This is a genomic window from Vibrio sp. La 4.2.2, assembly GCF_027586995.1.
GTDB classification, from domain to species: Bacteria; Pseudomonadota; Gammaproteobacteria; order Enterobacterales; family Vibrionaceae; genus Vibrio; species Vibrio mediterranei.
On record NZ_JAPPTJ010000001.1, the window covers coordinates 519,043 to 576,713 of the forward strand.

At 44.4% G+C, this 57,671-nt stretch carries 57 protein-coding genes (2 of these 57 only partly in view); 31 read left to right on the plus strand and 26 right to left on the minus strand.

Annotated elements, in window-relative coordinates:
• A protein-coding gene (gene gntH, locus OH456_RS02310) for a guanitoxin biosynthesis MBL fold metallo-hydrolase GntH (RefSeq protein ID WP_006069376.1) crosses the window boundary here: on the minus strand, positions 1–465 show its 5' portion. Its footprint begins 1,164 nt before the window's first position; 465 of the gene's 1,629 nt are visible here — the first part of the coding sequence; it begins with the start codon at positions 463–465; its stop codon lies off the left edge, out of view.
• Between the two features lie 412 nt (positions 466–877).
• On the opposite strand from gntH, the gene OH456_RS02315 reads away from it, so the two are divergent.
• A complete protein-coding gene (locus OH456_RS02315; RefSeq protein ID WP_270032712.1) occupies positions 878–1,723 on the plus strand; it encodes a LysR family transcriptional regulator in 846 nt (281 codons plus the stop codon).
• Between the two features lie 60 nt (positions 1,724–1,783).
• Positions 1,784–2,257, plus strand: a complete 474-nt coding sequence (locus OH456_RS02320; protein WP_006069378.1) for a DM13 domain-containing protein — start codon at positions 1,784–1,786, stop codon at positions 2,255–2,257.
• Between the two features lie 15 nt (positions 2,258–2,272).
• Here the strand turns inward: OH456_RS02320 and nagA are convergent, their stop codons facing one another.
• The 3 genes from nagA to OH456_RS02335 all read right to left on the minus strand — a co-directional run bounded on the left by nagA (position 2,273) and on the right by OH456_RS02335 (position 5,033).
• A complete protein-coding gene (gene nagA / locus OH456_RS02325; RefSeq protein ID WP_270032713.1) occupies positions 2,273–3,409 on the minus strand; it encodes an N-acetylglucosamine-6-phosphate deacetylase in 1,137 nt (378 codons plus the stop codon).
• A gap of 66 nt (positions 3,410–3,475) precedes the next feature.
• Positions 3,476–4,336, minus strand: a complete 861-nt coding sequence (locus OH456_RS02330; RefSeq protein WP_270032714.1) for an N-acetylmannosamine kinase — start codon at positions 4,334–4,336, stop codon at positions 3,476–3,478.
• A complete protein-coding gene (locus OH456_RS02335) occupies positions 4,317–5,033 on the minus strand; it encodes a putative N-acetylmannosamine-6-phosphate 2-epimerase (RefSeq protein WP_088878935.1) in 717 nt (238 codons plus the stop codon). Before OH456_RS02335 ends, OH456_RS02330 begins: the two co-directional genes overlap by 20 nt.
• 248 nt (positions 5,034–5,281) lie before the next feature.
• On the opposite strand from OH456_RS02335, the gene OH456_RS02340 reads away from it, so the two are divergent.
• The 8 genes from OH456_RS02340 (at position 5,282) to OH456_RS02375 (ending at position 14,186) form a co-directional block, all read left to right on the plus strand.
• Positions 5,282–6,247, plus strand: coding sequence for a sialic acid TRAP transporter substrate-binding protein SiaP (locus OH456_RS02340; RefSeq protein WP_006075310.1), 966 nt, complete (start codon positions 5,282–5,284; stop codon positions 6,245–6,247).
• Between the two features lie 79 nt (positions 6,248–6,326).
• Positions 6,327–6,836 (plus strand): TRAP transporter small permease, encoded by a 510-nt coding sequence (locus OH456_RS02345; protein ID WP_006075311.1) that lies wholly within the window; start codon positions 6,327–6,329, stop codon positions 6,834–6,836.
• Positions 6,837–6,845: 9 nt separating this feature from the next.
• Positions 6,846–8,129 (plus strand): sialic acid TRAP transporter large permease SiaM, encoded by a 1,284-nt coding sequence (siaM, locus tag OH456_RS02350; protein ID WP_063604823.1) that lies wholly within the window; start codon positions 6,846–6,848, stop codon positions 8,127–8,129.
• Between the two features lie 55 nt (positions 8,130–8,184).
• Positions 8,185–9,072: a dihydrodipicolinate synthase family protein gene (locus tag OH456_RS02355; RefSeq protein WP_198558575.1), complete on the plus strand. Its 888-nt coding sequence runs from the start codon at positions 8,185–8,187 to the stop codon at positions 9,070–9,072.
• 160 nt (positions 9,073–9,232) lie between these two features.
• Positions 9,233–10,066, plus strand: a complete 834-nt coding sequence (locus OH456_RS02360) for a MurR/RpiR family transcriptional regulator (RefSeq protein ID WP_031493297.1) — start codon at positions 9,233–9,235, stop codon at positions 10,064–10,066.
• A gap of 187 nt (positions 10,067–10,253) precedes the next feature.
• On the plus strand, positions 10,254–11,405 hold the full coding sequence (locus OH456_RS02365; RefSeq protein WP_270032715.1) for an N-acetylneuraminate epimerase: 1,152 nt from the start codon (positions 10,254–10,256) through the stop codon (positions 11,403–11,405).
• Positions 11,406–11,418: 13 nt separating this feature from the next.
• The gene (locus tag OH456_RS02370) at positions 11,419–12,474 is read left to right on the plus strand and encodes a YjhT family mutarotase (RefSeq protein WP_270032716.1); all 1,056 of its coding nucleotides are present in this window, start codon (positions 11,419–11,421) and stop codon (positions 12,472–12,474) included.
• A gap of 380 nt (positions 12,475–12,854) precedes the next feature.
• A complete protein-coding gene (locus OH456_RS02375) occupies positions 12,855–14,186 on the plus strand; it encodes an anaerobic C4-dicarboxylate transporter (RefSeq protein WP_062458712.1) in 1,332 nt (443 codons plus the stop codon).
• A 79-nt stretch (positions 14,187–14,265) separates the two neighbouring features.
• Here the strand turns inward: OH456_RS02375 and OH456_RS02380 are convergent, their stop codons facing one another.
• Entirely contained in the window at positions 14,266–14,667 is a 402-nt protein-coding gene (locus OH456_RS02380) for a hypothetical protein (protein ID WP_006075320.1), read from the minus strand.
• A 266-nt stretch (positions 14,668–14,933) separates the two neighbouring features.
• Here OH456_RS02380 and OH456_RS02385 point away from each other — a divergent pair, with 266 nt between their 5' ends.
• Complete coding sequence (locus tag OH456_RS02385; RefSeq protein WP_270032717.1) at positions 14,934–15,209, plus strand: hypothetical protein; 276 nt, start codon at positions 14,934–14,936, stop codon at positions 15,207–15,209.
• A 21-nt stretch (positions 15,210–15,230) separates the two neighbouring features.
• Here OH456_RS02385 and OH456_RS02390 read toward each other — a convergent pair whose 3' ends face one another.
• The 9 genes from OH456_RS02390 to srlA (OH456_RS02430) all read right to left on the minus strand — a co-directional run bounded on the left by OH456_RS02390 (position 15,231) and on the right by srlA (OH456_RS02430) (position 21,506).
• Positions 15,231–15,590 (minus strand): PTS glucitol/sorbitol transporter subunit IIA, encoded by a 360-nt coding sequence (locus tag OH456_RS02390; RefSeq protein WP_031493292.1) that lies wholly within the window; start codon positions 15,588–15,590, stop codon positions 15,231–15,233.
• Positions 15,591–15,599: 9 nt separating this feature from the next.
• Positions 15,600–16,577, minus strand: coding sequence for a PTS glucitol/sorbitol transporter subunit IIB (srlE, locus tag OH456_RS02395; protein ID WP_038230741.1), 978 nt, complete (start codon positions 16,575–16,577; stop codon positions 15,600–15,602).
• Positions 16,574–17,134, minus strand: coding sequence for a PTS glucitol/sorbitol transporter subunit IIC (gene srlA / locus OH456_RS02400; RefSeq protein ID WP_306305461.1), 561 nt, complete (start codon positions 17,132–17,134; stop codon positions 16,574–16,576). Before srlA (OH456_RS02400) ends, srlE (OH456_RS02395) begins: the two co-directional genes overlap by 4 nt.
• 211 nt (positions 17,135–17,345) lie before the next feature.
• Positions 17,346–18,125 carry a glucitol operon DNA-binding transcriptional repressor SrlR gene (srlR, locus tag OH456_RS02405; protein WP_270032718.1) on the minus strand — a complete coding sequence of 260 codons (780 nt, stop codon included), beginning with the start codon at positions 18,123–18,125 and terminating at the stop codon, positions 17,346–17,348.
• 100 nt (positions 18,126–18,225) lie between these two features.
• Positions 18,226–18,579, minus strand: coding sequence for a transcriptional regulator GutM (locus tag OH456_RS02410; RefSeq protein ID WP_006075326.1), 354 nt, complete (start codon positions 18,577–18,579; stop codon positions 18,226–18,228).
• A 100-nt stretch (positions 18,580–18,679) separates the two neighbouring features.
• Entirely contained in the window at positions 18,680–19,459 is a 780-nt protein-coding gene (gene srlD / locus OH456_RS02415) for a sorbitol-6-phosphate dehydrogenase (protein WP_006075327.1), read from the minus strand.
• Between the two features lie 117 nt (positions 19,460–19,576).
• Entirely contained in the window at positions 19,577–19,933 is a 357-nt protein-coding gene (locus OH456_RS02420; RefSeq protein WP_270032719.1) for a PTS glucitol/sorbitol transporter subunit IIA, read from the minus strand.
• 31 nt (positions 19,934–19,964) lie between these two features.
• On the minus strand, positions 19,965–20,942 hold the full coding sequence (srlE, locus tag OH456_RS02425) for a PTS glucitol/sorbitol transporter subunit IIB (protein ID WP_006075329.1): 978 nt from the start codon (positions 20,940–20,942) through the stop codon (positions 19,965–19,967).
• Positions 20,943–20,954: 12 nt separating this feature from the next.
• Positions 20,955–21,506: a PTS glucitol/sorbitol transporter subunit IIC gene (gene srlA, locus OH456_RS02430; protein WP_038230885.1), complete on the minus strand. Its 552-nt coding sequence runs from the start codon at positions 21,504–21,506 to the stop codon at positions 20,955–20,957.
• Between the two features lie 405 nt (positions 21,507–21,911).
• Here srlA (OH456_RS02430) and OH456_RS02435 point away from each other — a divergent pair, with 405 nt between their 5' ends.
• Positions 21,912–22,883, plus strand: a complete 972-nt coding sequence (locus OH456_RS02435; RefSeq protein ID WP_270032720.1) for a KpsF/GutQ family sugar-phosphate isomerase — start codon at positions 21,912–21,914, stop codon at positions 22,881–22,883.
• Positions 22,884–22,902: 19 nt separating this feature from the next.
• Entirely contained in the window at positions 22,903–23,796 is an 894-nt protein-coding gene (locus OH456_RS02440; RefSeq protein WP_038230746.1) for a LysR family transcriptional regulator, read from the plus strand.
• Positions 23,797–23,876: 80 nt separating this feature from the next.
• Here OH456_RS02440 and OH456_RS02445 read toward each other — a convergent pair whose 3' ends face one another.
• From OH456_RS02445 to OH456_RS02455, 3 genes are read right to left on the minus strand one after another with little or no spacing between them, the layout of a single operon-like run.
• On the minus strand, positions 23,877–24,851 hold the full coding sequence (locus OH456_RS02445) for a TAXI family TRAP transporter solute-binding subunit (RefSeq protein ID WP_088878946.1): 975 nt from the start codon (positions 24,849–24,851) through the stop codon (positions 23,877–23,879).
• Between the two features lie 48 nt (positions 24,852–24,899).
• Positions 24,900–25,742: a 3-keto-5-aminohexanoate cleavage protein gene (locus OH456_RS02450; protein ID WP_006070072.1), complete on the minus strand. Its 843-nt coding sequence runs from the start codon at positions 25,740–25,742 to the stop codon at positions 24,900–24,902.
• Positions 25,739–27,076: an aspartate aminotransferase family protein gene (locus tag OH456_RS02455; protein ID WP_270032721.1), complete on the minus strand. Its 1,338-nt coding sequence runs from the start codon at positions 27,074–27,076 to the stop codon at positions 25,739–25,741. The genes OH456_RS02450 and OH456_RS02455 overlap by 4 nt, the downstream gene beginning before the upstream one ends.
• A gap of 251 nt (positions 27,077–27,327) precedes the next feature.
• Here OH456_RS02455 and OH456_RS02460 point away from each other — a divergent pair, with 251 nt between their 5' ends.
• The gene (locus OH456_RS02460) at positions 27,328–28,359 is read left to right on the plus strand and encodes a response regulator (protein ID WP_270032722.1); all 1,032 of its coding nucleotides are present in this window, start codon (positions 27,328–27,330) and stop codon (positions 28,357–28,359) included.
• Positions 28,360–28,384: 25 nt separating this feature from the next.
• Positions 28,385–32,002, plus strand: a complete 3,618-nt coding sequence (locus OH456_RS02465) for a response regulator (RefSeq protein ID WP_270032723.1) — start codon at positions 28,385–28,387, stop codon at positions 32,000–32,002.
• Between the two features lie 10 nt (positions 32,003–32,012).
• Here OH456_RS02465 and OH456_RS02470 read toward each other — a convergent pair whose 3' ends face one another.
• Positions 32,013–32,468 (minus strand): Lrp/AsnC family transcriptional regulator, encoded by a 456-nt coding sequence (locus OH456_RS02470; RefSeq protein WP_006070076.1) that lies wholly within the window; start codon positions 32,466–32,468, stop codon positions 32,013–32,015.
• Positions 32,469–32,600: 132 nt separating this feature from the next.
• Here OH456_RS02470 and OH456_RS02475 point away from each other — a divergent pair, with 132 nt between their 5' ends.
• The 11 genes from OH456_RS02475 to OH456_RS02525 all read left to right on the plus strand — a co-directional run bounded on the left by OH456_RS02475 (position 32,601) and on the right by OH456_RS02525 (position 43,643).
• Positions 32,601–34,412 (plus strand): trans-sulfuration enzyme family protein, encoded by a 1,812-nt coding sequence (locus OH456_RS02475; RefSeq protein WP_270032724.1) that lies wholly within the window; start codon positions 32,601–32,603, stop codon positions 34,410–34,412.
• 316 nt (positions 34,413–34,728) lie between these two features.
• Complete coding sequence (locus tag OH456_RS02480) at positions 34,729–35,394, plus strand: helix-turn-helix transcriptional regulator (RefSeq protein ID WP_031493443.1); 666 nt, start codon at positions 34,729–34,731, stop codon at positions 35,392–35,394.
• A 22-nt stretch (positions 35,395–35,416) separates the two neighbouring features.
• Positions 35,417–35,800: a RidA family protein gene (locus OH456_RS02485; protein ID WP_063604804.1), complete on the plus strand. Its 384-nt coding sequence runs from the start codon at positions 35,417–35,419 to the stop codon at positions 35,798–35,800.
• Positions 35,801–35,825: 25 nt separating this feature from the next.
• Positions 35,826–37,238, plus strand: coding sequence for a cation:dicarboxylate symporter family transporter (locus tag OH456_RS02490; RefSeq protein WP_031493523.1), 1,413 nt, complete (start codon positions 35,826–35,828; stop codon positions 37,236–37,238).
• Positions 37,239–37,308: 70 nt separating this feature from the next.
• Positions 37,309–38,631: a CoA-disulfide reductase gene (locus OH456_RS02495; protein WP_270032725.1), complete on the plus strand. Its 1,323-nt coding sequence runs from the start codon at positions 37,309–37,311 to the stop codon at positions 38,629–38,631.
• A gap of 178 nt (positions 38,632–38,809) precedes the next feature.
• Positions 38,810–40,603 carry a choice-of-anchor I family protein gene (locus tag OH456_RS02500; RefSeq protein WP_270032726.1) on the plus strand — a complete coding sequence of 598 codons (1,794 nt, stop codon included), beginning with the start codon at positions 38,810–38,812 and terminating at the stop codon, positions 40,601–40,603.
• Between the two features lie 142 nt (positions 40,604–40,745).
• Complete coding sequence (locus OH456_RS02505) at positions 40,746–41,348, plus strand: 2OG-Fe(II) oxygenase (RefSeq protein WP_006070089.1); 603 nt, start codon at positions 40,746–40,748, stop codon at positions 41,346–41,348.
• A gap of 216 nt (positions 41,349–41,564) precedes the next feature.
• Positions 41,565–42,269 (plus strand): Crp/Fnr family transcriptional regulator, encoded by a 705-nt coding sequence (locus OH456_RS02510; RefSeq protein WP_006070090.1) that lies wholly within the window; start codon positions 41,565–41,567, stop codon positions 42,267–42,269.
• A gap of 101 nt (positions 42,270–42,370) precedes the next feature.
• Positions 42,371–42,718, plus strand: coding sequence for a hypothetical protein (locus OH456_RS02515; RefSeq protein WP_006070091.1), 348 nt, complete (start codon positions 42,371–42,373; stop codon positions 42,716–42,718).
• A 37-nt stretch (positions 42,719–42,755) separates the two neighbouring features.
• Positions 42,756–43,499: a hypothetical protein gene (locus OH456_RS02520; protein WP_252039478.1), complete on the plus strand. Its 744-nt coding sequence runs from the start codon at positions 42,756–42,758 to the stop codon at positions 43,497–43,499.
• 15 nt (positions 43,500–43,514) lie between these two features.
• Positions 43,515–43,643 carry a hypothetical protein gene (locus OH456_RS02525; protein WP_269458204.1) on the plus strand — a complete coding sequence of 43 codons (129 nt, stop codon included), beginning with the start codon at positions 43,515–43,517 and terminating at the stop codon, positions 43,641–43,643.
• Positions 43,644–43,654: 11 nt separating this feature from the next.
• Here the strand turns inward: OH456_RS02525 and napH are convergent, their stop codons facing one another.
• The 4 genes from napH to OH456_RS02545 form a co-directional block, all read right to left on the minus strand.
• Positions 43,655–44,506 carry a quinol dehydrogenase ferredoxin subunit NapH gene (gene napH / locus OH456_RS02530; protein ID WP_006070093.1) on the minus strand — a complete coding sequence of 284 codons (852 nt, stop codon included), beginning with the start codon at positions 44,504–44,506 and terminating at the stop codon, positions 43,655–43,657.
• A 2-nt stretch (positions 44,507–44,508) separates the two neighbouring features.
• Positions 44,509–45,282, minus strand: a complete 774-nt coding sequence (gene napG / locus OH456_RS02535; RefSeq protein ID WP_006070094.1) for a ferredoxin-type protein NapG — start codon at positions 45,280–45,282, stop codon at positions 44,509–44,511.
• Between the two features lie 243 nt (positions 45,283–45,525).
• The gene (locus OH456_RS02540; RefSeq protein WP_081411526.1) at positions 45,526–45,978 is read right to left on the minus strand and encodes a bactofilin family protein; all 453 of its coding nucleotides are present in this window, start codon (positions 45,976–45,978) and stop codon (positions 45,526–45,528) included.
• Positions 45,882–46,835 (minus strand): M23 family metallopeptidase, encoded by a 954-nt coding sequence (locus tag OH456_RS02545; RefSeq protein WP_006070096.1) that lies wholly within the window; start codon positions 46,833–46,835, stop codon positions 45,882–45,884. The genes OH456_RS02540 and OH456_RS02545 overlap by 97 nt, the downstream gene beginning before the upstream one ends.
• 400 nt (positions 46,836–47,235) lie before the next feature.
• Between OH456_RS02545 and OH456_RS02550 the strand changes: the two genes are divergently transcribed.
• Genes OH456_RS02550 through OH456_RS02565 form a run of 4 tightly spaced genes read left to right on the plus strand, consistent with a single transcriptional unit; the run spans position 47,236 to position 51,173 of the window.
• The gene (locus tag OH456_RS02550) at positions 47,236–48,192 is read left to right on the plus strand and encodes an HlyD family secretion protein (protein ID WP_124941692.1); all 957 of its coding nucleotides are present in this window, start codon (positions 47,236–47,238) and stop codon (positions 48,190–48,192) included.
• A complete protein-coding gene (locus OH456_RS02555; protein ID WP_270032727.1) occupies positions 48,193–49,119 on the plus strand; it encodes an ABC transporter ATP-binding protein in 927 nt (308 codons plus the stop codon).
• Complete coding sequence (locus OH456_RS02560) at positions 49,116–50,216, plus strand: ABC transporter permease (protein WP_198558586.1); 1,101 nt, start codon at positions 49,116–49,118, stop codon at positions 50,214–50,216. Before OH456_RS02555 ends, OH456_RS02560 begins: the two co-directional genes overlap by 4 nt.
• Before the next feature lie 24 nt (positions 50,217–50,240).
• Entirely contained in the window at positions 50,241–51,173 is a 933-nt protein-coding gene (locus tag OH456_RS02565) for a LysR family transcriptional regulator (protein ID WP_006070100.1), read from the plus strand.
• A gap of 93 nt (positions 51,174–51,266) precedes the next feature.
• Here the strand turns inward: OH456_RS02565 and OH456_RS02570 are convergent, their stop codons facing one another.
• The 4 genes from OH456_RS02570 to OH456_RS02585 form a co-directional block, all read right to left on the minus strand.
• Positions 51,267–51,980 carry an outer membrane protein gene (locus OH456_RS02570; RefSeq protein WP_006070101.1) on the minus strand — a complete coding sequence of 238 codons (714 nt, stop codon included), beginning with the start codon at positions 51,978–51,980 and terminating at the stop codon, positions 51,267–51,269.
• Between the two features lie 317 nt (positions 51,981–52,297).
• Positions 52,298–53,452, minus strand: a complete 1,155-nt coding sequence (locus OH456_RS02575) for a tetratricopeptide repeat protein (protein ID WP_270032728.1) — start codon at positions 53,450–53,452, stop codon at positions 52,298–52,300.
• A 211-nt stretch (positions 53,453–53,663) separates the two neighbouring features.
• Positions 53,664–54,533: a MalM family protein gene (locus OH456_RS02580; protein ID WP_270032729.1), complete on the minus strand. Its 870-nt coding sequence runs from the start codon at positions 54,531–54,533 to the stop codon at positions 53,664–53,666.
• Positions 54,534–54,619: 86 nt separating this feature from the next.
• Entirely contained in the window at positions 54,620–56,008 is a 1,389-nt protein-coding gene (locus tag OH456_RS02585) for a carbohydrate porin (protein WP_038230787.1), read from the minus strand.
• A 438-nt stretch (positions 56,009–56,446) separates the two neighbouring features.
• Here OH456_RS02585 and glgX point away from each other — a divergent pair, with 438 nt between their 5' ends.
• On the plus strand, positions 56,447–57,671 hold the 5' portion of the coding sequence (gene glgX, locus OH456_RS02590) for a glycogen debranching protein GlgX (protein WP_270032730.1). It continues 740 nt past the right edge of the window; only the first 1,225 of its 1,965 coding nucleotides appear in the window; the start codon lies at positions 56,447–56,449; its stop codon lies off the right edge, out of view.

A 57,671-nucleotide genomic window follows, 5' to 3' on the forward strand; every position in this document is an offset into this window, starting at 1 on the left:
ACCAATATCGAACACGAAATTGTCACCGTTGCCTAACTCTACGTATATGGAGGTATTAGCTTGACCTGGGCGAATCATAGGGGATGTCCCCATGAAGGTCACACGCATTTCATTAGTTAACAGCTCTTCCGTCCTTGGGTACCAATTGGCGGCAGTAACCATATGATCCATTGGTTCAATGCCATCAAACATTAGACCTTCTTTCCAGAGTTCTTCGCCAGTCTGGATATCTGTTTTGAGCCCTCCTTGCAAAATGGCATGTATTTCCTCTGGTGAAGAATAGATTTTCCCACCCTGTTTCATCAACTCTTCGGTATTGACGTTTTGTTCGTAGTTATAGTGCTTGTAACCTGAGAAACTAGCTGAATTTTCAGACTGATAATGTTCAAAAGGCGTTTGAGCTAAAACTGGCGCCGATAGAAGAATCGAGCCAGCAACAGCAGTCATTATATGGATTTTTGGCATAATAATTCCTCCTCTCCCATAACAGGGAAAAGTAATAAATGAATATAAATGAGAGAAATCAGTTGTTGCTGAGCAACGAATATTCTGTTGCTTCTAACGGTTCAACGTTGCAGTTTTGGGAGTAGGCGAAACCACTAAAGATGAGTGCGATTAAAGCCATAATTGAGACAATACGGACATTTTTCATTTTCTCGAAATCTCTTAATTGAATGGAAAAATCACATCCGTGTGTCTATGTTCACCATCTTAACCATAACCTAAGATACGAAAAATAGAGCAAATTTAGCTTTATATATAAATTTAGTTTATGTGTTTTAATCTAAATTCGAATCAGCGCACTCCAACTAAGGTCAATTGACAGTCACCTTTGCTCTGCTAGGATAAGAAATAACACTCACTAAATCAGGTCGTTATGGACTTAAATCTACTTACAACTTTTGGCGCGGTTTATCGTCATCGCTCTATAACAATGGCAGCAGAAGAGTTGGAACTGACTCAGCCAGCAGTAAGTGCGGCATTAAAACGATTAGAAGTCGTGGTGGGGAAAACGCTATTTGTCCGTTCTGGACGTGGAATTGCACCAACAGGAGCGGCCATTGCGTTGGCAGATAAGATTGAGACGCCCCTTGCCATTCTAGAGACCATTGAGAAAAAACAGGAAGTCACTCGAGTCTATTGCAACGAAAGCCTGATGCACCTGCTTTGTGATTTGCCGGGATTGTCGTTTATCGAAACCCCGCTAAGCGAGCAGCAACTTCTCGCTGACATCGATTCGCAGAAAGTCCATCTCGCAATCGACATTGCCACTAGCAAAAGCCAATCACATATCGTTGAAGACATTTTTGATGAGCCTGCGGTGTGTGTTTGCCGAAAAGACCATCCGAATATTGGCACATCACTAACAACGGAACAGTACCTCGAACAACAACATATTGCGCTAAAAATACGTCGTAACAACGTTAACATGATGGATTTTTTAGCAGAAAAACCAATGCCGATAAGAACGATAAAGGCTGAAACAGGGTCCGTTTCAAGTATGTTAGCACTCGCAGCGACAACGGATCTGCTGGGCGCATCAACCTTGTCCTTAGCGAATCACCTCGCGCCCATGCTGGGTCTCAAAGTCATGCCCATTCCCCTTGATATTCGCAATGTGCAATATCGCATGATCTATCACCGTCGATTCGTCAATGATGAGGACCATAAAGCGACGCGAGAAAAAATCATATCAACGATCCAAAATCATCAGTTCCAATGACGTATTGCTTGAACTATGTTTAAGTAAATTAAGATAAAATTATTTGTTCAAGGAGTGAACATGAAGCGAGTTCTGTTACTTTTTAGCCACCTTGCAGCCTTATTCTTTGGGTTTATGTTGGGTATTTATGTCCTGCCGATTCTTACTCAGCCTGATTCCCCCTCAATCGCAAGCGTCACTGCGGATGCCAATCAAATCGTCGTCAAAGGGACATTCGATAAAGACCGACAAGACAGCGATCTTTTTCATTGGGGTGAAGGCGATATCAGTTTTACCAATGACAGCGCTATGTTTATTGGCGAACTTGCTCCGGGGCCTGACTACAAACTGTACCTATCTCCAATATATGTGGAAACGGAAGCGGACTTTAATACTAACAAAGCCAACATGTTACAGGTGGGAGATGTGAAAACCTTCGATAGATTCTTGCTATCGCTGCCAGAAGGCACAGATTTAAGCCAGTACACGGCAGCGATCATTTGGTGTGAAAGCTTTGGCGAGTTTATTACCTCAGCGAAATTACAAGCAAACTAACTTCATAACCAGAAGCTAAGGGTTTAGCGCACCATCAACTAATACCGCATAGGAGCTGTAATCAGAATTAAGTATGGTTGCAGCGGCTCGGTAACCCGGCTTCAAAATACCCACGTCGTCCAGATTAAGCGCCTCGGCTGGATAGGTTGAAGCCATTCTCAATACCTCAGCCTCATTCAGTCCCCAGGCAATGGCATTAGCGACAGACTGGTCCATGCCAATATGCGCACCAGCTAGAGATCCACTTGAGTTCACCAATTTTCCATCTTGTACCGAAATTTCTTCACCATCTAAGACAAAGCGATTGGTTCTACTGCCGACACTCGCCATCGCATCGGTCACAATAAGCAGCTTCCCTTCTGGCTTAAGCTTATGAGCCATCAAAACGTTTTGCGTTGCAACATGAATACCGTCGACAATAATTGAGCACCAAGCATGATCGGTCATTAATGCTGTGCCAACAGTACCAGGCTCACGCCCTTCAAGCGGCGACATCGCATTAAACAAATGCGTAAAACCATTTACCGAAGCAAGTTTTTCTGCCGTTAACTGATGCTGAGTTGCGTTACTGTGCCCACAAGACACCACAACGTGATGCTGCTGCAACCAATTTAGTGCCTGCGTATCGACATTCTCTGCCGCTAACGTGACCAAGCTAACCCCTCGCTCTAACCACGGAAAAGCTTCTAACTGTTCAATCGTTGGGCTATAAAACTTATTGGCATCGTGCGCACCTTTTTTGTCTTTATTAAGCCAAGGTCCTTCTAGGTGAACACCTAATACACCTGCCACACCCTGCTCGATCGCACTCTCCGCAGCAATCAACGCCGTTTTCATTTCCTCTGGCGTTGCGCTGATCAAGGTTGGTAATAGATAGGCTGTACCGTGTTGACGATGGGCTCGACAAATAGTGTCTATACCATCAACAGTTGTATCAGAGTTAAACATGACATCGCCGCCGCCATTCACTTGAATATCGATAAATCCCGGCGCAACAATTTTGTCGCCAACATCAGTAACAATGACTGAGCTAGGCAATGTAGACGTGGGGACTATGTCTACAATCCGGTCTCCTTTCCAAACCAATGCAGAGTCGGAATGGTACTGCTCGCCATCGAAAATCGTCTTGGCTGTGATTGCTTGTATCGTCATTTGTCTATCTATTCCTTCCATCAACAACCTATGAGGCTGTGAAACACTATTTTTTAACCCATTTCGCTATGAGAATTGGGCTGCAGCACCCAATAAACATGCATCATAATCACCGGTTGCCTTAACGACATCTATTCGAAATGCTGCTGGCATTGTTTCGATATAGTCTAGAACTAATGGAATGTACACCTCCGTTAGCCCTATTCCTCCACCTAGACAAATAAGATCTAAGTCTAGTGTAGCTTTCAAATTGCAACACAGCTGAGCAACCGCATGCGCACTCTTTTTGATGATGTCCATTGCTTGCGCATTGTCACTGGCGAGTTCAAACAACTCAATATTTGAGATTGTCGGGTGAATAGCTTGACGAGCAGCTCGGTTAATTGCCGTTCCGGAGGCAATGCTTTCAACACAACCACGTTGCCCACAGCCACAAACAGGACCATTGATATCAATATTGGTATGGCCGATATGTCCAGCGAGATGCTGACTCCCTTTATACAGTTGCCCGTTAAGAACCAAACCACCACCTACACCAGTTGATACCGTTATGTAAGCCATATTGTTTACGGGGGTTTTGAGAGAGCGATATTCATACCAAGCAGCCGCTTGAGCATCATTGAGAATAGCAACAGGCTTATCTGTTTGTGCTTCTATCTCTTTATGTAAAGGAAACGGTTGAGGGAAGGCAAGAGTATCGGGATTAATAGAAGTAATGCCTTCTGGTTTCACCCATCCCGTAGTAGAAATCCCAATCTGTGTGACCTGGTGTATCCATGACCGACACTGTACAAGAATTTGACTAGCAAACTCTTGTACACATGTCGTCTCAGGCGTCGCTAGCTGAGCACGCTCTATCAGTTCACCATTTTGAACCAATCCTAGAGCGACTTTAGTACCACCAATATCAATAGCTAACGTGCTCATACTGTTTCACCTCTGCTTGAGTTGCCGCATTGAACCATTGAGTCACCACTTCTAATCTTGTCAGTGCAGAGCCTACTGTAACGGCTATCGCACCATTGGCAATCGCTTTTGCTGCTAACTCCGGCGTATTGTATCGCCCTTCTGCCATGGTAAAGAAGCCTTCGGCTGCAAATCTTCGAACTAGATTTAGATCGGGCTCGGTAGGCTCTTCGCCACCCACATAGCCTGACAACGTCGAACCAATGATTTCCACACCTTGCTCATAAGCCCAAGCGCCATCCTCAAAACATGAACAATCCGCCATACCAAAACAAGGCGTGCGTTGAATGGCATCTACAATCACCGCTCTAGATTCAGGACGAACTCGACTGGTTGCATCAAACGCAATAATTGTTGCGCCCGCGGCTGCTAGCGCTTCCACATCCTCAACATAAGGAGTAATTCTAACTGGACTGTCAATAAGGTCACGTTTCACGATACCGATAATTGGTATAGTCACATTAGCTGCTACAGCCGCAACATTTTTAACACCTTCGATACGTAAAGCTTTGGCACCCGCTTGCTGCGCAGCTAGAGCCATGGCAACAATAAATTCGGTTTTCTCGAGTGGACTTCCGACAACTGGCTGAATAGATACTACCGTTTGCCCACGCAATTGCTCTTTTAATTCTCTGATTTTTAGACTTTTATCTCTCACTTCGAGCCTCTCGTCTTATGTTGGCGTCAACGAAATATTGGACATGCTTCCTTGTCCCAAAACCGCTTAACGAGTCTTTAAACAGATAAGTTAGGCTAAATTTTGTCCGTGATCACAGTTTGTGAAAAGTTGATTTGAAAATAATCTTCACGACCATAATAATCCATAACGAAGATTTTTTTCAAACAAAATAAAATTTTTTTTTGAAACTCGCGAATCTCGCCAAACAATGGACAAAAGGGAAGAACATGAAAGCTATAAATAAAATTACTATCGCTATGCTGACATTAGGATGTGCAGTTTCAGTACAAGCGGCGACAACACTTAAGATGGGCATGCAAGCCTCTGTTGGATCTGTGGAATATACCTCTGCGAAACTTCTTGCCGATACAGTAGAAGAGATGAGTAACGGCGACATTAAAATTGCTTTATACCCTAGCGCGCAACTTGGTGATGACCGCGCTATGCTTCAGCAATTAACCCTTGGCGATCTCGATATTACTTACGCTGAATTTGGCCGTATGGGTCTATGGATCCCACGAGCAGAAGCAGTAACCCTACCTTACGTTGCCAAAGACTACGAACACCTACGTCGCATGTTTGATTCAGATTTTGGTCAAGGCGTACGTGAAGAAATGCTGACTAAATTCAACTGGCGTGCTCTAGATACTTGGTACAACGGTACTCGTGAAACCACCTCTAACCGTCCTCTAAACACGATTGAAGATTTCAAAGGTCTGAAGCTACGCGTTCCTAACGCTAAACCGAACCTAAACTACGCAAAACTTTCTGGTGCTTCACCAACACCAATGGCGTTCTCAGAAGTGTATCTAGCACTGCAAACCAACGCGGTTGACGGTCAAGAAAACCCATTGCCAACCATTAAGACAATGAAGTTCTACGAAGTTCAGGACAACCTCGCCATTACTAACCACATTGTTAACGACCAAATGGTGATTATTTCTGAGTCAACATGGCAAAAACTGTCTGATGCCGATAAGAAGATCATTACTGACGCAGTAGCAAAAGCGGGAGCCGCTCATACCGCATCGGTTAAAAAACAAGAAGCAGAGCTTATCTCTTTCTTTGAATCTGAGGGCGTGAAAGTCACTTACCCTGATCTCGCACCATTCCGTGAAGCAATGCAGCCTCTATATACGGAATTCGAAGAAAAGATTGGCGAGCCTATCGTTAAGAAACTTGCTGCAATGTAATTGCCGCAATCAATTCGACGTTCGCTTGAATTGAAGTTGTAATCTCGGCTGGCCGCTTTGGTCAGCCTTGGAGCCTAAAATGATACGCAAAATATTTGATAATATTGAAGAAATCATAACAGTGCCGCTGATGGCAGCCCTGTTAGTGGTGCTGACTTGGCAAATAGGAACACGCTGGTTGCTGAACGATCCTTCTTTGTGGAGTGAGGAATTAGCTCGTGTGCTGTTTATGTATATGTCACTCATCGGTTGCGCGATGGCCATCAAACGAGGCACCCACGTCAACATCACCTTTTTTTCGGATAAGCTTCCACAAAATATCCGTTATTCATTAGTAATCGCACTCGAACTCGCTGTGTTGGTGTCCATTTTCGCCATCATTTACCTCGGGTATCAGCACGTACAACGTACTGCTTTCTTTGAACTCATCACCTTAGGCATTTCTAGTAAATGGATGAACTACAGCCTACCTCTTGGTGGCGTGTTCATGGTCGTCCGACAGTTACAAAAGATCTTCTCGATTGGAGCTGAGTTTAAACAAGCTAAAAGCGAAGACGCTTCTAGCTCATCGCAAGTTGCCCAGAGGTAAGGAGTTCTCATGGCAGGTTCAATTTTCGGCTGGCTAGCTCTGTTATTTGCAGGTATGCCCGTTGGCTTCTCACTGATATTTGTTGCTTTAGTATTCTTGGTATTAACCAACAGTACTGGAATCAACTTTGCAGCTCAGCAAATGCTTGGCGGCATTGATAACTTTACCTTACTAGCAGTACCGTTCTTTGTTCTCACTGGACACTTGATGAACAGCGCGGGAATAACCGAACGTATCTTCAACTTTGCTAAATCTATGGTCGGCCACGTGACCGGTAGCTTAGGGCATGTAAACATCATGGCAAGCTTACTGTTCTCTGGTATGTCAGGCTCTGCTCTCGCGGATGCCGGCGGCTTAGGTCAGCTGGAAATCAAATCCATGCGCGACGCAAAGTATCATGATGACTTTGCAGGTGGTTTAACCGCAGCATCTTGTATCATCGGGCCGCTAGTACCGCCGTCTGTGCCACTTGTTATTTATGGTGTAGTTTCCAATACCTCTATTGGTGCGCTGTTCTTGGCGGGTGCAGTTCCCGGCATCCTATGTTGTGGTGCGTTAATGGTGATGAGCTACTTCATCTGTAAAAAACGCGGTTACATGACGCTGCCAAAAGCATCTCGCAAAGAGCAGTTTAAGTCGCTAAAAGAAGCCTTTTTATCCCTGCTTACACCCGTGATCATCATCGGTGGTATTTTCTCAGGTAAATTCACACCAACAGAAGCAGCGGTCGTATCCTCTCTTTACGCTCTGTTTTTGGGCACGGTAGTATACAAGCAGCTCACACTCGCAGGTTTCGTAGACATTCTAAAAGAAACTGTCAATACCACGGCTGTTGTTGCGCTTATGGTTATGGGCGTCACCGTCTTCGGTTGGATTGTCGCTCGTGAACAATTGCCGCAAATGCTAGCAGACTATTTCCTAACCATCAGTGATAACCCACTGGTACTGCTTCTACTGATTAACCTATTACTGCTGTTCCTAGGAACCTTTATTGAATCACTAGCGTTATTGCTGTTGTTGGTACCATTCCTCGTACCGGTTGCGGCGGCTGTTGGGATCGATCCTGTTCACTTCGGTGTGATGGCTATTCTTAACCTTATGATTGGTATTTTGACACCACCAATGGGTATGGCGTTGTATGTTGTATCTCGCGTTGGTGACATTCCATTCCATGTATTAACCCGAGGCGTTATCCCTCTTCTAGTGCCACTGTTCATCGTACTGGCATTAGTAGCAATCTTCCCTCAAGTGACGCTTTTCTTACCAGAGCTGTTCTTAGGATACGGACAATAACAATTACGCAGGCCAGCATTGGCCTGCCATTAATCGCAATTTGAAGGCCAATAAAATGAGAAAACTACAAGGACTTATCGCAGCACCACACACTCCTTTTGATGCAAGTAATCGAGTGAACTTTGCTGCGATTGACCAAATCGCAGAGCTGCTTGTAGAGCAAGGTGTAACAGGCGCATACGTTTGTGGCACAACCGGTGAAGGTATTCACTGCTCCGTTGAAGAACGTAAAGCCATCGCTGAGCGTTGGGTAACAGCATCAAAAGGTCAGTTAGACCTGATTGTTCATACTGGCGCATTGAGTATTGTAGATTCCTTGGAGCTAACCAAGCACGCAGAGACCCTCGACATTATGGCAACATCTGCCATTGGTCCATGCTTCTTTAAACCTGGTTCAGTTGAAGACTTAGTGGACTACTGCGCCCAAATAGCGGCCGCTGCACCTTCAAAAGGCTTCTACTACTATCATTCAGGAATGTCAGGGGTCAATTTAGATCTTGAGCAGTTCCTAATCCAAGGTGATCAGAAAATTCCAAACCTTCTAGGTGCAAAATTTAATCACATGGACCTTTACGAATATCAACGCTGCATGCGAGTTGCTGATGGAAAATTTGATATCCCGTTTGGCGTAGATGAGTTCTTACCAGCAGGTCTTGCCGTAGGCGCAGTGGGCGCAGTGGGCAGTACCTACAATTACGCTGCTCCGCTTTATTTGGAGATTATTGAAGCTTTCAATCAAGGCGATCAACCACGTGTAACAGCACTCATGGATAAAGTCATTGCTATTATTCGTATTCTTGTAGAGTATGGCGGCGTTGCCGCTGGTAAGGCAGCAATGGAAATTCATGGTATCGATGCTGGTGACCCGCGCTCACCAATTCGAGCATTGACCGCGGCTCAAAAAGCGGATGTGGTAGCGAAAATGCGAGACATCGGCTTTTAACGCCTACGCGCACAAAAGGAGGCAGTTGCCTCCTTTTTAGGCTTTCAGGCAAACCGTATATCATTTCTCTATGAAATGCCGCGAATTATATTAATTGTTGGTGTTAAACCGTTAGGGAGTCTGATATTTTTAATCTAGGTACAAGAATTAAGGGGATACCGTGGGATCACCGAACAATCTGCTGGTTCGTTTGCGCTCCAACATGGAACCACTCAGTAAGAAATTAAGACAAGTCGCGGACTACATTCTTGAGAATGCTCATGAAGTGCAGTTCCAGACCATCACAGATCTTGCTCGAAATACCCAAACCAGTGAAGCGACTGTAGTACGTCTTTGCCGCGATATGGGTTACAAAGGTTATTCCGACTTCCGTATGGCCTTAGCAGTCGACCTAAGCCAAAACGCCAGTAAGTCTGCTCCTGTTAAAGATGGTGACATCTGCGATATTTCGGCAAGCAGTGCGGTTGATAGTCTCCAAGATACCGCAAAACTGATTGACAGAAAGGCCCTGGATAGGATTTGTACTTTGGTACATTCCGCCGACTTTATTGGTTGTGTCGGTGTAGGCGCATCAAGCATCGTGGGTCGATACCTAGCTTACCGACTTATCCGAATCGGTAAGAAAGCGATTATGTACGAAGACACTCACTTGGCAGCCATGAATGCTAGCCGCTCTACACAAGGGGACTTGTGGTTTTCTGTATCAAGTTCAGGCTCCACCAAAGAAGTCGTTCATGCAGCAAAGCAGGCGTTCAGTAAAAATGTCCCTGTGGTTGCACTAACTAACATTAATCACAGTCCGCTCTCGGCAATTTCAACGGAAATGTTAGTAGCAGCTAGACCGGAAGGCCCCTTAACTGGTGGGGCATTTGCTTCCAAAGTAGGCGCTTTATTATTGGTGGATGTCCTCGTCAATTCACTTTTGGACAAGTACCCTGAATACAGTGACTCTGTTATGGAAACCGCCGAAGTTGTGGTACCACTCATGTCATAAACGCTAGCAAATCTCCATTTTAGGCCCATCTTTTGATGGGCTTTTTGTTGCAGGAAAAACCTTCCTAACCACGATTAGATAAAAATTATTTTTATTGTTAACTTGATCAAAGAATATTTTCTCCAAAGATCGATAATGTGTATACATTTTGGCCAAACAGGCCATCACCTATCGATAAGGAAATATCATGAAGACAAGGAACTCGCTTTTTGCACTCGCTCTTTCATCATTGATTGTCACTGGCAACACTCTCGCATCTGAGTCATGGCCAGATTTACCCGAAGGCATCAAAAGCGGCGTCAGTGCACAGATAGGCGACAAAGTGTATGCCGGTCTTGGTTCCTCTGGCAGCGCATTCTATTTGCTCGACCTCGCTAATATCGATAAGGGATGGCAAAAGCAGGCCGACTTTATAGGCCCCGCAAGAAATGGCGCGACGGCAACCGCGGTTAACGACAAGATCTATATTTTTGGAGGCGCAGGAAAAGAGCAGGCTGATGCCACCTCTCCTATTTTGTTCGACACGGTTTATCAGTTCGACACCACAAACGACACCTGGTCTCAAGTAAAAAGTACCAGCCCAGTTGGTTTACTTGGCGCCGCTTCGTATTCTCCTAACGGTAGTCAGATTGTTTTCTTCGGCGGCTATAACAAAGCCTATTTCGATCAGTATCTTTACGACATCAACACCACCGATAAGAAAGCGCAGCCAAACAAATGGCAATCCATTGTCGACAACTATATGGGCATGGCACCTCGAGATTACAAATGGAACGATAAAGTCGTTAGCTACAACCCAGAAACGAATCAATGGAATACCCTAATTGTTTCGCCTTATCTGCCGAACTGTGGCAGCGCGTTAGTATCCAATGGCAATACTGCCACGCTGGTCAGCGGTGAAATCAAGCCAGGACTTAGAACCGCAGAAGTAAAACAGTTTAACTTTGGCGCGGCGCAACCGTGGAAAAGTCTTCACTCTCTTCCTGCACCTCAATCCTCAAATGTACAAGAAGGTGTAGCGGGTGCTTTTAGTGGCGAATCAAACGGCGTGGTTTTGGTCGCAGGTGGTGCCAACTTCCACGGCGCTAAGCACGCCTTTGAACAAGGCAAACTTTTCGCTCATAACGGCTTTAGTAAAGCATTCAATCCTGAGATTTATGTCCTGAAAGACAACTTATGGCAGCAAGCAAACAATCTCCCTGAAGGCTCCGCCTACGGCGCATCATTTACCACACCAAAGGGTGTGCTGATCGCAGGTGGTGAAATGGCTGACCGCTCAGCAAGCAAAAAAGTGTATCTGCTGAGCTGGAATGGCAAATCTGTTGATATTCAAGATTAGGAAATAACCCAAAATGACTATCTGTTTGACCGCATTACCACCCCTACCTATCTCAATGAAAAACGGTATTGGAGGACTGCTTGGCCGCCGCCTCTATACTGGCCTAGGCAGCGCAGGGAAGCGTTTTTATTATTTGGATATGGATGACGTTGAGCTTGGTTGGCAACTCGCTCAGCCCTTTCCAGGATGCGATCGCAACGATGCCGCTAGCGTAACAACAGACACAGGGATCTATGTGTTCTCAGGCGCAGGTAAAATGGACACAGACCCTCACATCCGCGTGCTGACAGATAGTTATTTTTTCTCTAAAGAGACGCAAACGTGGTCCAAGCTCGATACTACCATACCGGTAGGATTACTCGGTGCCAGTGCCACTTCGATTTCAGACCACCAGCTCATTTTCATTGGAGGATATTGCAAAGAAACGTTCGATTCGTTGTTCGCTAGACTCTCTAAGGTCAGCTCTGCCACTGATGAGCGCTCAATATTAGACTCATTTATGTCTCAACCCATCGAGGCCTACGGTTGGAATCCGCATATCTGGATGTTCGATACTCGGACACTCGGTTGGTCAAAGCTAGCAGATAACCCCTATTTGCCTAATTGTGGCGCAGGACTGATAGAGAAAGATCAACAAATTCTGCTCATTGAAGGTGAGATCAAGCCGGGTCTAAGAAGTTTGGAAACCAAACGATTCCAAATTAGAGCTAACGGATCCGTTGAATGTGATTTACTGCCCACCATTGTCCAAAATGAACCAAAACATGAGGGGATAGCTGGGGGTTTTGTGGGACTCATCGACAACATACCCACCGTCGCAGGAGGCGCTTTTTTTGTTGGCAGCCAACAACGCTTTCAACAAGGGCACTTATTCAGCCATCAAGGGCTTGTAAAACACTATAGCAACGCCATTTGGCAACTCAATGGATCTCAATGGAACAAAATTGGAAACCTTAGCGACGGACAGGCGTACGGAGTGAGTGTATCCATTGATAATGGTATCGCCATACTAGGAGGAGAAAACCAACAGGGAGAATCCATAACTGACTGTTTTATCATGAGTAATTAGAAAGCTGTGATGCTAATTCCAATTAGAAAATTAATAACCAAATGTCCGATGCACACTAACAATAAATTGACAGAGAAAACCGTTTCTATTCGCATAGTGTTTGAGCCTTAAACACCTAGTTGGCGCATTTGCGCATAGACACAGAGGCAGTACGCTCCCCCTTGTACTGCCTCTTATTTTTCAGTTGTGCAACCAATCAAATACCCAGTAAATACACCTAGATTACACCCTATTTACTTCCTCTCTCTATAACGTGACCGAACTTATAAAATCAGCTTTCCATTTTTCATTCAATACGTTGTGTGATCTTTATGTCAAATAGCCATAACTTTTATATGGATAATATTGAGAGTGTTACAAATTGTAAATGGGAAATATTAATGCTCTATTTTGAATTTATGTTCCTGCTCTTGATGCTCTATATCGGGTCAAGAAAAGGGGGAATCGGCTTAGGTGTAGTCTCCGGCATAGGTCTCACCATTGAAGTCTTTATCTTTAAGATGCCGCCAACCTCTCCTCCGGTCACAGTCATGTTGATCATTCTGGCGGTTGTGACGTGCGCATCTATCTTAGAAGCCGCCGGGGGACTAAAGTTTATGCTGCAAGTAGCAGAGCGCTTGCTGCGTAAGAATCCGAAACGCGTGACGCTCATAGCACCTTTTGTGACTTACAGTATGACCTTCTTGCTAGGAACTGGTCACGCAGTCTACTCCATCATGCCGATTATCGGTGATGTTGCGTTAAAGAACGGTATTCGTCCAGAACGCCCGATGGCTGCAGCTTCGGTAGCTTCACAAATCGCCATTACCGCTTCACCTATTTCTGCCGCTGTCGTGTATTACCTCGCACAATTATCGGATCTACGACCAGATATTACCTTGCTATCCATACTCATGGTCACCGTTCCCGCTACTTTATTCGGCACACTTTTGATGTCACTTTATAGTATGAAACGAGGCAAGGAATTAGAGGACGATCCTGAATATCAAGCTCGCTTAAAAGACCCTGAATGGCGCGAGCGCATTTTGAACACAACGGCGACGTCGTTAGACGAAGTTCTACCTGCATCAGCACGTAACTCAGTCTTACTGTTTTTACTGTCTATCGTCGTCATCGTTATTATTGCAATGGTTCCTGAAGTGAGAACCATTGGTGACGCAGCAAAACCGATCAGTATGGCCGTTATTATTCAAATGATGATGCTCTGCTTCGGCGGTATCATTCTGCTCGCAACCAAAACAGATCCACGCCATGTGCCGAATGGTGTGGTCTTCAAATCAGGAATGGTCGCTGCCATTGCGATCTTTGGTATCGCTTGGATGTCAGACACTTATTTCCAATATGCAATGCCACAATTTAAATCAGGAATCGTCGAAATGGTAACGGATTACCCTTGGACGTTTGCATTGGCACTATTCATTGTATCGGTTGTTGTTAATTCGCAAGCAGCCACTGCTCGAATGATGCTTCCTGTGGGTTTAGGACTGGGGTTGGATCCAGCACTGCTCATTGGTTTAATGCCAGCGGTCTATGGATATTTCTTCATTCCAAACTATCCATCGGATATCGCAACCGTGAATTTCGATTCTTCCGGTACCACTAAGATCGGTAAATGGTACTTCAACCATTCCTTTATGAGTGTCGGTTTGATAGGCGTCGTTGCCGCCTGTTGCGCGGGTTACATTCTCGGTCAAATGGTTATTGGATACTAATCTAGCTACCTAACTCATCTCACTAAAATGCAAAAACGGTGACCTTGATACAGTCACCGTTTAGTATTCTCGTTGAGACCTAGAATTTCCAGGACACACCCAAGTCAACACCCACACCAACATCAACGCCATCTTTAAATTTGACTTCTGGCGTAGCAAATAAGTCAACATCAAGGTTTTTAACTGGCTCCCAACGGAGTCCCACAGGCGCATGCACGTCGACACGTTCGCTATTCCAGTTATAACCCACACCACCCTCAACGAACCAGCTGATATTGTGCTCTTGAGATAGTGGCTTCTGTAAAAACGCCATACCACCGTTTACGTAGTTATCGTTAACACCAATGATAATGTTGTCAAACTGGAACGTAATACCACGTTTGGTATCAGCGCCTAGCTCGAAAGCCTGTGCAGTGGTCGCCGTTAGCGCCAAAATACCGGTTGTTGCAACTAGAGCGTGTTTGATAAGTGTGTTTTTCAATGTTGTAACCTCAGTAAGGCCATCCTGAGCAATGTATTCCTTGAGTTTATGAATCTACTCAAAATCGAGTAATGTCGTTTGATGCAGGTATTCTATTCAAACGACTCATAGCGACTTACCATTTTGTGCCACGCGGTTCAGAAAGTGCGCGCTACCTATTCCTAGATCTATAAAACTCATTAATATCTCAACCCTAGCTCGGCTCATACATTTGCCGAACCACTTTCATTACACTGCCCATCTAATGAAGCAACGAGAGATAGCCAATGATAACAACCAACCACAACTCTAGCGGCTTGCCATCAAAGGCTATGGGAATAACCAACCTATCCGCGGACTGGATTGGAGAACAGATACGCCTCATTAGACAGGGAGTCGAACAGAAGCAAGGACAAAACATAGAAAAGATAAACAAAGCGTGCCAAAGCTGGGAAACCCTACTCGACCATGGTCTCACACCAGCAACTATTCATCACCTCGCTGACACCACTCCCGCCGATTTGATGTTTCTTAGGTACTACGCAATTACACCAGAGAAGTAACGCGTCGTTCCAATTAACACACTAACCAAAAATCAACGACACACCCGATTCCAGCTGCGGTTTTTTCCTTCCAAGTACATGGACCGTACCTGCGAGGTCTGGAGTGAGGTTTCCGTCAAACTTAATAGTGATATGACCTAGGTTTTTCAGGTTGGTATTTGCCGCACTGCCCACAGAGGTCACCACATAGGGCTCGTCATCAATCAATAAGGTGCTTTCAGTAGACAGTTCGCCGGAGTACTCCGCTTGATCATGAATAAAGCAATAGTCAGCCACATCTTCTGGCGCAGAATCATTAAACAGTATCAACATATCATCTTGAAGCGCCTCTTGTGCAAACTCTCCGACGCTCACAATATTGGCTCGAAATTGATAACCCATCATCATCCCTTATTGATAAATAAACATTGAGACGAACCAAGCAAACAGGACTGTTGGAGCCCCCGTCAGGAAGCGAGAATAAAGCACCGAAGGCACACCAATTTCTACCGTTTCTTGCTTAGCTTCTGCCAGTCCAAGCCCTACGGGTATAAAATCACACGCAGCTTGAGCGTTAATGGCAAACAGAGCGGGAAGCGCCAAGTGAGGCGGAATATGTCCCGCACCAATTTGCACCCCAACTAACACACCAATGACTTGAGCGATCACTGCCCCAGGGCCTAAAAATGGTGAAAGTAACGGAAAAGAGCAGATCAATGCCAACGTCACCAGTCCCAAAGGATTCTGAGCCAACGGCGACAGCAGGTTGGCAATCACATCACCAATCCCCGATGCCATGATGACGCCAATCAGCATTGAAACAAATGCCATAAAGGGCAGAATAGTCTTAAGCACCGTGTCGATAGTGTCGCGGCCAGCTTGATAAAAAACCGACATGACCGAGCCCATGCCAACCCCGACCTTAGCGATCAGCCCGTCCGACTGGGCGCTTAACTTCTGAGACGTATCGTATTGAGGAGGCGTCTCAGATTGGCTAACCGGCTCAGCGTGACTATTGGATTCACCTTCAACCAATTCGATACACTGAGGAGTTACCGAAGAGGCATAGATATCTGCTTTGATGAATTGAGCAAGAGGACCACTTTGCCCTGTCGCGTGGATGTTTAATGTCGGGATGCCTTTTTTAGGATACAGCCCACATCGCAACGTTCCTCCGCAGTCGACAACCGCTAATGCAACATCCTCATCTTCAAGCACCTGTCTAAAACCGTCGACACTCTCCAATCCCGTTAGATTTTCTAAGGCAGTGACCAAATCAGGTTTGGTTCCTCCGGTCACGTAGAGAATTTTCTTTCCGGCAATAATAGGCACAAACAGTGGACCACCCCAGCCTCCATTTCCCGCAGAGACTTTTAACATCATGCTCATGAGCCCTCCTTAGAAATTTCGACCTTGTCAGATAGCGCCCTGCCTTGTTGTTTGCAGATGATGCTTGTCGTCAAATCAGTGATCCAACCTCGAAAAAAGTTAGTCACTAAACCAACAAACAAATAGCTGACAGCAAGCGGGGCCAACGGCAGATTAAGCTGAGTGATTCCGGCAGCAATACCTAAATAGATAAACAACTCCCCCGGATTGACGTGAGGGAACATGCCGTTCATGGAGTGACAACTGTAAGATGCAGCCGCGTAATAAGAGGGTTTGTACTTTTCAGGAAGAAAACGTCCAAGACTTAGTGTCATTGGATTACAAAAAATGAAAGTCCCAATAAAAGGTAAAACCAAATAACGAGATACTGGATTGCCTGCACACTTTGTCGCTAACCTTTCAATTCTATGTTGACCAATAAAACGAATAAGTGCATTCATGGCGACAAGCAGACAGACCAATAACGGCAAGATGCCAGTGACCATATCAGAAAGAACCTCGCCCCCTTTTTCGAATAGTCCAATAAACCATTCTGCGCCTAGAATCATGTAGTCCAAAGTTATCCTCCTTACACTTTGAACCATATTGTTCCTCTTATCATTATCAAAATGAAAGAAATATACTTTCGCAACGTGAAGGGAGTCACCAATTAACTTTTTATGTGAAAAAATATATCACTTAATGTAAAAGTAAATGCGTAAACAAGGAAGAGTTTTGCGACGGAGATACTGTAGGCAAGATTCCTACAGTATCACTGGGGGAAGTACACTAGACGAGATAAACTTTGATGTTGTTTGATTCTAGCTCTGCTAGATGTTCTGGAGAAATATTACTATCGGTGATAACGACATCGATGTCTTTCAAAGGCACAACAACATTAGGACTACGACGACCAAATTTGTTGCTATCTAAAACGACAATCACTTCGTTGGCCGCTTCGTACATTGCTTGGCTCACTTGATAAGCTTCATTGTATGTGGTCGTTCCACTGTTAAGATCAAAACCATCAGCACCGATAAATAGCTTGTCAAAAGTGAACTGACTAAAAGCTTGTTCAGCCAATTTGCCATGAAACGAAGCAGAGATACGACGATAGGTTCCGCCTGGAATAATCACGGTATGCTCGCGCTCTAATTGTGCCATCGCGTTTACAATGTGCATGCTATTGGTCATTAGAGTGAGCGCTAGTTTATCTTCCAAATGAGGAACCATTTGTAATGTAGTACTACCGCAGTCGAGTATTATAGAATCACCATCACGTATAAGCTCACACGCTTTCTTTGCAATGGCGGATTTGAGGTCGAGATTCAAGGTCTGCTTCTCATCCATTGACCGATCCTCGATTGAGGCTTGACCAATCTTACTTGCACCACAAGCTTCTGCGCTCCCATAGCGTCTTACAACCAACCCTTCCTCTTCCAATGTCCGCAAATCCGTACGAATGGTCGCTCCTGATGTTTCAAAAATGTTTGCCAAATCATTTACCGAGGTCTTACCCTCGTGTTTCAGATAGTTCACCAACTTCTGACGTCTATTTTCAATGTTCATATGCACCATCACTAATTTTTTTTAAACTATACACAATTTCCCTTTCACTGTGAAAGAAAGAAACCTAAGTTTATATTTCTTGGTACATTCTGCGACCTAGTTAACCTTCGTAGGCAACAGAGATGGCTTCTTGCGTCCCTTTCGCTAGTTCATTCATTACCGCAGCGGATAATGGGTAACTTAGCCCAACAATTTTGTCCAAAGTCTTAGGTCTAGCAAAAACAGAGATTCCATTTAGGACTTTGGCATCCACTATGGTTTGTTGGTCATTCTCAGCAACCACAATGAGCGTTCTCGCCTTCCAACGACTTTTAGTTCTGCCGATCTTTACATGCCCTTTCTGTGACATAGATTGAACCATTCGATTGAAAGAGCGGATTTGAAAAAATCCCAAAGCAATTTGACCAATCCAAGCCACAATGGCCACTAGAATTAATGTAGTTGTTGAGTCCACAAAACACCTCTCTAACTGTTTAAATAAGGGCAGATATTCTGCCCTTGAAATTGCTACCTAACGTAGCATCAGGAGCACAAGACATCACCTAGTGGGGGAACTAGAACATCACCTGTCCGCCAGTGATATTAATCGATTGTCCTGTACAGTACGCGGCTTGTTCACTCGCGTAAAACTTCAGTACGTTCAATACATCTTGATAATCGCAGCCTGCTTTTAGCGGCACTTTATCAATATAAATTTGCTCAACTTCCTCTTCACTGACACCCAGTTTTTTCGCATATTGAGGCTTCAGTGATTGGAACATAGGGCTCTGTAGCAAGTTACCTAGCATTAATGAATGCACGGTAATTTTGTGCTCAGCCAAATCAAGAGCTAAAGATTGCGTCAAGCCAACGCCACCAAATTTAGCCGCCGAATAACCACTGTTGTGTTTCGACCCAACTTTGCCTGATTTAGAGTTAATTTGAATAATGCGTCCACCACGATTTTCACGAATCATGACTTTTGACGCTTCACGTGCACACAGGAAGTAACCTGTTAGATTAACGCTTAATGAGCGTTGCCATGCATCCATAGGGAAGGTGTCAATTTTGGCGGCGGTAGCAGTGCCTGCACTGTAAACCATCAAATCGATTCTACCAAACACCTCGTCCACACTTTTGGTCATATTGATAACCGACATCTCATCGGTCGCGTCGGCGGCAATACCAAACGCCATGCCTTCGCCATAAGTTTGATTAATCTTATCAGCAATCTGCTGAGCATTATCACCGTTTAAATCTGCTACGGCTACGCGATAGCCATCTGCTGCCAAGCCTTCACATAAAAAGGCACCCAATGTTTGTCCGCCACCGACTACTAACGCTGTTTTACACATAAATACTCCGACATTCTTACAAATTTAATTCTTTAAAAAGGGCCTCTACATTCCACTTTGGGAGAGTGTTTCAAAGCATCTGCAGAGGCCAAAATACCGATTGGAATCTAGTTAACCTTATGAGAAAGAGATGGTTTCTCCGATGTTGCAGTGAGGAACAGATCCACTCACATGCAAACACCCTGGATATTCCGCTTCGTTCAAGCTATCGAACCGAATCGTGATGTGGCCGAGTTCTGAAAGGTTCTTATTCACCACCTCACCAACAGCAGTGATAGGGAATTCATTCGAACCAAGCTGTAACGTTCCGCCAACATTAATATTGCCTTTCAAGCTATCGTGAGAGTGGATAAAACAGTACTCAGCGGCATCTGCCGGTGCCATTTCACCGAATAGAATCATCATGTTGTCTGCCAACGCTTCTTCTGCGAGTTCACCGACATGCTTGATGGTTGATTGGTATAATTTGGTCATTTTTAGATTCCTTTGGGAGTTACTGTTTTACTTATTGATAGATGAACATTGATACAAACCAAGCGACTAATACGGTTGGAGCACCAGTTAAGAATCGCGAGTAAAGTACTGATGGAACGCCAATTTCGACAGTTCGCGGTTTTGCTTCTGCTAAGCCAAGACCAACAGGGATAAAGTCACACGCCGCTTGTGCGTTAATCGCAAATAATGCTGGTAACGCTAAGTGCGGAGGGATATTGCCTGCACCGATTTGTACACCGACAAGCACACCGATAACCTGTGCGATTACTGCACCAGGGCCTAAGAACGGTGATAGCAGCGGGAAAGAACAGATCAGAGCTAGAGTAACGAGACCAAATGGACTTTGTGCTAATGGTGTCAGCGCTGACGCGATCAAATCACCGAAGCCTGAAGCCATGATTACGCCGATAAGCATGGATACAAACGCCATGAATGGCAGAATGGTTTTCAATACAGTATCAATCGTGTCACGGCCAGCTTGGAAAAACGTCGACATGACCGAGCCCATACCAATACCGATACGTGCCAACAGGCTATCGCTTTGTTCAGTCAGTTTTTTGTCCGTCGCAAAACGAGCTGACTCGTTTGCCGCTGGCTCCGGAGTTAGGGTCACTGTTGGTTGCGCATCAGAAAGCTGAATGTTCTCCGGTTTCACACCAGAGACGTAGATATCTTCTTTGATGTATTGCGCTAGAGGACCACTTTGCCCTGTCGAGTGAATGTTTACTGTTGGAATACGTTTCTTCGGATATAAACCACAACGTAACGTCCCACCACAGTCAATAATCGCGACAGCAACCTCTTCATCTGGTACTGAAGTTTTGAAACCATCTACTGCTTCATAACCCGTCAGTTCGGCAATACGGTCAACGATATCTGGTCGAGTACCACCAGTGATGTAGACAATTTTCTTGCCTGCTTCGATTGGCAAACATAGAGGACCACCCCAGCCGCCATTACCTTTATTAATAATTAATGAGTTTGACATGACACAGGCCTCTTATGATTGGAAGTGAACAGTACGTTCTAGTTGAACACCTTGCTGACGCTCTACCATTGCAGTAGTAAAGTCAGTCACCCAACCTCTAAAGAAGTTAGTTACCATGCCGACTAGTAGATAACTCACAGCTAGAGGACCTAGTGGTAGACCCAGCTGAGTAATACCGTTAGCGATACCAAGGTAAACAAACAATTCACCAGGGTTAATGTGAGGGAACAGGCCATTCATGGAGTGGCAACTGTACGAAGAAGCCGCGTAGTAAGAAGGTTTGTATCTCTCAGGAAGAAAACGACCCAAGCTCAACGTCATTGGGTTACAGAAAATGAAGGTACCGACAACAGGCAGAACCAGATAACGAGATACAGGGTTGCCAGCACTACGCTGTGCCAGTTTTTCTACTTTGTCTTGTCCAACGAGACGTATCAATGCGTTCATGGCGACAAGTAATGAAATTAAGAGAGGAAGTATGCCTGTTACCATTCCGGTAAAGACCTCTCCGCCTTGTTGGAATAGCCCGATAAACCATTCCGCTGAGTGAATTATAAAGTCCATGTTGACCTCTTTTGTTTCAAGGATAAGTGCTGATTGCCTTTTTACTTTTTCATTATTATTTTCATTTTGAAAGTTAATATTTTTCATTTATTGATTCAAATCACAAAATAAATGAAAGCAAAAATAAAAATAATGAAAGTAATAAAAGAGATGAGATTGAGCGCGAGAGAGTATATACCTTTAAAAATCAGACATATACAAACACCCCCTTTGAATCAGATTTCAATAACAGCCAATCGTTCTGCATTCCTTTCCATGAAATGAAAATCTTAACTTTCAACTAGACACCAAGATTGAGAGAGATCCCAATAATGAAAATAATGAAAATTACAACTTGCTCTTTACCAGAGGTGTGAAACACTAGGCAGCAATATCTATATCGTTCAGCTCGTAGGACACATCGCCATGCAAGTCGTCAAGACAGAAGTCATCGAATACGCCACACAAGTCATTAATGCCGAGATAGCAGAAGCTCAGAAGCTATTGGGACGATTGGAGGACAATTTTGCGCAAGCGGTGTCGCACATCGTTAACTGTCAAAGCAAGATAATTGTGTCTGGAATAGGCAAGTCTGGGCACATTGGCAAGAAGATGGCCGCAACACTGGCTTCAACGGGTTCACCTGCCTTTTTCGTTCATCCGGCGGAAGCACTTCACGGAGACCTAGGGATGATCACTAAAGGAGACTTAGTGATCTTGATTTCAAACTCAGGCGAATCTGCCGAATTTAAGACTATGCTGCCGATATTAAAAGAGCGCGGGATTTCTATCATCGGTATGACTGGCAACACTTTATCTCATTTGGCGCAGAACAGTGATTGTGTGGTCAACATCGCCATAGACAGCGAAGCATGTCCACTCGGACTCGCTCCAACATCCAGCGCAGTCAACACATTAATCATGGGTGATGCTTTAGCGATTACTGCAATGAAAATTCGCAAATTCGACAGTATTGATTTTGCACAGTCTCACCCTGCTGGTGCTCTCGGAGCGAAACTACTTACGACAGTCGGCAACGTAATCTCAGAGTTTGAACACAATGCCATTTGCCAACCAGAACAAAGCTTAGCAGAAGCGATCAGCGTACTATGTGAGAGTGGTAAAGGGCTTATCGCCATTTGTCGTCAAACGACGCTCGTAGGTGTCTTCACGGACGGAGATTTAAGACGAGCGCTCGCCAATGGCGCCGTTCTAGAAGACAAAATTGAACAGCATATGACCACCAACGGCAAACAAACAAGTGCGCGAGTAAAAGCATACGATGCGTTGAACTTAATGCTTGATAATGCCATTTCAGCACTACCTGTTGTCAATGAACGCGATGAGTGTGTTGGCGTAATTAGCATCTCGGATATTCATCGTCGAGGTATCAAGTAGACAAGTTCGGGAAAACACTATGAGTAGCAGCTCAGGCTTACCTTCTATCAAAGCGCTCAAAACCTTCGTGGCAGTGGCGCACAACCTCAGTTTTTCAAAGGCTGCACAGGAGCTGTGTGTAACTCAAGGAGCCGTCAGTAAACAAGTCGCGGCACTAGAGCAGCAACTTGGTCAAGCACTGTTTGAGCGACACATTGATGGGATTCGACTTACATCTATTGGTGAGCAATATTTGCCTAGTATTATCGAAGCCTTGGAAAGTGTTCAATCTGCAACGGCAAGGCTCAAGCAGTCTGAAAACAACGAGGCGGTATTAAACCTTGATGTCACGCCATCTTTTGCCAGCTTATGGTTGATCAACGCATTGCAAGACTTTCGATCGCAAAACGCTAGTATACGAATCAACCTAAAAACAGGTGATGGTCCCATTAAAGGCTTGAACGCGCGAAGTGACATCATAATCCGCTGTTTACCAATCGCTACCCATTACGAAAATGCCACTCTGCTACACATAGAGACGCTGCGCTTGGTCGGCTCAACAGATCTTATCGAGCGTCATCCTATTCGCAGCCACCAAGATTTGGAAGTTTACCAATTTATCCCCCATATTACTCGACCGCAACTATGGGAAAAGTTTCGAAATCAATTTTGCCCTGATACACCGATGAATTTTTATGGCGTCGGATTCGAGCATTTCTTTATGTCTTTGGAGGCTGTAAAAGCAAACTGTGGGCTCGCTCTTCTTCCTGATTTTATGGTCGACCCTTTAATTGAAGCAAAGCAGTTGAGTAACCCTCTCGCTCTTAGTTTAGTGAGTCAGTACGGTTACTATGCCATCACCCCAAATCATCGTCGCGACAACAAGCTAGTCTATCTGTTCAACCAATGGCTAGAAGAGCAGTTTCGTTGCTAGTCACAGTGACCCCACGACCATTAATTAAAAAGCCCAGCATTACAGCTGGGCTTTGAAGAGTGTTGCATTAAAAGAGTTTGTTAGTCCATCAAACCCGCTTCTTTGTAGTACTTCACTGCACCTGGATGCAATGGTGCTGACAAACCATCTTTGATCATTTCTTCTTTCTTCAGGTTAGCGAAAGCAGGGTGAAGACGTTTGAAATCATCAAAGTTTTCAAATACAGACTTAACGATGGCATAAACCACATCATCAGGCACGGCAGTAGATGTAACGAATGTTGCACCCACACCAAACGTCATCACATCGTCTGGATTACCGTTATACATACCCCCCGGAACGGTCGCTTTACGGTAGAAGCTATTGTCTTCAACCAACTTATCTACCACTGGTCCAGTAACCGATACAATGCGGCTATCACAAGACGTTGTCGCTTCCTTAATCGCACCACTTGGGTGGCCTACGGTGTAGATCATTGCGTCGATTTTGTTGTCACACAATGCTTTAGACTGCTCAGATGCTTTTAGCTCTGAAGTCAGTTTGAATACATCTTTGTCCCAACCGTAACCTTGCATCAAGACTTCCATAGTCCCGCGCTGACCGGAGCCAGGGTTACCGATATTGACTCGCTTACCTTTAAGATCTTCGAAGCTTTCAATACCAGAATCCGCACGCGCCACCACAGTGAATGGTTCAGCGTGAACAGAGAATACCGCTCTAAGATCTTTATATGGACCAGCATCCGCAAACTTACTGGTGCCATTGTATGCATGATATTGCCAGTCTGACTGGGCGATACCTAAATCCAATTCGCCAGCTCGAATGGTATTGATGTTGTATATCGAACCGCCGGTACTTTCTACCGAACAACGCACACCGAATTCAGCTCGGTTTTTATTTACAAGACGACAAATAGCACCACCCGTTGGATAGTAAACCCCTGTTACGCCACCGGTTCCGATAGTTACAAATCGGTCTTCTGCCTGCGCGAGAGTTGCTCCTCCCATGGCAATACATGCAGCAGACACGGTCAACATGGTTTTTAATTTGGTCATAGTTATTCCTTTCCTGTCGTAGGGTTCAGAAACCAGTAAACTCCTTAATTACTGGCGAATGGCAAGACTGTTTCTAAATTCAGTAGCGCTCAGTAAATCTATATTAAGCGCCGCTGACGTCTTACAAAGCTGGTTCACTAAAGATGCATTGTTTGTAGCAATAGCACCTTGATTGTCATAATGATTATTTTCAAACCCAACTCTAACGTCAGCCCCCATAAGCATAGCAGCCGTTAAACAATTGTGTTCAAATTGACCAAACGCACAGACCGCCCAACGGTGACGCAGTTCAAATAATCGACAACTAAGAAATGGCACAAGATCTTGAGGTGTTGCTACTTGTCCCTGCTTATAGCGTCCGAGAACAAGTAATAGGTGATGGTCGTGATCAGGCAAGACCTTTTGATCTATCAGTCGAAAATAACGATCAAGATCGTCAGCACTGTAAAGAATGTATTGAGCAATAATGCCTTGCTGTGCAACCCAATGAAAAAACTCGGCCGACTCGCTCAAGTGTTCATCATTTGGAATCAACTCACTTAACGCAAATGACGCCGCTTCTGGTTTGACGGCTTTGATCAATTGCCTTTGTTGCTCAGGTTGATATTGGCCCACCGCTTCTGTTGTTAATTGCACCATAATGCTGTCTCCAACAGCATCTTTTAGTTCGTTATACAGCGGGAGGTTGTCTGCAACGTCTAACGAGTGCAGCCCTTTTTCATTGCGAGCATGCAGATGTACCATTGCGGCACCTGCACTTCGGCAAGCAATAACATCTTGGATAATCTCTCCACGAGTGACGGGCAGTGCAGGATGATCTTTCTGCGTTTTTCTTGCGCCATTAGGCGCAACGATAATAGCCGACTGCGATGGCATTGTTAGGTTACTCATAAGCGGGCCCACTTTTCTTCTGCTAACAGTAGCGTTTTTTTCAGCTTGGTCACCAGTTCATCCATTTCGATCTCACTAATAATAAACGGAGGCGCAAGTAAAATATGGTGACCGTGTGTACCGTCGATTGTCCCAGCCATTGGGTAACACATTAAACCATTCTCCATCGCCAACGATTTAATCCATTTGTGCGCTTTAGTTTGGATAGCAAGCGGGGCTTTTGAACGTTTGTCGGAAACCAATTCAATGCCGATAAACAATCCTCTACCTCGAATATCACCAATCATATCGAGATTCCCCAATGCTTCGGAGAGCTTTTGCTTAAGCATTTCCCCTTTAGAAACCACCTGAGCTAGCAAGTCATCTTCTATGATGGTTTCCACTGTAGCGAGTGCCGCCGCACACGCCATTGGGTGTCCCATAAAGGTATGACCATGTTGGAAAAAACCGGAACCATTAGCTATTTCCTGATAGATTTTTTCGTGAACAAGTACAGCGCCAATGGGCTGATATCCAGCTCCCAAACCTTTCGCCATGGTCACAATGTCGGGTATTACTTCGTCTTGCTCAAATGCGAAGAAAGACCCCGTTCGGCCGACTCCACACATCACTTCATCTAAAATCAGCAATACATCATATTGGTCACAAATCTCTCTTATGCGCTGCAGATAGCCCTGAGTCGCAGGTACTGCCCCCGCAGTTGCCCCTACGACGGGTTCGGCGATAAATGCCATCACATTTTCCGCCCCAAGTTCGAGTATCTTAGCTTCAAGTTCATTAGCAATACGCTGACTGTATTGGTCTTCAGTTTCTGACGCCCATTGTTCACGATAGGCATAACAAGGCGCAATATGGTGAGCAGAGGAAAGCAGAGGACGAAACGGTTCTCGTCGCCACTCATTGCCTCCAACAGAGAGCGCCCCTAATGTATTGCCATGATAACTTTGTCGCCTTGCGATAAATTGCGTTTTGGACACCATACCGCGCTCAACGTAATACTGGCGTGCCATTTTAAGCGCTGACTCCACCGCTTCTGAACCACCACTAACAAAGTACACATGCTGCAAAGATTCTGGGGCTAACGACACGATTCGCTGCGCTAATTTCTCACTGCTTTCACTGGTAAAGAACCCTGTATGAGCATATGGAATAGTCTCTAATTGAGCTTGAATCGCCGCCTTTACTCGCTGATGGTTGTGACCAAGGTTGGAGACCGCCGCCCCTCCGCATCCATCTAAATAATATCGACCTTCTGAATCAATCAAATACACGCCTTCGCCAAAGCTCACTTTTGGCAAAGTATCTGAACAATGTCGGTGAAATACACTACCCACGCAGCCGCCCTCAGTTAACCACTTATCCTTTATTGGTTAATTTTTGTTCTAACATGGCTATTTTACAAACGAATAATTATCAACCGCTATGAGGAAATGGAATGGCTGCGTCACGAAGCTTCTCCTAATTGTTAAAGCAAACCTTGGTGCGATATTACTCTCATAGTGAGCTAATTGTTTGTAACACATACGAAACCTTGTCTATTCTTAAAAGCCTTATCTCTGCATTTTCGGTACAAGGACTCGTACTTATGCATACAGACAACCAAGAAAAACCTGTGGTGCTTGTCGTTGATGACATTCCCGATAATATCCATGCCATTGCTGGCTCTTTGAATGAACATTACAAAGTAAAAGCGGCGACAAGCGGCGCGAAAGCTATACAAATCGCCCTCTCTACACCTAAACCTCATATGATATTGCTCGATATCATGATGCCCGAAATGGACGGTTATGAGGTTTGCGAAACACTAAAAGCCAATCCACTAACCGCTGATATTCCCATTATTTTTGTCACCGCGAAAAGTGAAGTGGTCGACGAGCAGAAAGGCTTTGAGTTGGGCGCGGTGGACTATATTACCAAACCCATTAGTCCACCCATTGTGTTAGCTCGAGTGAAGACACATATTGCGCTGTACGACCAACATCTCGAACTTGCTATCAAAGTACGTGAAAGAACGGCTCAGCTTGAACAAAGCCGTTTGGAAGTCATCCAACGCTTGGGACGAGCGGCAGAGTACAAAGATAACGAGACTGGTATGCACGTCGTGCGGATGAGCCACTACTCACGCATTCTCGCCTCACAACTAAACGTTAGTAAGCGCTGGGTTGAACTGGTATTTCAAGCCGCACCAATGCACGACATCGGCAAAATTGGTATTCCAGATAACGTGTTAAGAAAGCCAGGTAAACTCGATGCCGACGAATGGGCCGTCATGCAGAAGCATGTCGAAATTGGCGGTGACATTATTGGTGACAGCGATTCGCTGCTATTACAAATGGCGCAAGAAATTGCGTTAAACCATCATGAAAAATGGGACGGCAGTGGCTACCCCAACCAATTGAAAGGAGAGCAAATCCCGCTTAGTGCAAGAATCGTCGCAATAGCCGATGTGTTTGACGCACTGACCAGTGTGCGTCCCTATAAAAAGGCTTGGTCCATTGAGGAAACGCTCGCATTACTAGAGCGCGATGCAGGAACTCACTTCGATCCAAGTTTAGTACCAATTTTCATCAGCAAATTGGATGATATTCTCGCCATTCGAGATGCTTTTAAAGACTAGAACTACATTGGTTTAAAGGATTTCCATGAATTTTCCTATCGGACAAAATCTCGACTCAAAACGCATTCTTATTGGCTTTTTCATCGCAGTGACATTATTGGTGATAGCCGGGTCAATAGGTTGGTCAAAACTCAATCTTCGTTTTGAAACTGTCGACAATTACGCTCAAAGCGCTCAACTTCGTGCCGCCATAGATAGCATTAAGCTGCATGAGCGCAATTACGCACTATCGCCCACCCATCCGCAGGCTGAAAAAACCTTTGAACATATTGATATGGCCTACCTGCTTGCCGATTCCCAGCTTTCCGAGCAGGTCAATCAAGAAGTAAAGGCGCTACTTCAAGATTACAAGACGACTTTTACCGAATACGTAGAACTTAACGACCAAGAAAGAACCACCCGCGTTGCTCTTACCTCAAATTCGGACACGTCTATTTATGATGTAGAAGAGATGCAGGTCGATCTTAAAGTCTCGATAGAAAAACAGGTCGCGTTAGTCGAAAGCATGCGTCAACACATTGATGCTAGTGCTCAAATCGCTATTGAAAGCCATCATTTAGCAAGTCGTATTTCTACAATTCGAAGTCATGAAAAGTCTTTTATCCTCGAACCGAATAATGAAGATTACAAACAACTGCAATTTGGCCTCAATGAAGTGCGTAACCAAATTAGAGCTCTGCAACCAAAGATGGTTACGCAGGCTGCTAAGGACAAACTGACACTGGTTGATAACGCTCGAAATCGGTATTTAACTGCGGTCATTCAGCTCAGAAACCTCAAACTAGTTACCGCTCCAATGCAGCAGCACATCGCCGCCCAGATCGATTCGGCGGGGGAAGAGTTTACACGAGCGAGTGTAGTGCTGAGAACGAGCTTACAAAAAGAGTTAGCCGCCTATCAACAAGAACTAAATGACATACAACAACAAACCAACGTCAAACTCTCCACTACCGCTCAATTGCTGACATTACGTTCCCTATTTAGCGATACCACTCAGTACGAACGCGACTTCTCCTTGGTACAAACACTCAACGAACAGCAAGATATTGCCGAGCAAATTGAAGGAACTATCAAAGAGAGCCAACAACGATTGGCAGATTTGATACCGCATATTTCAGATGCGACCCAACAACAAACGCTTGGGAAAATTAAGGGGCAGTTGACGCAATATCTCGCTTTATTCGAACAGTTATTTACGCAGAAACAAGCTATCGCCCAACAATCATCGGCGCTTGATAATGCCTATCTGAAAGCCTTCAAAGTTATTGAACCTGATTTTGAACACCAGCAAAACATTGTAGAGAACTCATCTCAAATCTCTTTCTATCTTGCCATCGGTGGCATCATTTTCATGAGCACCATAGTTTTTATTGTTTTGCTCGCCAATAAATCCCACGCTGCGCTTGAAAAGTCTGCCGATAAGCTCGCTATTGCCAGAGATGAAGCAGACTACGCAAACCAAGCTAAATCGGATTTTTTGGCGAACATGAGCCATGAGATCAGAACCCCAATGAACGCCATCATAGGCATGAGTTACCTCGCTTTAAAAACAGATTTAACTAAGGCACAACGCAACTATATTCAAAAAGTAAAGCTGTCAGCTGATACCTTACTCGGACTTATCAACGACATTCTCGATTTCTCAAAAATCGAAGCGGGTAAACTCGACATTGAGCACGTAGATTTTAGACTCGAAAACGTCTTGGACAATATTTCTAATTTGGTTGGGCTTAAGGCGTCGGAGCAGGGTTTAGAGCTGCTTATTCATACTTCAAAAGACGTACCAACAGCACTTTACGGTGACCCATTAAGATTGGGGCAAATCTTGACCAATCTTGCCAATAACGCTGTGAAGTTTACCGAACAAGGCGAAGTCAAAATCACTATCACCGCAGACAACTTAGAGAATGACGATGTCACGTTAAGATTTGCGGTCTCTGACACTGGCATTGGAATGACACCAGAACAAACTCAAAAGCTCTTCAATAAGTTCACCCAGGCCGACAGTTCCACCACACGCAAGTATGGGGGAACCGGATTAGGCTTAGCCATCAGTAAGGAGCTTTGTTTGTTGATGGGCGGAGACATTGAGGTTAGGAGTCAATTTGGCGAAGGCTCAACCTTTGAGTTCACAATTAACATGAAGCGCAGCCAAGTGCTAGAAACCAAACCGATTGTCGTGCCAACATCATTGAACCACCTCAACATCCTGATTGTGGATGACAACGCTAGTGCGCGCCTTATCGTTGAAGATATTCTGCAATCACTCAACTTTAATGTTCGAAGCGCTAATGGAGTTGATAGCGCAATCGACGCACTCAATCACGCTGCACAATCAGATTCGGCATTTGATGTGGTTATTACGGATTGGCAGATGCCCGGTAAAGATGGAGTTGAACTCATTCATGCTATCCAGCAATCTGAGTCCCTCAATCCTAAAATCTTGATGCTCACAGCCTATGATCGCCAGCTTCTGGCTGACTCAGTTCAAGAGCGTGGCCTTATCGTACCAAGTATTCTCGATAAGCCAGTAACGGCCTCTCACTTGTTCGATGCGATAGTTGGCTTATATGATATAGAAAACCACCGTAGCAGCCGTGACGAGCTTGAGCAGCAAACCCATTTGGCTAATGTCCAACACCTAGCAGGAGCTCATCTATTACTCGTTGAAGACAACGAAATTAACCAAGAATTAGCGGTAGAACTTTTGGAAAGCCAAAACATCCAAGTCACCGTAGCTCAAAATGGGCAAGTCGCGATCGACTTGTATAAACAAATGACGTTCGATGGCATTCTTATGGACTGCCAAATGCCTGTACTCGACGGCTACAGCGCAACAGAGATAATAAGAAACACACTCAATGACCAAGCTATCCCTATCATTGCCATGACCGCCGACGTGATGGAGCGTGATAGAGAACGCGCCTACCAGTCAGGGATGAACGACATCATAGCTAAACCAATCGATGTAGGCATCATGTTCAGCACCCTTGCTCGATGGATCACCTCGCCTCAACGCGAAATTGGGTCAGAAATAAGCATTTCCAGCTCCGACTCTAATGTTAATACTCAACCAGTGAAACTTCATGACATTAACACCATCACCTTGTCCCAAGGTCTTGCTCGTGCGAATAACAACCACCAGCTATATCGCCGACTGTTGCAACGCTTTTATGAGCACTACTCTGATTTATCTCAAGTTAGAGAACAACTCGCTAATGCAGCGTCCTCCGATTTAAAACGCTACATCCATAGCTTAAAAGGCGTCTCAGGAAATATAGGTGCGAACGAGTTATTTGAGCTCTGTAGTGCATTAGAATCTGATATCAACAATGAACAACTTCAAAAGAAGCTACTCAATGCTCTGTATCAAACCACTGAGGCAATAAGAGAGAGTGGCATTTTACTCTCTCATATAGCGGCTAACGATAACCCTGAGCACACAGCGAGCTTTGACCCAACGCTATATGAAAGATTACAGAACGCTATTGAACAGAACGATACCGATGCACTTGAGATAGTGCAAAACATAGAGCAAAGCCAATTACTGGGGCTTACCCAAAATCAACTAAAGCAACTTGATGGCGCTCTACAAGAATTCGATTTTGATAAAGCTTTAGCACTCATTAAATCTAAACACTAATTGGACTTACTTATCTCACTGGCAGCTTCGTCTTTGCTTTTACTTGACCAAAGGCGAAGCTCGATTCGATGGAGGCGATATTTGGCAGGCGAGTTAATTGCTTGCGGATAAACTGCTCGTAGCTTTTTAGCGACTCACTGACTACATGCAACAAGTAGTCGTGGTTGCCCGTCATCAAAAAGCACTCCAACACTTCATCAATCATTTCAATGTGATGTTCAAAGTCTCGCATGTTCTCTTCTGTCGGCTTTTCGAGTTTCACCAATACAAAGACATTAATAGGCAGCCCGCACGCTTCTTGGTCAACACTGGCATGATAACCTCGAATGACTCCTTGCTTCTCCAAGGACCGAACTCGGCGCAAACAGGGGGACGGCGACAGAGCAACCCGATCTGCCAACTCTTGATTAGTTAGCCGAGCGTTGCTCTGCAACTCAGCCAGTATTCTTTTGTCGATCTCATCCATTAGCATTTTCCATCAATTTATAACCAATATGCGCAATATAATTGCTCAAAATTGGTGAGTTACTTCTTAAATCGCAATCTTTAACATTTTTATAACACTAAAATTATAAGAGGTACAATAAAGGATGGAACTATGAATACCTCAACTCAACTTAGCCCGCTGCGTAAAACAACCAAACACGAACAAGCAGAAGCTCTTGCCATTGAGCAAGCAAAACACTTTGGCATCGACCCAAATAGTGAATACGGCACCACGCTGGTTGAACTAGCGACCACACTATACAAAGCCAACACGAAAACACACGACCTTTGGGCATTGACCGTTGATGGACTTTCAGAGCTCGACAAAAGTGACCGAATCGCCTGGTTTAACGCCAAGCGATTTTTGTCATTTCAGATCGCGAAGATCCTCGACAACCTGCAAAACCCCATGCGCACTACTTATCAATCCATTGCCACCAATAATGGTCATTTTGCCTCTAAGGGTGCCTACCCTATCTTCGACAATGTTGCCGCTATATTCTCAGCCAGCCCTGTGATTACGCGTACCGCAACATATTTGTTTGCGTGTACCGAATGGATTGAAGATGCATTCAACGGTAAAGAGCCGCTTCACGATATTTACTCTCGACTGCTCAACCCAACATCAATCTCACTGGCTAACCACATGGTTGACCTAGAGGCAGGCTCAAGAGCTAATGAGTACCTTGCATGGAACTTTAACTCTGGCATGGCGGCGATTGATGGGTTGTTGAGCCACTTACTTGGCCATGAAGATATTGTGCTGGCATCACGCAACATCTACGGTGGCTCTTATCAGCTATTAGAAGACTGGTTTGGAAAACCCTCAAACCTGAATGTAGCGGTTGAATGGGTCGATGGTTACTCTGGAGATGAGTTTGCGGCTCGTCTTGATGAGGTTGCCGACAAATACGCCGACCGCCTTGCCGCTGGTAAGAAAATATACGTTTATCTAGAATCACCTTGTAATCCACATGGATACGTCTTAGATGTTGCTAGCATCAGTAAAGCGGCTCACCTTCGTGGTTGGGACATTATCGTTGACTCAACGGTTGGTACCCCGCTCCTGCACCCAGTACTAAAACGCGATGACGTGATGGAACGACCTGATTTCGTAGTTCATTCCTACACCAAAGAGCTAGCTGGTTCAGGGACCACAACCGCTGGGGTCGTCATCGGCCGTAACGAAGCCATGTTTGTACCAAAAGGAGAAGAAGTCACCTTCACCAAACCTAACGGCGATGAGATCATCATTCCATGGAACGAAACGCTCTTTTGGAATGTGTATTACATTAAAGGTGCATTCTTAGACGCCGACAAAGCATTTGAAGTACTCAATGGTATGAAAACTTACGAAATGCGTGTGGTGCAGAAAACCATCAATACTCTCACCTTGGCGAAGATCTTCGATGCTCACCCAGACATCAACGTATCATGCCCAGCTCTACCTGACAGTGATAACTACGAACACTGCCAGAACAACATGCACTTGGGCTTGCCTGCGGCTCTGTTTACCATCGATATGGAAGGCAATGGCAATCGTGCACCAATCAATCGTGCTGGGTTCAAACAGTTCTTTGACATGCTTGAGCCAGCTATCGGCATGCAAGTAAGTCTGGGACAAACTAACACCGTTGCGCTTTGCCCAGCCCTAACGACCCACTCCGAACTTAGCGACCAAGCGCTAAATGAAGCTGGTATCAAGCCAACCACAATGCGGATCTCCATCGGTTTGGAAGATCCTAGAATGTTTGTCGCTCATATTATCGAGGCAGCCAAATTGTCCATCGATCGTAAACATGTCGACTTCTCATCCAGCTTCCCTTGCGCTGACAGTATCGATGAGATCTACATGCAAACCTACATGGATGTGCACCAGAGGTTTGCTAAGAGTTTGCCGAGGTTTAGTGAGCTTAGTCAGTAAATGATAGCCATCCTGCCCAATTAAACTTGGGCAGGACGCACATTTCAATTTTCAAAATTGAGCCTAGTCAATAAACCTGCATTTAGTATTTCATTAAATTTAAAATAGTAAACTTTGAGCTAGTTTAAGATTTTAAAATCAAAGACCTCACCAATCGTGATCCTATTCATATTTCGAACGAATATCTTGTTAAATATCGGTTAAGTAAACACTTATTCACGTCTTTTTTAGGTTTACATAAGTTTACCTTACAGTTGCTCAACTACCTCAAAAGGAGTAGATTTGAGTCATAAAGTTAAAAAATGTAAACCTAAGTATGAATGTTAAACAAGTACCTTTTAGCGAAGAAGACAGAGCGGCATTAGCCAATTATTTTAGAGTTGCTGACACTATTGCTGACCTAATTGGTCCTCATTGTGAAGTCGTGATTCACTCTTTTGAAAGCTTAGAAAACTCTGTTGTTAAAATCGTTAATGGTCACCATACAGGCCGAAAAATAGGTTCACCGGTTACCGATTTAGGTTTACGAATGTGGCGTGCTTTTGAAAAAACAGGAGAAGTCTCTCCTAAGAGTTATTTTACCAATGCCGCGGATGGTTCGTTATTAAAGTCAACAACCTGTGTTTTGGCTGGCCCAAATAACAAAGCCATAGGGATGCTTTGCATCAACATGAATTTATCGTTTCCTTTCCCTGAGATCATCAAAACACTGATGCCTCAATGCTCAACATCACAGACGTTAGTCCACGAGAACTTTAGCAATAATGCCAATGATGTCATCGCTCAAGCGCTCACTGCGGCCATCGCTGAAGTTGACCAAAACAGCGCGATTACCACAAAAGGTCGAAACAAGGCCATTACGCGCTGTTTGTTTGACAACGGCATCTTTGAACTAAAGGAAACAACCACACAAGTATCTGAGCAACTTGGAATCAGTCGACAAGCGGTTTACAAGTTCATCCGAGAATTTAAATCTGAATAAAATCAATAATTAGGAGTTTACAGTGAAACAAATTATCGCCACAGAAAAAGCACCAGCAGCAATCGGTCCTTATTCACAAGGCACCATTTACGGCGACGTAGTTTATACCTCTGGTCAATTACCCCTTGTACCAGAAACAATGCAATTTGTAGAAGGTGGAATCAAAGAACAAGCTAAGCAATCTCTAGAAAACCTTAAAGCTGTTTTAGAAGAAAGTGGAGCAGGATTAGACACTGTGATTAAAACAACGTGCTTCCTCTCAGATATGGAAAACTTCGCCGCATTCAACGAAGTGTATACCGAAGTATTTGGGACAGAAAATGCACCAGCTCGCTCATGTGTTGAAGCAGCAAGATTACCAAAAGATGCCTTGGTTGAAATCGAAGCCATTGCTCATAAGAAATAACCATGGGGAACAATAGGAGTATCTCATGAGTCTTACATTTATAGCGTTATGCGTCTTGTTTTTGGGATTTTACGCCGTCCTAGCAAACTTTAAAAAGCAAAAGAAAAGCTTTAATTTCCGAGTACTAAGTGCGTTAGTCGCGGGCCTACTGTTTGGTGGTGCGATTCAACTGGTCTTAGGTTTTGGTAACGAAGCAACAACAGGCTTCGCCGAATTCATTTCTATCTTCGGCAAAGGCTACATCAAGCTTCTACAAATGATTGTTATCCCACTCGTCTTCGTTGCGATGATCTCTTCGATCATGAACGTAGATGGAAGTGGTGCACTGTCTAAAATTGCGCCGAAAATTATTGGTATCCTCATTTTCACGGTAGCAATTTCTGCAGTCGTCGGCATCGCAAGTATCTATATCTTCGGCATTGATGCAAACGCTCTAGTAAGCACTATTGGTACTAACAGTGCTATCGAAGCTCGTGGCGACAGATTGATTGCAACTCAAGATGCCATGGCAAGCAGCGGTCTTTCTGGCCTAGTGTTGTCTATCATTCCTGCAAACATCTTTGACATGCTAACTGGCTCGCAAAGAACATCAACGCTATCGACTGTTCTGTTTGGCATGTTCTTAGGCTACAGCATTCTGCAAGTGAAAAAACGTAAGCCAGAGAAAGTGCAGAGCTTTGTTGATTTCATCAATGCAGCGAAAGAAGTGGTACTGTCCATGGTTCGTGAAATCTTGAAGCTAACGCCATACGGTGTATTTGCTCTGATGACAACTTTCATGATGACTAACGACCTATTCGCACTGGCTGAAATGGGCCGCTTCCTAGTAGCAAGCTATGTTGCTATCGCAGTGATGTTTGTTATCCACTTTGTCATGGTGTCAATGTTTGGCCTGTCTCCAGCGAAGTTTGCTAAGAAATCATGGCCTGTTCTTGTGTTTGGTTTTGGCTCGCGTTCAAGTATGGCGGCTATCCCTCTAAACGTGGAAACTCAAACACAGCGCCTAGGTGTTGATGAAGAAACCGCTAATATGTCAGCGACATTTGGTACCAGTATCGGTCAAAACGGTTGTGCCGGTATCTACCCAGCAATGCTTGCGATTATGGCTGCACAAGTCATGGGTATGCCTGTTGACCTAAGTTTCATAATCCAACTTGTCGCGGTAATTGCAATTGCCTCTTTTGGCATCGCGGGTGTTGGTGGCGGTGCAACCTTTGCAGCGGTTGCTGTATTGACTATCATGGGCTTAGACATCACCGTTGTTGCTATCTTGGTATCGATTGAAGCACTGATCGACATGGCGCGTACTGCACTGAACATCTCTGGTTCGATGTTGTCCGGTGTGGTTACTGCGAAGAAAAACGGCACACTCGACTTAGAACAATACAACGCAGAAGGCGCAGCAACGCCAACAAAAGAAAGCGAAGCAATTGTTTAACGTCTTATATTAATAATACGAGCACCCTCTCCTCTGGGTGCTCTTTTCAGTCTTATTTTAGGTAATAGTTATGAAAGTTGTAGTGGTTGGCGGTAACGCTGCTGGAATGAGTTTTGCGGCAAAATACAAGCGCAATCAACCAAGTGACGATGTCATTGTTATTGAAAAACGTGATTACATCTCTTTTGGTGGTTGTGGTCTTCCTTATTTCGCAGGTGGCTTTTTTGACGACACTGAGCGCATGATCTCACGAACACCAGAACAAGCCATCGCATCGGGTTTGGACGTCCGTCTTAACAGCGAAGTAATCTCCTTAAGCTGCACGGAAAAGCAAATCAGTGTTCGTCATGATGGTAAAGATGCGCTTATTGGCTATGACAAACTCATAATTTGTTCCGGCGCTCGTCCAATCGTCCCACCATTTGGTGAATACAACCGCGAGAATGTCTACACCCTAACGAGTCAAGAAGACGGCCTAGCCGTAAAAGAAGCATTTAAAGACACCAGCAAACAGCGAGTTTGTATTATTGGTGCTGGCTTCATTGGCCTAGAAGTATTCGATGCTGCACATATGCTTGACAAAGATGTCACTATCGTTGAACGTGAAAACACTGTCATGAGTCGTCAATTTAGCCCTGAGATGATTGATGTTGTCGAAGCGACCGTGCGTGAATCTGGCGCGACCTTGAAAACAGGTTGTAGCGTCAATACCATTCGCGATGCACAAAATGGTAGTTACATCGTTGCAACTGACAACGGTGATATCGAAGCGGACATTGTTATTCTATCTCTCGGCTTCAAACCAAACACCGAAGCGTTCAATCTACCAAAAGCAGCGAATGGCGCGCTCTTGGTTGACGAGTTTGGTAAAACAAACGATGAGCACATCTATGCGGTCGGTGACTGCGCTGTTGCACACCATATGGCGCTGGGACAGTCAGTGTACGTACCACTAGCCACCACAGCGAACAAACAAGCTCGTATGATGGCAGATCATTTAGCAGGTAAGGACGCTTATTTAAACGGCTTCTTAGGTTCATCTTGCTTGAAGGTTCTCGATTACGAACTGGCGTGTACTGGCGTTTCCGAGATGATGGCGAAAGAGCACGGATTGGAAGTTAAGACATCAACCATCCAAGACAAAAACCAGACCGACTATTACCCAGGACAAGAAGACATAAAGATCAAACTGGTGTACGAGCCGACGACCAACATTCTACTTGGTGGTGAGATCATCGGTAAGAAAGGTGCAGTTGGGCGCATCAATGCACTCGCGGTCGCCATTACCGCTAAGATGACGACTCAACAACTAGGTTATCTGGATTTTTGTTACGCCCCACCATTCGCAAGAACATGGGATGCTCTCAACGTAGCAGGTAACGTCGCCAAATAGCCAACATTAAAAAGCGAGGATCTCCTCGCTTTTTTCATTATTCACTACTGAATCTCATCGTTTAATCTAGCCCACTATCAGCCTGTCCATGTGAACATTCTCGTAGGTTTTTTGTCCATACATATAAACGTAACAAAATATATTTATCCTCGGCGAGTTAATTATTCAAGGAGGAAATATGAACTCGCTTAGAACCACTTTTGCTTCGGTTATCGTAGCAAGCATCGCACTATCTGGATGTGCATCAAACTCTTCTTCAAAGACAGCTTCCAATGCCGTTGAGGCGTTCAATATTCAATGTAAAACATCAGTTGTCCCTGAACCTTCAGAAATGTCAATTTCCGGTCTTACCTTGGTCGGCACATCCATCGCAGATGCCCCGTTTGGTACATCTGCTGCAGAGATTGTCAGTTACGATAGCTGCACCGACAAGCTATATGTGGTCAATGCACAAGCAAAGAAAGTCGATGTACTTTCGCTTGATAAACAAGGTAAGCCAAGTTCGACAGGTCAGATTGATCTAGTATCCGCAGCACAGCAATCCGGCATTAAAATTGGCGCAGCGAATAGTGTATCGGCTCATGAAGGACTGGTCGCTGTCGCTATCGAGAATAGTAATAAGCAAGACAAAGGCATTATTGCCTTGTATCGCTCCGATACCTTAGCGCTCATTACCACCTACCAAGCAGGCTCACTGCCAGACATGGTCAGCTTCTCCAAAGACGGCCGTTACCTTGCTAGTGCAAACGAAGGTGAACCCAACGCAGACTACTCTGTCGACCCAGAAGGATCTGTCACTTTGGTCGACCTAAACAATGGACCTCAAAAAGCACTAGTGACTCAAATTGATTTTCGCGAGTTTAATCAGGGCCAATCTCGTCACTCAGAACTTAGCTCTAAAGTTCGCATCTCTCATCCTAACGCGACTGTTGCTCAAGACTTAGAGCCGGAATATTTAACGTTTGATGATAAAGGCTCGCTCTATGTAGCTCTTCAAGAAAACAATGCGATGGCGACTATTGATGTTGCTTCAGCGAGTGTTAAAAGTATCGTTGGCTTAGGTGGCAAATCTTGGCAAACAGAGAAGCTTGATGCCTCTAATAAAGACAACATTGTGGGCAACTTGAAGAGCTACCCAATGTTAGAAGGCCTGTATATGCCCGACAGCATAGCTAGCTATAGCGTAAATGGCGAAACTTATGTTGTGACTGCGAATGAAGGTGATGGCCGTGAGTATGGTTTCAACACCACACAACAACAATGTGATAAACAAGGTTTCAAGTGGGACGGTGACGAACAGCAAAATGCTGAGGACTACGCTAACAAGCAAGACTTCTGTATCGCTTACGTTGATGAGGTTCGTGGCAAGAAGCTCAAAGTGGATCCGAATCATCCTCTGGCAATCGCTCTAAAAGACAACGCACAATTAGCACGCCTTAAAGTGATCAAGTCAAACCAAACATTGGCAGCAGATGAAAAAGTGCAAGCCTTTGGCGCTCGCTCCTTCTCTATCTGGAATGAAACGGGTGAACGGGTTTATGACAGTGGCGATGAATTTGCCAATATTGTATTCATGAAGGAAGCGAAGTACTTCAACAGCACTAATGATAATAACAACTCCGCAGATGACCGCAGTGATGATAAAGGTGTCGAGCCAGAAGCTATTGAAGTTGCAAATATTAATGGTCGTCACTACGCGTTCATTGGCTTAGAACGTCATGGCGGCATTATGGTCTATGATGTTACAGAACCTGCACAAGCCCTGTTTATCACCTACGTTAATAACCGTGACTTCTCCCAGCCAGTTTGCACTCAAGTAGATGATGGCGATTGTGATAATGACCAATACAACCCAAAGGCAGGCGATCTTGGGCCTGAATCCATCGAGTACTTCACACGTCAGGGCAACCACTTCATTGCCGTCGGTAATGAAGTCAGTGGTACGACATCGGTCTTTAGAATCGATCTTTAATCACGCTCTGGGCTCTGACCGTTTTTGTCAGAGCCCAGAGCATAACCGTGTTAATCGTCACGACAAAAAAACAGATTTGATGACAACGGGTTAATTATCTATAAAGCGCCTCCTGTTTCTTATAACCACGGCGGCGCTTATCATGCAAAAGCTCATCGATTCTTTATTCTCTCAAGGCTATTACATTTGGGACGATTTTCTGTCTCCCGATCAAGTTGATGCGCTCAAAGAGTGTCTGCCAGAGAACTGGAAAAAAGCGTGTATCGGTCGCAACGACGAAGTCATGCGTGAAAGCGCAATTCGCAGTGACAAAATCTGCTGGCTATCGAGCGATCTTGGTGAACCAGTTCAACAATTTCTTAGTAAGATGGAGATCATTCGCCAAGCCGCAAACCAGAATTTTTTCTTGGGCCTATTTGAATATGAAGCGCACTTTGCAAAATATGAAAAGGGTGATTTCTACCAGAAACACCTAGATTGCTTCCGCGGTAACGAGAATCGCCGTTTGACGACAGTGTTCTACATGAACGATGAATGGACAGAGCAAGATGGTGGTGATTTAGTTGTCTACGACTTAGATGACAATGAGCTGACGCGAATCAAACCAAAATCAGGCCGATTATTTGTGTTTTTCTCAGAGCAGTTCCCTCACGAAGTACTGCCAACTCACCGCGAGCGTTTTAGCATCGCAGGTTGGTTCAGAACCAATGGTGTGAAAGACAACATGTTGGATATAGCTCAGTAGCCATCATCCCCTGCTAGGATGCTATTCCATTCTGCCCGTCATAGGTGTTTTCGAACTCAATACACCACTTTAATCAAATTAATTGCTAGAAGTGTCCGCCACCGGATACTTCTTCTCTACGTTCCCCTATACACTCTCCCTCAACGACGGCAAGAAACGCATTCATAATGTCCGTAAGCCTCTATAATCTATAAGAAGATATAAGAAGAGGCGGTTATGACAAAGACGATAGCGGTTGAACAATTGAGATGGACGACGTCGTTGTCGCCAGAGTTGTCACAAGAACTAGTTTCTGTTGCCCAGCGAATTTCAATCGAAGACCCTGCGTTGGCAAGCTCAAGTCTCATAAATAGGGGCATCAACTTTATAGAAAGTGGAACATTAGCGATTTGTATACAAACTCCAAATTTAAAAACTGCAAATTGCCTATTAGTGGGTCAAGATGGCTGGTTCGGAAATTATATTGACCCCAATGCCTCTTTGTTGCCTTTTATATTTATTGAAATAGAACCTTGTAGCATTATTCATTTTAGTAACCAACGCTTGCGTCCAATATGTGAAAAAAATGCTGAAATCTACAAGTGGTTTTATTCATTAACGTTTGAGTCAAAAGAGAAATGGCTACAAAGCCAGTTGATATATAGCGCGAACATCACAGAAAGAATTGTTTATCAGTTGATAGATATATTGGCTCATATGAACACCAAAGAATCGATGGTCGAAATTTCAGTGTCACAACAACAATTAAGTGACATGACGGGTATCGCACGCCAACGGGTAAACGAAGTAATGAAAGAACTAGAGAGAAATCATCTTGTTACTTTATATAGAGGCAAGATTCGCATCGATTCGCCACAGAGGCTGGCTGCTTATATGGACGGCATTGATCTAAGTATACGCGATCCAAGACTGTATATTTAGTCGTTACCAATTCTATCCAATAATGTGACTACATTTTTGGAAAATGCTTAAACAACTTTTATCAGGTTCTCCTGAGGAATAAACACAGCAGTAGGTTATATATGCCGTTTATCTATGCCATTAAAATTCACACTGATACCAAGGATGACGTAAATAAGAAATTTCGTGTTAATAGACTTGAAGGTGAGGTTATCGTTGACCATTTGGGTCAGGTTTATATTTGCCCTCAGTTAAGTACGACTAAATGGAAATTTTACCCAAAGTCTAGCCAACTTATCGTTAGACAGGATCAACGCTGGAATACTGTTATTGAAGAAACGCTGCTGTTTATGGAAGCGCACTATTCCGTTTCAGTAACAGATAGAAAACCAAGCTGGATTAATATCAGCCAACCTTTTCGATGTCCCAAAATGGCTCTGTATATCAAGAGTCTGGATTTCGTCGCCTAAGTAAACTCAAAGACCATTTTCAATTAAGAGAAACTCTATGAATGTACTACGCTCGTTGTTTTGTTTTGTTACCCTTGGAACCGTCAGTACGTTACTTGGGTGTGGAGGAAGTAGTCCAACTAATCCAGAAGCTACCCTACCGCAACCTCAAAGTATGGTTATTCGTACATTTGACTTTATCGCTAGTCCCAGTGAATACACTGAAACTGACGTAATTGCTATGTCTCTAAAGGGAGAGAAACATGACTTGTTGAAAAACCAGTACTCTCGTCATATCGGTTACTCGAAAACCGTACAATTTCGAGACACAGACGACTTGGTTAACTTGTTAAACATTGAACTTATAAGTCGAAATGAACAGCAGGTGCTAGCTAATACTCAAATTGAACTAGTGGATAAAGCTCGCTATTGGGTTTTTAGTCTAGGTAATACCGACACCGATGACTATCAACTATACGCTCTACACCAACCCAACGTTCAACCCGTGGACGGCAAAGTGCCCGTTTTTATCCTAGATCTTGATGTTCACAAGCATATAGGTAAAACCGCGGTTCACATTGGTCAACAATCGCCGCCTATTGATATCTCGTCACACGGTGACTTCAAACAAATAAATATGTCAAAAGATCTTATGAATTTTGACCTCACCGTAAACTACAGCGACACCACGACCTTGGACTGCACAGTTTGGACTCCAGAAAAAGACTCAGTATGGAACGATAGTGCTTGGGTGGTATTCATCGTAAATGAACAGTGTCATCTTCGACATGTTGACCAGTAATTTAAAGGTATGATCATGCTCAGCATCTTATTAGCCGCTTATGTGTCCCTAGCCAATATTCACAAACACGCCATTGATAGAAAAGTAAAAAGCAGCAAGCTTTTAGAATGGAACGTTACAGAGCCTAGACGCGACGTTCCATAAACTTATGACTTCTAACTATGGTCTTGCTTTGAACTCGCAGTAAACTCGAGTACTTTTTCAGCACACACATCAATGCAGCGCCCACAGCTAATGCAATCTTGGCTCATAACACGTCTGTCCCCCTGTTTAAGGGGCTGCCTAAGAACATCGGGTTCAGGGCACACGTTATAACAATCCATACATTTAGTGCACGCCTCGCGGTGAGTTGCTTTAATTCTGATAACGCTCTTACGACCGATGACGCCGTAAGTTGCACCCAGTGGGCACAAATGCCCGCACCAACCGTGTTCAACCAAAACGAGATCAAGTAAGAAAACCAATAGAATCAATATCCAGCCAGCACCCATCCCAAATACCAATCCACGATGTAACGATGCCACAGGATCAATCCACGCCCACAACAGTGAACCAGAAACCGCACTGCCCAGTAGAATCACCGGAATCAACCAATAGCGAAGTTTTGGAGACCATTTATAACTTGCCTTAAGATTTAGTTTACGTCGCATCCACGCTGCTAAATCGGTGACCATATTGAGAGGGCAAACCCAAGCACAGAACGCACGAGGAGCAATAAGAGCGTAAAACACAACAACAATAGCAACACCAATGAGAGCATTCACTTCTGGCCAGTGCCCTGTGGCCAATGTTTGCATCACGAGGAGTGGATCACTGAGAGGAATCACCCCAAATAACATGCTGGATGATAGGTTGCCTTCAAGAATTCCCCATGTTGGCCCCACCATGAATAGACCTATAATGGCCAGTTGGCATAACCTTCTTAAAATCAAAAAACGATGTGCCTTCCACCAGCCAAGCTCTTTTATCGCGTCTTTACCCGCATCTTTTGCGAGATTCTTAGCCATGGTTATTTCCTCCCGTCATTAATGCGGATGTGCTCACTCGGCGCTATCTCTGGTGTTTCAGGGAAGGTACCATCACGAAGTTCTACCTTTTCTTCCCATCCAAGCTGATAGTGGTCGCCCATATGGCCTTTAGCAAGTTCAATAGGCACAACCTTTATGACAGGTACATCGGTAACACATGCCTGCTCACATTTACCGCAGCCTGTACAGTGGTCAGAGTGAACCGTTGGAATAAACTTGGCATGGTAACCAGTGCGCTGATTGCGAATTGGCTCAAGGGTAATTGCTTTATCGATGACCGGACACACTCGATAGCAAACATCGCAGCGCAACCCCTGCCAGTTCAAACACTCTTCATGGTCAATAAGTACCGCGAGCCCCATACGGGAGTCGTCGATATTAGTAAGTGAATGATCAAGCGCACCACTTGGACACGCCACCACACAAGGAATGTCCTCACACATTTCGCAAGGAATATCACGGGCGGTAAAATATGGCGTTCCTGATGCTACAGGAGATAAAAGGGTTGCAAGCTTTAGCGTATCGTACGGGCAGGCCTGGACGCATAAACCGCAGCGCAAACACGCTTGGTCAAATTGGTCGCCAGCAAGCGCTCCAGGTGGCCGAATAGGCACTCCTCCACTGGTTTTTGCTTGCCCTTGCTTGGATTGTAACCCTAGTAAAGTCGCCGCAGCGCCAACACCAACAGCTGTTCTCGCTGCGTCACGTAGAAATCTGCGACGGCTTTCAGAAGACTTATTGTTTTGCCTAGACATGCTCAGATCCTTTCACTTTTAGTCAAAGGTATTATTTAATTATACTACTTCCGAGCTCATTCAGATGAGCTGTATTAGGCGAATTGTAACTCTTCTAACTGATGTCCCTACTATACGAAAGGGTTATACTGAGGGTTGATTGATTAATATCAACAATGGATAGCTATCGTTATCACAAATTGAGAATTTAAGGTTGTAGTTCCAGAGGATTGAGGTGCAGCAAGGGAGCCGCACCTTTCGTGCTTACGCGCTCTTTTTAATGTCGTTTTTTGGACCACTTTTCGGGTTGATTGGCAATTTTGTTTCCGTCGTCTCTTTTGATTTTAGACTCACTACTTCATCATCCGGAAACTCCGCCGTTTCGCCAAAGAATTTACCGCCCGGTTCAATACTCAAGTTGTTACTCCAGACTTTGCCCTTAACTCGACCATTAGCGAGAATCTGAATATGCTCCGCATGACAATTGCCTTCGACAATACCGTTAACAATTAACTGCTTTGCGAATATTTCACCTTTCACTCGTCCCGACTCAGCAACAACTAATGAGCCTTCGACGTGAACTTGTCCATCGACGATTCCATCGACTTGAATATCACTTTCTAATTTGAGTTTTCCGCTAATAGTACAGCCTTTGGCGATGAGAGTTGCAGCTGCTGAGCGACTCTTTGTTCCACTGTTTTTACTAAAGATTCCCATCGTATTCCTCGTTCCTTTTTAAAGATATCTTCAAATTCATGTACACCCCACTCCACAAAAGGCCTAGGGTTTAGCGCTCGCCCAACAAAGCGAACTTCATAGTGTAAATGCGGTCCAGATGACAGACCTGTGTTGCCGGAAATGGCGATCAAATCCCCTTTACGGACAAATTGCCCATTCTTAACTTTGAAGCTCTTAAGATGTGAGTAAGAACTGGAAAAGCCGAATGAATGTTGCAGTCGAAGAAAGTTGCCAGAGCCTTTACTACTGCGCCTCGTTACCTCAACCACGCCGTCTGCAGGTGCGTAGATTGATGTGCCTGTGTTCACAGCAAAATCCAGCCCTCGGTGCATTTTAACTTTCCCGGTCACAGGATGAGTACGCTTGCCAAATTGAGACGACATTCGATGTTTCCCCACGGGCGAACCGCTCGGGATCTGGGTCAACATCACCATTCGGATATTAGAGTGGATTGCCGCAGCATCCAGACGGGACTCCAACTCAATATCACCGCCTTGGTCAGACACTCCCAGTACTTTCTCTAAATCAGAAAGTCGTTCAGAGACTAACGCTATGCGCTCTTCTCTATCAGATAGGTCGTTCTCTAAGGTTTGTTTCAGGTCCTGCAAATTTGCCAGTTCGTCACCCAATGTTTGCGACTCACTGGCAAGCTCTTTTTGTTTGAGCTCAGCGTAGTCCACAACTTGATAAAGGTGTTGAATAAGCAACGCGCCGCCAAACACCACCGCAACACTGACTCCAAGCAAGCTTTTTAAGCTCCGGCGCATCGATTTACTCAACTGCCAGTGCTTGGAGCCGTTAATGGTTGAAACTGAAATCGTTAGTTGGTCTTTCATGTTTGATGCTGTCTTATCCGTGACTGTTGCAGAATTTCCCTACAAACCAAGTTCACTGTATTGCTTGATTTTGTTGAACTAAGCGTTAATTTACGGAATACAGATGACAGGTACTAGTCAGAAAGTTCAAGGAAATGTCAGGACGTGACTTTGTGTCAAACAATCAATAAAAACTATATGTTAGGTTTAACAACTGGTTAAAAAGATCCGCGCCGAAGTAATCATATTCTGCTCGCTATCTGACAGCTTGTCAGACTCCCCCTGAAATTAATCACTATCTCACCTCCCAACGAATACCAATATCCAAAACGTCTTGACTTCATAACTTTATGAAAATTAGCTAGAAAATAATCAACTGGCTTCTAATATTGACTATATAAGTGATATTTGAGGGTTTTCTATGAAACGGTCGTTGTTCATTGTTTTCTCTATCTTGTTTTCTCTGGTGGGATGCCAAAGTGACGACAATGGCAAAGCACTAGGTACACTTGAGCGAGACCGCATTACATTTTCTTCTACCGCGAATGAAATCATTCGTGAATTGCCTATTCGTGAAGGGAGTATGGTAAAAACAGGAGATGTTCTAGTTCGCTTAGACACCAAACGGCAAGAAGCCGTATTGGCTCATTCGATAGCTGAAGAAGCAAAAGCCAGTGCTTACTTACTTCGCCTAACCAATGGTGAAAGACCTGAAGATATTGCAGCTGCGCAAGCTAAAGTAGATATGGCCCAAGCTCGATTGATCGAAGCGGAAAAGAACTACTCTCGAGCAGAAGAGTTAGTGCGCAAAAAACTCGCAAGTCAATCGCAAAAGGACCAAGCGTTGGCTAACCGCGACTCAGCAAGAGCGGAGCTAAACTCGGCAACAGAAGAGTTCTCAAAGCTGACAGCCGGTACCCGACCCGAAGATATCACACAAGCAGAAGCTGCCTTGGCTGCTGCCAAGGCCGACGTTGCATTACAAACCCAGCAGTTGGATGAGCTCACTATCGTCGCGACACGTGATGGCGTGCTTGATAACCTGCCATACAATCTTGGCGAACGAGTCGCTACTGGTTCCTTTGTTGCCGTGGTGCTAGCAGACCGGGTACCCTACGCGCGTGTCTATGTTCCTTCTTCAGTCAGGGTGAAGTTTGTCCCTGGTCTTGAAGTGCCTGTTCATGTGGACGGGTTAGAGCAAATACTAACTGGCACAGTTCGTTGGGTCGCATCCGATCCATCATTCACCCCTTATTATGCTCTAACTGAAGATGAGCGCTCACGCTTGATGTATCTGGCAGAGATCGACTTACCCGACAGTGCTCAAACACTTCCTACCGGAGTACCAGCTCAAGTTGACTTAGCGGGGCTGAAGTAGATGAGCGAGATTGCCGTTACAGCAACCAATATCACCAAAAAGTTCGGTGACTTTACAGCCATCAATGGCATTAACTTGTCGGTTCCCAAAGGCAGTATTTATGGGTTTCTAGGGCCCAATGGTTGCGGGAAATCGACCACTATTCGCATGCTAACAGGCCTGCTTAGTCCTACCGAGGGCACCGTTAATGTTTTGGGATTGAATATTCCCCAACAGTCAGAACAACTGAGATTAAAGATTGGTTATATGACACAGAAATTCTCTTTGTATGACGATCTTTCTGTTCAGGAGAACTTGCAGTTTATTGGGCAAATATTCGGAATGAACCGCTCTTTTTGTAGCAACAGAATAGAAGAGCAACTGAGTATCTACGGTCTGTCCAACCTCAAGAAACAACGAGTCAGCGGCATGAGTGGTGGCCAAAAACAGCGTTTATCCCTTGCGGCTGCGACCATGCACAGACCAGAACTGCTTTTTTTAGATGAGCCGACTTCAGCCGTGGATCCTGAGAATCGTCGAGAATTTTGGGAACAACTGTTTGATCTTAGTGATCAAGGCACCACTATCCTAGTCACCACCCACTATATGGATGAAGCTGAGCGCTGTCATCGATTAGCCATTATGGAAGCGGGAGAAATGCGTGCAGATGATGAGCCTGAAGTGCTGATGAATAATATGGGAGTCAACATCATAGAAGTGCGAGCGCCCCAATTACGAGCATTGAAAGAGAAGCTCATCGCTTGTGAAGAGGTTCGATCTGCAGCTCAGTTAGGAATTCGCTTACGCGTACTGATCTATCAATCCGTCGCTGACCCCATCTTGTGGCTTAAAACGCGCTTCCCTGATTTAGCTCAAGCTGAGCTCACACCGGCAAGACCAAGTTTAGAAGATGTCTTTGTTTCCGTCACAGGTAAGGGCAGACAATGAAAAGCTTAACGCGCATGAGCGCCATAATGGTCAAAGAAATTCGCCAGCTCTCAAGGGATCGTATTACGTTTGGGATGGTTGTCATGATACCGCTCATTCAGCTTATTTTATTTGGATTTGCAATGAATACGGACGTGCGGAATATTCCGATTGCGATCGTTGATCAAAGCCAATCAGCCCCAGGGCGAATTATTGTTGAAGCTGTCAAGGTCACTCAGGTAGTCACCGTTAAAGCGCAATATCCAACGGTTGAGGAAGCAGAGGTTGCCATTCGTGAGGGTGTGGTACGTGCGGCGTTAATCTTACCTAACAACCTAACGCAACGTATTACTCATAAGCAGACACTAGGCCAATGGCTGGTCGACGGTTCCGATACTATGATTAGTTCTGCGCTTTTGGGCTTGCAAAACATGCCTATCAAAGAATTTGCGATAGCAGGCTACCAACCACACTCTCCAAAAACCTTCGAAGCAACCCTACTCTATAATCCAAGTCGCCGATCCGCAGTGAATATTGTCCCTGGACTCTTAGGTGTGATACTGACAATGACGATGATTTTGTTTACCAGTGCAGCCATCGTGCGAGAACGCGAACGAGGCAATCTGGAGTTATTAATCACCACACCTATTCATTCCCTTGAGCTAATGATCGGTAAGATAGTCCCTTATATCTTTATCGGACTGATTCAGATCTTCATTATTTTAGGACTCGGCTGGGCGATTTTCAGCGTTCCCATAAATGGTCAAGTGAGTCAAATTCTGATGGGAAGTTTGCTATTTATAGCCGCTAGCTTAACTCTGGGTTTGGTGATTTCAACCATCGCGCAGACTCAGTTGCAAGCCATGCAAATGACCGTGTTTATCTTGCTGCCTTCTATCTTGCTCTCTGGATTTATGTTTCCTTATGAAGCGATGCCGAATGCCGCTCAATGGGTCGCTGAAGCTTTACCAGCTACTCACTTTATGCGCATGATACGCGGCATTATTTTACGTGGCGCTGATTTGTCTGACGTATGGCGTGATACCGTCTGGCTGGCTGGATTTACCGTAGTCGGTCTTATTGTTGCCGCCTTTAGATTCAAGAAAACTCTCGATTAACAGACAACGACACAGGACGTTGCTATGGACAATAAAAAGCTAGAAAGCAAACCTAACAAGAAGTTCGACCTAAACTTACTGCGAGTGTTTATTTCTACTTACGAAACAGAATCTGTGACCAAATCAGCAGAGCGACTCGACCTGACGCAATCTGCGGTGAGTAATGCGCTGACACGCCTTAAAGAAAATGTTGGCAAAGAACTATTCTCGAGAACAGGCCGAGGCATCAAACCGACACGCTATGCCAAAGAACTGTATGAGCAGACCCATGACCATATCATGAGTATAGAGAAAGTGATTCAAGGTCTAGAAGCGTTTGATCCAAAGAAAACACAACGTACATTCGTCGTATATTGTCATGAAGCCGCTATGTTAAGGCTTCAGAAACGTCTCCATGTCTGTACTACCTATCCAAATATCGAGATCATCTTAAAAGAACTACCTCCCAAAGATGCCAGAATCTACGAAGATCTTCAGATGGAGAAAGTGGATCTAGTTATTGATGTGTCGCCATCAGACAGCAAAGTATTTCAATCAGAATTACTGCACAGTGAAGGGCTAACATGCGTCGCCAGTAAGAATCATCCACGCATACAGCAAGGTAAATTCGATAAATCCAACTATATGACCGAGAGTCATGTTCTACTGAATATCAGGCGCCACAATCTCACATTTGTGGAATGGTTGGTCAGCGAAGTATTGCCACCACGAAAAGTATTTAGCCAACACTCTTCATTGCTTGGAATGCTTCCTTCAGTATCCAATTCACAAGCGATTGCGGTCATACCTTTATCTGTTGCGGAGCAGTATAGCGATATATTCCAACTGCAAACTTTTCCTTTCCCATTTGAAACTAAAACCTTTGATTCCTATATGGTTTGGCCAAGTAAAATGAGTCACAACTCTGCCATTACATGGTTAAGACAGCAGATGGTACATCATCTGAAAGAGAGTTAAACAAAGGCGGGTTATAAAGATTAAAAAAGGCAGCACTATGTGCTGCCTTTTCAATTCGGGTTTGTCGCTAAGCGACAATGTATTCGGTAACGATTAGAAGTTAAACGTTACACCTGCACGGATACGGTTTTCTGTTTTGAAATCCGTGTATTGTGCATTCGCATATGTTTTATCAAGAATTTGATAATCTACGTATGGAGCCCATGATTCAAAGCCAGTGTACTTAACTTGGAATGTGTGTTCCCACTTAGTGTCTGCTTTGTCAGTACCATTGCCTGTATATGCACCACCGTCTTTTTGGTTGATGTAAGCAGGGTTATACTCAAGTGCGAAGTCGTTTAGGTTATAACCAACCCATAGGTCAACTTGGTTAGTGTCGTTTGTTTTAACACCTGGAGTTGTGCTGCTAGACGCTGCTTGGTAACGGTAACGAGCTGCAGTATAGAAGTTGCCTTCAGCATACGTTGCTTTTAGGTATGGACGGTATTCCATGTGGTCAGAACCGTTCCAGTATACGAAACCAGGAGTTAACGTGAAGTTATCGTTAATTGCCCAGTTGTAGTTTAGTTCTGTTTCGAAAGCAGCAACGCTTTTACCAGAATTGCTAAACAGTTTATCACCTTGAGCTTGAGTACCTTCAAGGTGGATTTGCCAATCTTCTGCAAAGTCAAAACCAGCACGTACACGAGTTTCGTAAGTTTTAGCTTCTGTTTTGTAAGCACCACGAACGTCAACGTAGTTTGCGCTTGCAGGAAGGGCTACAGCAGCAACAAGTGCCGCCGCTAATGTCATTTTAAAAGTTTTCATGAAAAGCTCCGTATAGAACAGGAATGCCAAAAGGCATTAATTTAACGTGCGAGCGTTTAGGCCACTGCCAAGCATCCTTAGACGCCACACTAAAACTGAGCTCAGCATATTTTGTTGAGCATCATTTTTGTCAGAGGAATGTCAAAGTAGAGTTTGAAGTGATGGGCATCACATCATAATTGAACCAAAAGCTAATTTACGGAACAAAATATTCTCAAATCGATAACAAAAATAGATTATACACCTATTTTTGATTCAAATTAATCATAAATGAAACCGCATTAATCATTAACGATGAATTCATACCATAAATACGATTACTGATTGGAGTAAGATGTGTGATAGTTGGAGTAATTGTAATCAGATTCATTCACTTGCATTGAGGTGTCATTATCGGAGGTCGTTTGCTGACTCTCTGAAGATTCCGTATTTGGCTGCTCTTTATTCAAAGTGTCTGCCTCTTCAAGTGCAAAAAGAGGTAATTCTCTTTTATAAAGCTTGTTTAATGCCTTGATTAGCGAATGTTTCACCATCGGCCCAAACTGAAGTTTTTTAATGACGGGTTTTGCTAACGATTGAAGTCCCACGACGGAGTCCACTCCTAATGTCGAACCCACCGAGTCTCTTGCTGATTTTGCAGCCTCATAACCTAAATAGGCGGACATAAACAGCCAAATATAAGCGATAGCAGCGCCATTAGGCTTAATGTCTCGCCATGCTTCACCTGCATAATACATAGCTTCCACATTGCCTTTCTCAGCCGCACGTTCTAACCAATAGCAAGCTCTGTCAGTATTTTGTTCAACACCAACACCATTTAGGTAATTCAGACCCAGTTTGGTCATGCCCTCTTCACTTTGCTTTTCCGCAGCTTTTTCAAACCAAAGAGTCGATTGTTTAGGCGATGGTGTTGGGTTATCAGGAGAAATACTCCAGTCGCCCATATAGAGAATGGCCTCTAAATTTCCTTCTTCAGCAACTTCTTGGATGGTAGATACACCTTTGGGAATATTGCGCTCGGTACCTCGCCCATAAATTAAAGCCTTCGCAGCCTCAAATTTGGCATGAGAATCCCCTTCAGTACCAGCAATACAAAGGCGCCAATAGTTTGCTTGCTCACGTAATACCAAGTCTTCGCGCTTTTTATCACTGAGACGAACAATGCCGTACATCGCCGTGACGTTATCCAACTGCGCACCTTTATGGTACCAATACAGCGCTTCTTTCACATTCTTGCGTTCGGCTTCTTTCGCTAAATACAAAATTGTAGGTACATGGCCCGTTTCCGCTTTATAAACACGCTCTTGCCTTTCTTGTTGACGCGCTTTTTCAATAGCACGTCGGTAGGCAGCTTCACGCTCAAGACGCTCTTGCTCCATCCTCTTGCGTCTCAAGGATAACGAGAACATCCAGATAAATGCCAAGATGAGCGAAAGACTGGTTGCACCTATTGCAATAGAAAGTGTCGACATTGATTAATAGCTTTTTGGGTAACGGTTACTCTATATAGTAACGGCAGGAAGGGAGATTAATTAAGTGATATAGGCGATCTATTACACGCTTTTACAACTTAGTTTGGAGAAATGACGTTGGCTGAATATCTGTTTAGAGAAAAAGCCTCGAACCATTGCCGCTTTCTATACCGAGCAGAATGATTCGAGACGGGGTAAATTCTAAGTTATCTTACTTACGGCTGTTAATTGCTTTAACAAACGTTTCCTGAGCACCTTCGACGTTAAGAGCTTTCGCTTCATCTAGCAGGCTCAGAGCTTTAGGGATGTTGTCCTCGGCGACGGCTTTTTGGATCGCACTATGATAATAGCTTGTCGTCTCTGGTTGAATGGTTGCTGGAGCTGCTTTCACACCAGTTGCTACAACGCCAGTCGTTGCCGCTGTAACAGGTGCCACCATGGAATTATCAACTTTTCTAGACCCCAATGTGAGGGTCTCTATTTCTAAATTCAGTTCACCGACATAACTATGTTTAAACTTAGGGTCAGTAACAATAGGTAACGGCTCCCCGCTTTCTTCTGCTCTCACCTTGGCAGGATGTGGTACTGAAATTAATTGGCCGACATCTGAACTGTTAGTGAACACAATCATGTAAGGTAATGACTGTGCGTCGACTTCAAAACTCGTTACATAACGGTTCGCATCGAACATGTCTGAATAGCGAATATTGAATTCATCAAGAGTGATAGTTCTTACCACATTATATTCTTTGTCGAGTAATTGAACTGTCGGTGCTAACACTCGTTTTTTGAGCATTTTACTGCTCAGGGTTACCTTTACTTTGCCAGAACGAGGAGAGAACTCGAACGCATTGAAAAAGCTCTTACCGGTTTTGAACTCCCATACAGGAGATGATTCATCAATTACAAAACCAACATCTTCAGTCTTATCCAACTCCACCCAAGCAAAATCTTTTTTACTGATACAGCAAACGTCTTCTGACTTCATTTGAGCATCTGTGATGGTGGGCTCAACACCAGAGTTACTCGCACAACCAACCACACTTAGTCCAAGTACTAGCGCCAAAATATTTTTGTTCATAATATTCCACCATTTTAGAAAAAGAAGGCAGTCCTTAGACTGCCTTGTTAGATTAAGACTTCATCTAGTAAATTCAACTAGGTTGATTAGAACCAGATTTCAGCTTCGATACCGAATCGAGTATCACTACCTTTCGATGATTGCGACCATCCATAAGAATCATCGCTAGATGACATATAAGCAATGTATGGTTTGATCTGTGGACGTCCCCAGTAGTCTGCATTCACAGTGAAAACAGGTGCTAATGTAGCTGAGTAGAAATACGTTGTATCGTCTGTACGCCATCCCTTAGCTGTTTCGCTTGCCGCTGTTAAAACTGCTTCCCAACGGAAGTTGTCACTTACTCGGTACGTAGGAGTTAAGCCCAAGAATGCGCGAGTTACGCCATCCTGCGCGCCCCAAACCTGGCCACGATCATTGTTATCAATGTTCCAATAAACAATTTCTGAACCAAGTTGAACGTTTTCAGTAATGTTGGCAACACCGTAAGACGTTAAGAATAGAGAGACATCGTCTTCTGCCCATCCACCATTCCAGTTACCGAAGTTTGTACCTTTAGTGGCCGCAATGCCTTTACCATAAGTAACACCCGTTAATGACCAGCCATCAAAACCGTAGTAGTCGCGAGAATAAGTAATACCAGCGCCAATACCATTTTCAGCTGCATCTGGTGTATTAGTATCTACACGATATTGATCTGAATGAGCACGTACTTGGTACTTAAGGTCGAAATCAAAGCTTCCGCCGAGTCCTTTAATACCATATAAGTAAAGGTCTAGTGACGTTAATGTTGTACTACGACCATCATCTAGCGTATTACAGTATTTGCCGTTTACAGTCTCGTCATAATCCGGACCGTTATCCGGTGTAACTGTGTTCACACAATAACCATCACCAGGATCAGCAGAAACTACTGCAAAACCTAAGTTATCCGCAAAATCTAGGCCTTTATATTCTACACCCGCACCTAGACCCGAAGACTGCTTCCAATATTCTTTCGTGATAATACCTGCTTGACGGTTCAAGTAACGTTTACCAGCCCAGATGCTGGTGCCTTCAGCAAACATTGAAAGGTCACCAAGCTCTACATACGCTTCTTTAAACTCTAATTGACCTGACGAAAGGTGACTGTCGTTACCGCCTGAAGAACCATAGAAACCACGACCATTACCACCCTCGTTGTTACCATATTCTGTCTTTAGAACGTATTTAGACCAAGCGCCGTTTTCGTAGTTATTGCCTTTAGTTACCGTAAACTCTACTTGGTTAGGGTTACCAGAGAAAGCTGCACCCGCTGCGCGATAGTCACGGCGGTGCTCCCAAGTTTCATTAAGTTGTAGCGACTCACCTACGTTATATAGAAGGTGTCCATAACCATTAACTTGCCAACCTTCTTGTACTTTGTCTTCCGCCATCACAGCGCCTGAAGCTAAAGCACCCACCACTGCAGCAGCAATTACACTTACTTTTTTCATTAGAAAACTCCGTTTAACTTATCGTTATATTCAATTTCATTTTCCAAAACGCCGCAGAGGCAGTACTGATGCGTTTAGGTCTGAAATATTTATCGGTTTAGGGTCCCGAGTTGATTGAACGGTGTCAGATTAACCAAGTAGTAAGTGCGATACGTCCTCCACCCTGAAGATTGTTAAGGGGGATGAGAAAGGATGAGAAAAATAACCGTATGGTGTTTTTTAAGGATAAGTCACAAAAAAAGGGGGGAGGAGTAGCGGATTTGGTAATGTTTTGACGCACAAAATACGTCTTACATCACTTTTTACAAAATAACGCCAAATAAACTGAAATTAAATTACATTTAAAATTCTGTGATCTTAACTTGACCTAATGTTTACAAAGCTATTAACTATTGAAAGTTAAGTAATGTCATTCACGAACAAATAGAAAAAAATCTTATGACACAACATCAATCAAGCCCATATCCATTAGGGGCGACGCTGGATAAACGAGGATGTAACTTCGCGATCCATGCTCCAGATTGCCCAGATATTCAATTAGCTCTCTTTGATGACAACGATAATGTTCAATTGTTCCCACTCCCTAATGAATATGCTGGAGTAAGGCATACCCACATTAGCGAAGTCAAGGCTGGGCAACGTTATGGTTTTGTCATAGAAACGTGTGAAGAGCGTCATTTCATATCAGATCCTTACGCAAAATCGTTGGACAAAGCCCTGCACTATATTCCGCCATTTGATGCATCAAAAAGCTTTGAACTACCGAAATGTGTGGTCATTGCTGACGACTTCGATTGGCAAGACACTGAGCTACCAAGAATCCCTCGCGAAGAAATGGTGCTGTTCGAAACTCATGTAAAAGGCTCCACTAAGCTCAATGAAAAGGTCCCATCGCAGAATAGAGGTAAGTATCTAGGCTTAGTCAGCGAAGAGATGCTGAGGTTTTATAAGCAGCAGAATATCAATTCTATACAATTGCTCCCTGTCGCTGCCTGTATGCATGAACCTCACCTGCTCAACATGGATAAAGTTAACTATTGGGGCTATAACCCATATGTCTTTATGGCACCAGATCCGCGCTATGCAGATTCAGATGCTGTCCTAGAACTAAAATCAGCTATTCGTGAACTTCACCGCCATGGTATTGAGGTCATTCTTGATGTGGTCTACAACCATACTGCAGAGGGTGGAGATAACGGAGCGGTCTTCAATCTGAAAGCCTTGGATTCTAAATTCTATCTACGCCATGGTGAGTTCTTTGCTAACTTTACCGGTTGCGGAAACACGGTTGACCTCAATTATCAGCCAGCACTCAACCTTGTTATGGATACACTCCGTTATTGGGTTCAAGAGTTCAACGTCGATGGCTTCCGTTTTGACCTTGCTGCGACGCTCGGTCGTAACGGAGATAACTTTAACCGTGACGCTGCCTTCTTTAGAGCTGTCGCGCAAGATCCTGTATTAAAACAGACTAAGTTAATTGCAGAGCCATGGGATATCGGTCCTAACGGTTATCAAGTAGGTAACTTCCCATTTGGTTGGAATGAGTGTAATGACCGTTTGCGAGACATTACGCGCAGTTTCTGGCGGGGCGATCAAGGTTACTTGAAAGAGTTCGCTACCCGATTAATGGGTTCTCGAGACCTATACAGTGCGGCAAATT

Bases quoted from the DNA above. Each gene is read 5' to 3' on its own strand.
- OH456_RS02525 (WP_269458204.1), top strand. From the start codon at position 43,515: ATGCTCAGCATCTTATTAGCCGCTTATGTGTCCCTAGCCAATATTCAC.
- nagA (WP_270032713.1), bottom strand. From the start codon at position 3,409: ATGACGATACAAGCAATCACAGCCAAGACGATTTTCGATGGCGAGCAG.
- OH456_RS02355 (WP_198558575.1), top strand. From the start codon at position 8,185: ATGAGAAAACTACAAGGACTTATCGCAGCACCACACACTCCTTTTGAT.
- OH456_RS02585 (WP_038230787.1), bottom strand. From the start codon at position 56,008: ATGAAAAAAGTAAGTGTAATTGCTGCTGCAGTGGTGGGTGCTTTAGCT.
- OH456_RS02540 (WP_081411526.1), bottom strand. From the start codon at position 45,978: ATGGGAATCTTTAGTAAAAACAGTGGAACAAAGAGTCGCTCAGCAGCT.
- OH456_RS02555 (WP_270032727.1), top strand. From the start codon at position 48,193: ATGAGCGAGATTGCCGTTACAGCAACCAATATCACCAAAAAGTTCGGT.
- OH456_RS02370 (WP_270032716.1), top strand. From the start codon at position 11,419: ATGACTATCTGTTTGACCGCATTACCACCCCTACCTATCTCAATGAAA.
- OH456_RS02475 (WP_270032724.1), top strand. From the start codon at position 32,601: ATGAATACCTCAACTCAACTTAGCCCGCTGCGTAAAACAACCAAACAC.
- OH456_RS02435 (WP_270032720.1), top strand. From the start codon at position 21,912: ATGCAAGTCGTCAAGACAGAAGTCATCGAATACGCCACACAAGTCATT.
- srlD (WP_006075327.1), bottom strand. From the start codon at position 19,459: ATGTGTAAAACAGCGTTAGTAGTCGGTGGCGGACAAACATTGGGTGCC.
- OH456_RS02330 (WP_270032714.1), bottom strand. From the start codon at position 4,336: ATGAGCACGTTAGCTATTGATATTGGTGGTACTAAAGTCGCTCTAGGA.
- OH456_RS02375 (WP_062458712.1), top strand. From the start codon at position 12,855: ATGCTCTATTTTGAATTTATGTTCCTGCTCTTGATGCTCTATATCGGG.
- OH456_RS02480 (WP_031493443.1), top strand. From the start codon at position 34,729: ATGAATGTTAAACAAGTACCTTTTAGCGAAGAAGACAGAGCGGCATTA.
- OH456_RS02445 (WP_088878946.1), bottom strand. From the start codon at position 24,851: ATGACCAAATTAAAAACCATGTTGACCGTGTCTGCTGCATGTATTGCC.
- OH456_RS02470 (WP_006070076.1), bottom strand. From the start codon at position 32,468: ATGGATGAGATCGACAAAAGAATACTGGCTGAGTTGCAGAGCAACGCT.
- OH456_RS02515 (WP_006070091.1), top strand. From the start codon at position 42,371: ATGCCGTTTATCTATGCCATTAAAATTCACACTGATACCAAGGATGAC.
- OH456_RS02575 (WP_270032728.1), bottom strand. From the start codon at position 53,452: ATGTCGACACTTTCTATTGCAATAGGTGCAACCAGTCTTTCGCTCATC.
- srlE (WP_038230741.1), bottom strand. From the start codon at position 16,577: ATGAGCATGATGTTAAAAGTCTCTGCGGGAAATGGAGGCTGGGGTGGT.
- OH456_RS02565 (WP_006070100.1), top strand. From the start codon at position 50,241: ATGGACAATAAAAAGCTAGAAAGCAAACCTAACAAGAAGTTCGACCTA.
- OH456_RS02420 (WP_270032719.1), bottom strand. From the start codon at position 19,933: ATGACCAAATTATACCAATCAACCATCAAGCATGTCGGTGAACTCGCA.
- OH456_RS02390 (WP_031493292.1), bottom strand. From the start codon at position 15,590: ATGGGTTATCAATTTCGAGCCAATATTGTGAGCGTCGGAGAGTTTGCA.
- OH456_RS02560 (WP_198558586.1), top strand. From the start codon at position 49,116: ATGAAAAGCTTAACGCGCATGAGCGCCATAATGGTCAAAGAAATTCGC.
- OH456_RS02320 (WP_006069378.1), top strand. From the start codon at position 1,784: ATGAAGCGAGTTCTGTTACTTTTTAGCCACCTTGCAGCCTTATTCTTT.
- OH456_RS02580 (WP_270032729.1), bottom strand. From the start codon at position 54,533: ATGAACAAAAATATTTTGGCGCTAGTACTTGGACTAAGTGTGGTTGGT.
- OH456_RS02490 (WP_031493523.1), top strand. From the start codon at position 35,826: ATGAGTCTTACATTTATAGCGTTATGCGTCTTGTTTTTGGGATTTTAC.
- OH456_RS02440 (WP_038230746.1), top strand. From the start codon at position 22,903: ATGAGTAGCAGCTCAGGCTTACCTTCTATCAAAGCGCTCAAAACCTTC.
- OH456_RS02505 (WP_006070089.1), top strand. From the start codon at position 40,746: ATGCAAAAGCTCATCGATTCTTTATTCTCTCAAGGCTATTACATTTGG.
- OH456_RS02340 (WP_006075310.1), top strand. From the start codon at position 5,282: ATGAAAGCTATAAATAAAATTACTATCGCTATGCTGACATTAGGATGT.
- OH456_RS02365 (WP_270032715.1), top strand. From the start codon at position 10,254: ATGAAGACAAGGAACTCGCTTTTTGCACTCGCTCTTTCATCATTGATT.
- OH456_RS02500 (WP_270032726.1), top strand. From the start codon at position 38,810: ATGAACTCGCTTAGAACCACTTTTGCTTCGGTTATCGTAGCAAGCATC.
- OH456_RS02460 (WP_270032722.1), top strand. From the start codon at position 27,328: ATGCATACAGACAACCAAGAAAAACCTGTGGTGCTTGTCGTTGATGAC.
- srlR (WP_270032718.1), bottom strand. From the start codon at position 18,125: ATGAACATTGAAAATAGACGTCAGAAGTTGGTGAACTATCTGAAACAC.
- OH456_RS02495 (WP_270032725.1), top strand. From the start codon at position 37,309: ATGAAAGTTGTAGTGGTTGGCGGTAACGCTGCTGGAATGAGTTTTGCG.
- OH456_RS02545 (WP_006070096.1), bottom strand. From the start codon at position 46,835: ATGAAAGACCAACTAACGATTTCAGTTTCAACCATTAACGGCTCCAAG.
- OH456_RS02450 (WP_006070072.1), bottom strand. From the start codon at position 25,742: ATGAGTAACCTAACAATGCCATCGCAGTCGGCTATTATCGTTGCGCCT.
- napG (WP_006070094.1), bottom strand. From the start codon at position 45,282: ATGTCTAGGCAAAACAATAAGTCTTCTGAAAGCCGTCGCAGATTTCTA.
- OH456_RS02385 (WP_270032717.1), top strand. From the start codon at position 14,934: ATGATAACAACCAACCACAACTCTAGCGGCTTGCCATCAAAGGCTATG.
- OH456_RS02315 (WP_270032712.1), top strand. From the start codon at position 878: ATGGACTTAAATCTACTTACAACTTTTGGCGCGGTTTATCGTCATCGC.
- OH456_RS02550 (WP_124941692.1), top strand. From the start codon at position 47,236: ATGAAACGGTCGTTGTTCATTGTTTTCTCTATCTTGTTTTCTCTGGTG.
- OH456_RS02465 (WP_270032723.1), top strand. From the start codon at position 28,385: ATGAATTTTCCTATCGGACAAAATCTCGACTCAAAACGCATTCTTATT.
- OH456_RS02510 (WP_006070090.1), top strand. From the start codon at position 41,565: ATGACAAAGACGATAGCGGTTGAACAATTGAGATGGACGACGTCGTTG.
- OH456_RS02520 (WP_252039478.1), top strand. From the start codon at position 42,756: ATGAATGTACTACGCTCGTTGTTTTGTTTTGTTACCCTTGGAACCGTC.
- srlA (WP_038230885.1), bottom strand. From the start codon at position 21,506: ATGGACTTTATAATTCACTCAGCGGAATGGTTTATCGGGCTATTCCAA.
- OH456_RS02570 (WP_006070101.1), bottom strand. From the start codon at position 51,980: ATGAAAACTTTTAAAATGACATTAGCGGCGGCACTTGTTGCTGCTGTA.
- napH (WP_006070093.1), bottom strand. From the start codon at position 44,506: ATGGCTAAGAATCTCGCAAAAGATGCGGGTAAAGACGCGATAAAAGAG.
- OH456_RS02345 (WP_006075311.1), top strand. From the start codon at position 6,327: ATGATACGCAAAATATTTGATAATATTGAAGAAATCATAACAGTGCCG.
- srlE (WP_006075329.1), bottom strand. From the start codon at position 20,942: ATGTCAAACTCATTAATTATTAATAAAGGTAATGGCGGCTGGGGTGGT.
- siaM (WP_063604823.1), top strand. From the start codon at position 6,846: ATGGCAGGTTCAATTTTCGGCTGGCTAGCTCTGTTATTTGCAGGTATG.